This window comes from Streptomyces virginiae (assembly GCF_040638905.1).
GTDB lineage: Bacteria > Actinomycetota > Actinomycetes > Streptomycetales > Streptomycetaceae > Streptomyces > Streptomyces virginiae_B.
The window spans coordinates 114,052-168,010 of record NZ_JBEZYV010000004.1 but is presented as its reverse complement, the minus strand read 5'-3'; the positions used below and the strand labels follow the sequence as shown (position 1 = coordinate 168,010).

The window sequence follows — 53,959 nt, the reverse complement described above, 5'->3', positions numbered from 1 at the left end:
CCCTCGAGGACCTTGACGGCGTGGACGAGCGCGGAGCCACCGCCGGAGACGATGCCCTCCTCGACCGCGGCACGGGTCGCGGAGATGGCGTCCTCGAGACGGTGCTTCTTCTCCTTGAGCTCCACCTCGGTGGCGGCGCCGACCTTGATGACGCAGACGCCGCCGGCGAGCTTCGCCAGGCGCTCCTGCAGCTTCTCGCGGTCCCAGTCGGAGTCCGTGGACTCGATCTCGGCCTTGATCTGGTTCACGCGGCCGAGGACCTCGTCGGAGCTGCCCCCACCGTCGACGATGGTGGTGTCGTCCTTGGAGATGGTCACGCGGCGGGCGGAGCCCAGCACGTCCAGACCGGCCTGGTCGAGCTTGAGGCCGACCTCCTCGGCGATGACGGTGGCACCGGTGAGGGTCGCCATGTCCTGCAGCATCGCCTTGCGGCGGTCACCGAAGCCGGGGGCCTTGACGGCCACCGCGTTGAAGGTGCCGCGGATCTTGTTGACGACGAGGGTGGAGAGCGCCTCGCCCTCGACGTCCTCGGCGATGATCAGCAGCGGCTTGGAGCCACCCGCCTGGATGACCTTCTCCAGCAGCGGCAGGAGGTCCTGGATGGAGGAGATCTTGCCCTGGTTGATCAGGATGTACGGGTCGTCGAGGACGGCCTCCATACGCTCCTGGTCGGAGACCATGTACGGCGAGAGGTAGCCCTTGTCGAAGGCCATGCCCTCGGTGAACTCCAGCTCCAGGCCGAAGGTGTTGGACTCCTCGACGGTGATGACACCGTCCTTGCCGACCTTGTCCATCGCCTCGGCGATGAGCTCGCCGACCTGGGCGTCCTGCGCGGAGAGCGCGGCGACGGCGGCGATGTCGGACTTGTCCTCGATCGGGCGGGCCGTCGCGAGGAGCTCGTCGGAGACGGCCTTGACCGCGGCGTCGATGCCCTTCTTCAGGGCGGCCGGGGACGCGCCCGCGGCGACGTTGCGCAGACCCTCGCGGACCAGCGCCTGGGCCAGCACGGTGGCGGTGGTGGTGCCGTCACCCGCGATGTCGTTGGTCTTGGTCGCCACCTCCTTCACGAGCTGCGCGCCCAGGTTCTCGTACGGGTCGTCCAGCTCGACCTCGCGGGCGATGGTGACACCGTCGTTGGTGATGGTGGGGGCGCCGAACTTCTTGTCGATGACGACGTTGCGGCCCTTGGGGCCGATCGTCACCTTGACCGTGTCGGCAAGCTTGTTGACGCCGCGCTCGAGGGCGCGACGGGCGTCCTCGTCGAACTTCAGGATCTTCGCCATGGGAGCGGTTCAGCCCTCTCGAAAACTCGGTTTAACGGGCTGCGCCCCTCGCCGCCCGGCAATCAGCGGGGTGACCAGGGGCGCAGCTCAAAGCAGTACTGATGAAGAGAATTACTTCTCGACGATCGCGAGCACGTCGCGGGCCGAGAGGACGAGGTATTCCTCGCCGCTGTACTTCACTTCGGTGCCGCCGTACTTGCTGTAGAGCACGATGTCGCCGACGGTGACGTCCAGCGGGAGACGCTGGCCGTCCTCGAAGCGACCCGGACCGACCGCGAGGACGACGCCCTCCTGGGGCTTCTCCTTCGCGGTGTCCGGGATGACCAGGCCGGAGGCCGTGGTCTGCTCGGCGTCGAGCGGCTGGACCACAATGCGGTCCTCAAGCGGCTTGATGGCAACCTTGGAGCTGGCGGTCGTCACGATCCGACCTCCCCCTTCGGAGATCCGGGGTTAACTGTCTGAGGTGGCGACCAGGTCGATCCGTCGTCGCGGGTGCCGGATCTGCCTGTCGCTGTGTTGGCACTCACCGGGGGCGAGTGCCAGGTGCGAGACTATTCCGGCGATTAGCACTCGGTCAAGCGGAGTGCCAATTCCCGTCGGCCGGGCGTTGCGCGGATCCCCTGCGGGGGGCCTCGGCGGACCGGTCGGCACTGCGGAGCCGGCGGCCTCCAGCGGGCCCGAGCTGCGGCCGATTCCGGGCGGGCGGCCCGGCCGATCCCCTGCGGGGTGCTGTCGGTGTGCGGGTGGCCGGTGCCCCGCACGAGGATCTCCTGGGCTCGGTGGGGGCGAGCATCTCGCGGCCGCACCCGGCGAGTCCCGCCTCCCTCCCGGGCCGAGGAGCCTCCTGCACACCCCCACCCCACCGCCGGCTCCGGCAGCACCCACACCCGGGATCCCGGTACGCCTTCCCGCCCGGACCGGCTTCGCCAGTGCCCGGGGATCCCCGGGGCTTCGGAAGGAACCTTGGGAAGGCCATCAACGTCGTTGATGATATGAAGATAAAGCGCCTCATTGCCGAGCAGAACGGACCCAAAGCCTCCGCCGGCCCCGGCGAACGGAGCGCCTCCGCCGATCCGGGAGGCCCGCTACCCCCCGTGCCCTTCCCGTCCGCCCCCAGGGACGTCAGCGGCATCCCGTGCGTGGACTGAGGCCGCTGACGGCGGCGGGCGCCCGCCGTCGCACCGAGGCGCTGCTCCTCGCCTTCGTCATCGCCATCGCCGTCTTCGGGCACGCGGCCGCGGGCCTCGCGATGAACGGCGAGCTCCCGCCCAACCTCGCCGGCTTCACCATCAGCATGACGCTGCTGTCGCTGGTGGGACACCTGGGCGTGCGCCGCTTCGCGGCCTACGCGGACCCGCTCGTCTTCCCGCTCGCCATGCTGCTGACCGGGCTGGGGCTGGTGCTGATCCACCGCCTCGACCAGGGCTACATCGAACGGTGGAACTCGGACGCCAACGCCCCGGGCCAACTGCTGTGGACGGTGGTCGGCGTCGCCGCCTGCGTCGCGGTACTGGCCCTGCTGCGCGACCACCGGCTGCTCCAGCGGTTCATCTACATCACGATGGCCGTCGCGCTGGTGCTGCTGATCGCGCCGGCGTTCTTCGGCGCGGACAGGTACGGCGCCAAGCGGTGGATCATCCTCTTCGGCTTCTCGGTCCAGCCCGGCGAGTTCGTGAAGATCATGATCGCCGTCTTCTTCGCCGGCTACCTGGTCGTCCACCGCGACGCGCTGGCCCTGACCGGTCGCAGGTTCCTCGGCATGCGGCTCCCCCCGATGCGCCAGCTGGGACCCATCATCACGGTGTGGATCCTCTCGATGCTGGTGCTGGTCTTCGAGCGGGACCTGGGCACGTCGCTGATCTTCTTCGGCGTCTTCGTGGTGATGCTGTACGTCGCCACCGAGCGCACCAGCTGGATCGTGTGCGGCGTGCTCATGGCCTCGGCGGGCGCCTTCGTCGTCGGCTCGACGGAGCCGCACGTCAAGGCGCGCGTGGCGGCCTGGCTGAATCCGCTCTCCGTCTACTGGGAGAACCCTCCCCCGGGCGTCACCTCGGACCAGTCGGCGCAGGCGCTGTTCAGCTTCGGCACGGGCGGGATCTCGGGGACCGGCCTCGGCATGGGCCACCCCGAGCTGATCAAGTTCGCCGGCCGCAGCGACTTCATCCTCACGACGGTGGGCGAGGAACTCGGCCTGGCCGGGGTCATGGCCGTACTGATCCTCTACGGGCTCCTCGTGCAGCGCGGGCTGCGGATGGCCCTCGGCGCCCGCGACCCCTTCGGCAAGCTGCTGGCGGTGGCGCTGGCCTCGGCGCTGGCCCTGCAGGTCTTCGTGGTCGCCGGGGGCGTCACGGGCCTGATCCCCCTCACGGGCAAGGCACTGCCCTTCCTGGCCAAGGGGGGCTCGTCCCTCCTGGCCAACTGGATCATGATCGCCCTCCTCCTCCGCATCAGCGACAGCGCGGAGCGCCAACGCGAGGCGGACGCCGACGGCCCGGCGGAAACGACGATCACCCCGGTGGCGCGGGCGTAGGGGGCGGGGCGGCTTCGGGGGGATCCCCCCGGGCGGGATCAGAGAAGTCCTGGGGGTTTCCCGGCTGTCCTCGTATGTCCGGGGCGGGACGGTCGGTCAAGGGTGGAGCGCAGCGACATCGCGTAGCGACGCGACGAAGGAGCGCCCTTGACGGGCCGGTCCGACACGGAGAGACGATGGGACTGACGGGAAACCCCCAGCACATCCCTGACACCGACCGAGCGGCTCCCGACCATCCCGCAGCCGCCCTTACAGGTAGTCCTCCAGTCGCCCTATCCGGTAGCCCTGTTCCTGGATGCGCTGGAGCATGCGGGTCGTCATCTCGATTTCCGTCGCGCCCTTGAGTTCGGACGGGCCGCGGAAGTGGGCCAGGATGATGTCGCCGGGCTGGAGGGCGGAGCCCTGGGCGTACTGGAAGTTGTTGATCTGCATCGACACCCGCCACAGGAGCACCGACGAAACACCGCACTCCGAGGCCGCCCGGAGGGTGTCGTCGTTGTAGTTGCCGAAGGGCGGGCGGAAGAGCGGCGGGCGCTGGCCGAAGCGCTTTTCCAGCGTGTCCTGCTGGCCGCATATCTCCTTCTTCTGCGCCTCGAAGGAGAGGGTCCGCAGGTTCGGGTGGGTCAGCGTGTGGTTGTTCACCGTGCTCGCCGAGCCGTTGTCACGGAGCTTCTCGAAGTGCCCGTAGTCCGACGAGGCCACGCTGTCCGTGAGGAACATGCTGATCGGCAGCTTGAGATCGGCCGCCATCTTGAGGAACTCGGGGTCCTTCTCAGCGCCGTCGTCGAAGGTCAGGAAGACTGTCTTGTCCCCGGCCGGCAGGGGTATTCGGTCTATCACCGGGACCTTGCCGGGGGCCGCCTTCGGGATCTGCGGCTTCTGGGCGGGCTTCGGCGCGTACTGGACGGGGGCCGTCAGGCCCCACTTCTTGTACGCCTCGTCGGAGGCACCCCCCTGCCCACCCCCCTGCGCACCGCCGGAGTCCGGCGCAGGAGCCGTCGCCGACGCGGACGGCGCCGGCGACGGCTCCTGCGTCGCCTTGCGGCCCAGCCGTTCCATGGGGTCCACGCTCTCCCCGCACCCCGTCAGGGAGAGCGCGAGCGCGCCGGCCGCCAACGTTCCGGCTACCAACCGGCGCGCATACCTCACAAGTAGTCCTCCAGGCGAGCCACGGCATATCCCTTGTCCGTGACGGTCTTCATGACGTGACGGATCATGTCAGGCATCGTGCCCTTCCAGTCCTCCTTACCCCGGAAGTGCGTGAGGATGATGTCACCGGGGTGCAGGTCGCGGTCCCACTCGCGGTAGTCCATGCGGTTCGTGAACGCCTCGGCGTTCCACAGCGGGACGGCCTTGATGCCGCAGGACTTCGCCGCCTTGAGGGTGTCGTCGTTGTAGTTGCCGTACGGCGGCCGGAAGAGGGTCGGCCGCTTGCCGAACGTCTTCTGGATGGTGTCCTGCTGGCCGCAGATCTCCTCGCGCTGCTGCTCGTACGACAGCCCGGGCATGTAGCGGTGGTTGAGGGTGTGGTTGTTCAGGGTGACGCCGGCGGCCTGCATCTGCTTGAAGTACGGATAGTTGTCCTTCACCAGGTAGTCGCTGAGGAAGGCCGTGTACGGGATCTTCAGCTCCTGCATCATCTTCAGGAACTCGGGGTCCTTCTCGGAGCCGTCGTCGATGGTCAGGAAGACGACTTTGTCCTCCGTGGGGACGGTGGTGAAGACCGGGGGCAGTTCGTCCTCTTCGTGGTTCCACACCTCGAAGCCGTCGCGCGTGCTGATGTGGGGCTTCTCCTTCGGCGCCGCGGGGGCGGCGAGCGGCACCTTGCGCAGCCCCCACTTCTTCGCCGCGGCGATGCGCGCCTGCTGCAGTGCCTTGGCCTTCTCGGCGGCGCTGAGCGCACCCGCGGCGCCCGCCTCCGAGCCCTTGGCCGCCTTCGTCTTCTCGGCCTTGTCCGGCCCGCCCGACTCGCCGGAGCCGCAGGCCGTGCCGAGGGCGGCCACCAGCAGGGCGGCCACGGCCACCCCGAACCGGCCGCGCGCACCCGCTGCGTACCGGTGACCCAGTTGCGTCTTATCTTCCTTTTGTCCGACTAGCTGCATAGCTGCGCATCCTGGCATCCGACACGCGGGCTTCCGGGACGACACCGCGCACCGGGCTGCGACGTTCCTCCGACCGGCCCACACACCCCGTCGCCGACAATGGACCCGTGACCCCCGACGACTTCGCCGCCCTCCTCACCCCCGAGGGCCGCGCCCTCCTCGACTCGCTCCGCGACTACGACCCCGCCCAGGAGCTGGCCGTCGCCACCAGGCTGCGCCGCGAGCACCCCGCCGGGCTGGTCTCCGCGGCCCTCGGGCAGGCCCGGCTGCGGCAGCGCGCGGTGGCGAAGTTCGGGGCCGAGGACGCCTTCCGGATGTACTTCACCCCCGGCGGCGGCGAGATGGCCACCCGCGCGTCCGTGGCCTCGTACCGGGCCGAGCGGCTCGCGGCCCTCGGCGTACGAAGCCTCGCGGACCTGTGCTGCGGCATCGGCGGGGACGCCCTCGCCATGGCCCGCCTCGGCATCCGGGTGCTCGCGGTGGACCACGATCCGCTGACGGCCGCCGTCGCGCGCGCCAATGCCGAGGCTCTGGGCCTGGCGGACCTCATCGAGGTCCGGGAGGCCGACGTGACGGAGGTGGACACCTCCGGCCACGACGCCGTCTTCATCGACCCGGCCCGGCGCGGGGGCCGCGGTCGGATCTTCGATCCGGAGTCCTATTCGCCGCCGCTGTCGTGGGCCGTGGAGACGGCCCGCGCGGCGGAGTACGCCGCCATCAAGATCGCCCCCGGGATCCCGCACGAGGCGGTCCCGGCCGAGGCCGAGGCCGAGTGGATCTCCGACCAGGGGGACGTCAAGGAGGCCGTGCTCTGGTTCGGCACCGCCCCCGGGACCGTGCGCGCCACCCTGCTCCCCGGGCCGCGCGAGCTGCACACCGCCGATCCGCTGCCCGATCCGGAGGCCGGGCCGGTGGGCCGCTGGCTTTACGAGCCCGACGGAGCCGTGATCCGCGCCCATCTGGTCGCCGAGGTCGCCGAGCAGCTGAAGGGCCGGCTCATCGACCCGACCATCGCCTACGTCACCGCGGACGAGCTGCGCGCGACGCCGTACGCGACGGCGTACGAGATCACCGACGTGCTGCCTTTCGGTCTGAAGAAGCTGAAGGCCCTGCTGCGCGAGCGCGGGGTCGGGATCCTGACCGTGAAGAAGCGCGGTTCGGCCGTCGAGCCCGAGGAGCTGCGCAAGAAGGTCAAGCCGCAGGGACCGAACTCGGCGACCGTCTTCCTGACCCGGGTGGCGGGCGCCCCCTCGATGCTGATCGGCGCCCCCGCCGTGCCGCCTGCGGCGACGCTCGGGCAGTGACGTGCCGGGCGGCGCTGGGCGGGCACGGGCCGAGGCGTCGGCCCGGCTCCGGGCGGGAAGCCGCCCGCCCGGCCCGTCGGCCTCCGCAGGCCCGGCCGGCTAACCCCCGTCGACCTCCACCGACTCGAAGCGCCAGCGGTGCACCGCACGCGTGATCAGGTCGGCGGCCGGTTCGGGCAGTTCGGGCAGGTCCGCCGCGAGGCCCTCGGCCGCTTCCCACCAGGTGATCACGAGCACCCGGTCCTGCGGAGCCCGCAACACCTCGCGGCGCACCGGGTCCCGGGCCAGGACCTGGGCGCGGGCCCACTCCAGCAGCTCGTTGCCGCGGCCGTCGGCGGCCCGGGCCTCCCACATCAGGACGACGGTGCTCACGAGTACAGGTTGTCCTTGCTCAGCTCGTGCACGTGGTCGTGGTCGTGACTGTGGCCATGCCCGTGCCCGTGCGACTGGCCGTGATCGTGGCCGTGGGACGTCCCCGGCACGTGCGGGTCCGTGACCGGCAGCGAGGAGTCCGCCGAGAGGTCCCAGTCGGAGGCCGGCCGGTTCCGCTTGACCATCTCCGCGCCCAGCGCGGCCACCATCGCGCCGTTGTCCGTGCAGAGCTTCGGCCGCGGCACGCGCAGGGTGATCCCCGCGGCGTCGCAGCGCTCCTGGGCGAGCGAGCGGAGCCGGGAGTTGGCCGCCACACCGCCGCCGATCATCAGGTGGTCGACGCCCTCGTCCTTGCACGCCCGGATCGCCTTGCGCGTCAGGACGTCCACCACGGCCTCCTGGAAGGACGCCGCCACGTCGCGTACCGGCACCTCCTCGCCCGCGTTCCGCTTCGCCTCGATCCAGCGGGCCACGGCCGTCTTCAGGCCGGAGAAGGAGAAGTCGTACGCGGGGTCGCGCGAGCCCGTCAGGCCGCGCGGGAAGTTGATCGCCTTCGGATCGCCCTCCTTCGCGAGCCGGTCGATGACCGGGCCGCCGGGGAAGCCGAGCTGCAGCACGCGCGCGATCTTGTCGAAGGCCTCGCCCGCGGCGTCGTCGATGGTCGCGCCGAGCGGCCGTACGTCGGAGGTGATGTCGGGCGCCAGCAGCAGCGAGGAGTGTCCGCCGGACACCAGGAGCGCCATCGTCGGCTCCGGCAGCGGCCCGTGCTCCAGCTGGTCCACGCAGATGTGCGAGGCCAGGTGGTTGACGCCGTACAGGGGCTTGCCCAGGGCGTATGCGTAGGCCTTGGCGGCCGAGGTGCCCACCAGCAGCGCCCCGGCGAGGCCTGGTCCGGCCGTGACCGCGATGCCGTCGAGGTCGCGGGCGCTGACGCCGGCCTCCTTCAGGGCGCGTTCGATGGTGGGGACCATCGCCTCCAGGTGGGCCCGCGAGGCCACCTCGGGCACGACGCCGCCGAAGCGGGCGTGCTCGTCGACGCTCGACGCGATCGCGTCCGCGAGGAGGGTGGTGCCGCGGACGACGCCGACGCCGGTCTCGTCGCAGGACGTCTCGATGCCGAGGACGAGCGGTTCGTCAGCCATTGCTCTCACTGCTCTCAGTTCGTGCTTGTGCGGGGTCGGTCAGTCGCATGACGAGCGCGTCGACGTTGCCCGGCTGGTAGTAGCCGCGCCGGAAGCCGATGGGCTCGAAGCCGAAGCGCTCGTAGAGCTTCTGGGCGCGGGTGTTGTCCACGCGCACCTCCAGCAGCACCTCGGCGCACTCGAACGCGGTGGCGGCGCGCAGCAGGTCGGTCAGGAGCCGGGCGCCGAGCCCGGTCCCCCACTGGTCGCGGGCGGCCGCGATGGTCTGTACGTCGGCCAGGTCGCCGGCGGCGGCCAGCCCGGCGTAGCCGACGAGGCGGCCGTCGGCCGTCTCGGCGACGACGTAGCGGCGGGTGGCCTGCGGGCCGCGGGCGTGGGCCAGTTCGGACCAGAACATCCCGGCGGACCAGGCGTCCTCGGGGAAGAGGTCGTGCTCGAGTTCCAGCACCGGTGCGATGTCCCACCAGCGCATCTCGCGCAGAACCGTCTCGGCCGTGGTCACTGCGGGGTGACCACCTTGTAGTTCTTGGGCACCTGCGCGTCGGGGCGGCGCAGGTAGAGCGGGGTCGGAGGGAGGAACTCCGCGCCCGCCGCGAGTCGTTCCGCGGCGAGCGAGGCCAGTGCGGCGGCCGACTGGTGCTCGGGGCCGCGTGCGTCGGGGAACACCTCGGGGTACAGGAGCGCGCCCTGGCCCACCGCGGGCACTCCCGCGACCTGTTCGGCGATCTCCGCCGGGCGGTCCACGGCGGGCTCGCCGACGCGCGTGCGCGGGTCCTCGTAGCGTGCCCAGTAGACCTCCTTGCGCCGCGCGTCGGTGGCGACGGTGAAGGGGCCCTCGATCCCGGCGGTGCCCGCGGCGTAGGCGAGTCCGTCGAGCGTGCACAGGCCGTGGACGGGCACGCCCAGCACGGCGGCGAAGGTGGAGGCGGTGACGAGGCCGACGCGCAGTCCGGTGTAGGGGCCGGGTCCGACGCCGACCACGATGCCGGTGACGGCGTCGAGCTTCAGCCCGGCCTGGGCGAGGATCCGGTCCACGGAGGGGAGGAGCAGCTCCCCGTGGCGGCGGGCGTCGACCTGGCTGGACTCGGCGAGGACGGACTCGCCGTCGTGCAGGGCGACGGTGACGGCGGGCGTGGCGGTATCTACTGCGAGCAAGAGCACGCGAACAGCCTACGACTCCGGCGGCCGCGCCCCTTGCGCCCGGTCGTTGAGCGGGGCGGCTGCTACCTTTCGACCGAGGGATCACGAGGGATCACGTCAGCGCGGAGAGGTGGAGCAAGGTGGCACGCAGCAGCTCGGGAATCGTGGCCGGGCTCACCGCCGCGGCGATCGCCGCCGTCGGCTTCCTCGGCTACCAGGCCTCCGCCACGGCGCCGGCGCACCCCCCGCAGGCAGCCGCGCAGGAGCCGGCGCCCGCCCCGAGCCCCGCGGCCGCGGGCAAGCAGGATCCGGCGAAGCCGGTGCCCGTGCCGGAGGGTTCCGGCACCGGTGTGCGCGTCGTGTACTCGGTTGGTCAGAAGCGGGTGTGGCTGGTGGGGGACGCCGCTCAGCAGCAGCCGAAGTCGTTCCCGGTGATGCCGAGCACGGTGCATCCCAAGCCGGGCACCTACATCGTGGGTTCGCGTTCGGGCTCGGTCACGGGCTCGGACGGTGTGCCGATCGAACACGTCGTCCGGTTCGCCACCGCCGAGGGCGTGGCGGTCGGTTTCAGCGCCCGCGTGGACGGCACGACCCCGGAGCCCGACCCGAACAAGAAGACCGGCGGCATCCGCATGACGCGCGCCGACGGCGACGCGATGTGGGCCTTCGCGACGATCAATTCCAAGGTCGTCGTCACGCCCTGACGGGCCGCCCTTCCTTCACCCGTACGGGGGACCCGCCAGAGGCCGTTCGTGCGGTATGGGCCCATCAAGCCCCTTGGGGGCCGCCAGACCCCTTCAGGCCGCTTCGGATTCCGGAGCGGCCTGTTCGCGTACGCCGCCCTCGGGTCCGTCCTCGCCCGGTACGCGTTCTTCGCGTGAGGGCGGCGTCGAGACGGCCGTGGCGGCCATGCCGGCGGCGAGCAGTGCGTGCATGGGGACGGCGGACGGGCGGGGGTGGCGCTGTGCTCCTGCTGGTGCCGACATGGCTGCCTCCTGGGACCCCGGGACACCGTACTTAGGCATGCCTAAGAAACTCTCGGTACCATGTCATCACGAGGGCCGCCGCCGGCGCAATATCTTGCCGACGAGTTGTCGGTACGTTTACTCCGAGAGCGCTCCGGCCAGGGCGTCCAGCCCCGCTCCGGCGCCCCAGCGCGCCCCGACCCCGTGCATGGACACCTCGCGCACGTCGTCCAGCACCTCCTCGTGGCCGACGGCCCGCGCGATCACCACGTGCAGCCTGTCGTCGGAGAGCTCCTCGACCTTGCCGTCGCCCCACTCGACGACGACCACGGACTCGGGCAGCGAGACGTCGAGGTCCAGGTCCTCCATCTCGTCCAGCCCGCCGCCCAGGCGGTACGCGTCCACGTGCACCAGCGCCGGCCCGCCGGTCAGCGAGGGGTGCACCCGGGCGATCACGAAGGTCGGCGAGGTCACGGCCCCGCGCACGCCCAGGCCCTCGCCCAGGCCGCGGGTCAGCGTGGTCTTGCCGGCGCCCAGCTCACCGGTCAGCAGGACGAGGTCGCCCGGGCGCAGCAGGCCGGCGATCCGGCGGCCCAGCTCCTGCATCGCGTGGGGGGAGTCAACGGTGATCCGGGTCTGCGTGCCCTGCCCGGACTCAGCTTCCGGTGCCTGGCTGCGCTGTGCTTCCAGCGGTACTTCTTCCATGCACGCCAACGTTAGTCGCTACCGGGACCTGCACCGCCCCGGTGCGGGCCAGCAGCTCGATGAGCAACCGCGTCACCGTCTCCGGGCGCTCCAGCATCATCAGGTGCCCGGTGGACTCCAGGACGACGAGCTCGGCGGCGGGCAGCACGTCCTTGATGGCCACGCTGTGGCCCGGCGGGGTGATCATGTCCTTGTCCCCGGCGATGACGGTGACCGGGACGCCGGCGAACTGCTGGAGCGCGGCGGTCTTGTCGTGCGTCTGGAAGGCCGGGTAGAACTCCGCGACGACGTCGATCGGCGTGCCCTCGATGAGCCGCTCCGCGAAGCGCGCGACGCCCGCGTCCACGTCCCGGGAGCCGAACGAGTACATCTTGATCATGCCGGCGAAGAGGTCCGCGGTTGCCCGGCGGCCCTTCTCGACCAGTTCCACCTGCGACCCGAGGGCCTTCAGCACGCCCGGCAGGATCCTGCGCACGGCGCCCATGCCGGCGGCGGGGAGCCCGTACGTCACCTCGGCGAGGCGGCCGCTGGAGGTGCCGACCAGGGCCACGCCGACGACGCGGTCGCGTACGAGGTCGGGGTACTGCTCGGCGAATCCCATGATGGTCATTCCGCCCATCGAGTGACCCACCAGGATCAGGGGGCCCTCGGGGGCGGTGGCGTCGATGACGGCCTTCAGGTCCCGGCCGAGCTGCTCCATGGTCAGCGGCTCGCCGTCGGCCTGGGCCAGGCCGCGCGCGCTGCGTCCGTGGCTGCGCTGGTCCCAGTAGACGGCGCGGACCACTCCGCGCAGGGCCGCCCGCTGGAAGTGCCAGGAGTCCTGGGCGAGGCAGTAGCCGTGGCAGAAGACGACGGTGGCCGGGGGGTCGGCCTTGCGGCGCAGCCGGCGCCGCTTGCCGTCCTCGGGGAGCTCGTCGACCTCGTAGTAGAGCTCGGTGGCGTCCTCGGCCCGGCAGGTTCCCTCGGTGCCGCGCAGGGAGCCGTAGTCACCCGCGGCGTCGAGGGCCAGGCGGGCCTTGCGGCGCATGCCGCGTCCGACGGTGATCCGCTCGACCGCGACACCGGCCGCCGCGCCCGCGGCTATCACGCCGATGGCGGCGCCGGCCCAGCCGGCCCTGCGCCAGTTCTCGCTCACGCCGCCGCCCTCACTCCGTTCAGCCGCCCAGGTACACCCGGGGCACGCGCCCACCGATACGGGTGACGATCTCATACGCGATCGTGTGCGCCGCCTGTGCCCAGTCCTCGGCGGAGGGTTCACCGCGTTCCGCGTCCCCGAAGATGACGACCTCGTCACCGGCGCGGGCCCGGTCTGCGTCCAAGTCGACCACGAACTGGTCCATGGCGACGCGTCCGGCGACGTGGCGGATCTTGCCGCCGACGAGCACCGGGCCGGCCCCCGACGCGTGGCGCGGGATCCCGTCGGCGTAGCCGGCCGGGACCAGCGCGAGGGTCGTCTCGCCGCTGGTGACGTAGTGGTGGCCGTAGCTGACCCCGTGCCCGGCGGGGACCGTCTTGACCAGGGCGAGGGAGGCCTTGAGGGTCATGGCGGGCCGCAGGCCGAGCTGGGCGGGGGTCCCGATCTCGGGTGCGGGCGAGACGCCGTAGACGGCTAGGCCGGGGCGCACCAGGTCGAAGTGCGACTCGGGGAGGGTGAGGGTGGCGGGCGAGTTGGCCATGTGCCGGACCTCGGGGTCGATGCCCTCCTTCTCCGCGTACGCGAGCATCTCGCGGAAGGCGTCGAGCTGGAGCTTGATCGAGGGGTGGCCGGGCTCGTCGGCGCAGGCGAAGTGCGACCAGACGCCGGTGACCTTGACGGTGCCCTCGGCCTCGGCGGCGACGGCCGCGCCGACCAGGGCCTCCCAGTCGGCGGGCTGGCAGCCGTTGCGGCCGAGGCCGGTGTCGGCCTTGAGCTGGACGCGTGCGGTGCGGCCGGCCGCGCGAGCGGCCTCACACACCTCGTCGAGGGCCCACATTCCGCTGACGGAGACGTCCAGGTCGGCCTCGACGGCCTCGCGCCAGGGCCCGCCGGGGGTCCAGAGCCAGCACATGATCCGGCCTTCGAGCCCGGCGGCGCGCAGCGCGAGGGCCTCGTCGGGGGTGGCGGTCCCGAGCCAGGTGGCGCCGGCCTGCCGGGCGGCCCTGGCGCACTCCACTGCCCCGTGTCCGTAGGCGTTCGCCTTGACGACGGCCATCAGCTCGGACCGGGGCGCCCGCTCGCGCAGTGCGCGCACGTTGTCCCGTACGGCGTCAAGATCGATCTCGGCGTACACGCGCGTCGCTGTCTCGTTCATCGCCCACAGTCTCTCAGAACCCCCGCGCGGCCCTGGTGCGGGCGGCCGATGAGACGGACAATTCCTCCCCGCTCGGCGCGCAGGGCCGACGGGCGGGGCGCGGCCCGGACGCGCGCGGCGGACGGCCCGCCGGGCCCTGCGGGGCTGCGGCCGGTGGGCCGGGTGCGGGGCGCCGCTGCGCGGAGCCTCCTCCCCGCCCCGTCCTTTCTCCGTTTCCCGGGCTCTGCCCCGACCCGCGCCGCAAGCGCCGGCGGGGCCGGAGCGCCGGCCCGTCCGGCGGTTGCGCCCCCGCGCTCCGAGCTCAGGCGTGGCGGGTGTCGCGCCACGCGGAGGGGAGGGCTTCGGCCAACTGGTGGGCCAGCAGGGGGCCGCCCGTGCGGCGGGCCGCCAGGCCGTGGAGGTACGCGCCCGCCGAGCCGGCGTCCGCCCCGGACAGCCCGGCCGCCAGGAGGGAGCCGGCCAGTCCGGACAGCACGTCCCCGCTGCCCGCTGTGGCCAGCCACGGCGTGCCCGTCGGGTTCACCCGGACCGGCCGGCCGCCGGCGGAGGCGACCAGCGTCGTGGAACCCTTCAGCAGGACCGTCGCCCCGTACCGCTCCGCCAGCCGCCGTACGGCCGCCAGCCGGCCCGCCTCCACCGACTCCCGCGACACCCCGAGCAGCGCCGCGGCCTCCCCGGCGTGCGGGGTCAGCAGGGTCGGGGCCGTCCGCGCGCGCAGCACCGCCGGGTCCAGACCACGCAGTCCGTCCGCGTCGACGAGTACCGCCGCGTCGCCCGCGAGCAGGTCCGCGACCTCACCGGCGCGGCCCTCCCCCAGTCCCGGGCCGATCACCCACGCCTGTACGCGCCCGGGCCCGATGAGCGTCTCGGGGTAGCGGGCCAGGACGGCGTCCGCCGCCGGGCCGACGTAGCGCACCGCGCCCGCGCCGCCGCGGAGGGCTCCCGCGACGGCGAGCACCGCCGCTCCCGGGTACTGGGCCGATCCGGCGACGATCCCGACGACGCCGCGCCGGTACTTGTCGCTCGACGCCGTCGGCTCCGGCAGCAGCCCCGCCACGTCGGCGTGCTGGAGGGCCTCCAGTTCCGGCTCCGGCAGTTCCAGCCCGATGTCCACGAGGTGCGGGGCGCCGGCCCGGGAGGCGCCGGGATCGATCAGCAGTCCCGGTTTGTACGCCCCGAACGTCACGGTCAGGTCGGCGGTGACGGCGGGTCCCGCCACCTCCCCGGTGTCGGCGTCCACCCCGCTGGGCAGGTCCACGGCGACCACGGGGGCCCCGGAGGGGATCCGCTCCGCCAGCGCGGCGCCCGCGGGCCGCAGCCCGCCCCGGCCGCCGATCCCGAGCAGCCCGTCGACCACCAGGTCCGCCCGCTGCGGTACGGCCTGCTCCACCCGCCCGCCGGCGGCCCGCAGTGCGGCCAGCCCGCCGGCGTGCATCCGTTCGGGGTCCATCGGCACGGCCGTCACCCCGGCGCCGCGCCGCGCCAGCCGGGCCCCGGCGTACAGGGTGTCGCCGCCGTTGTCGCCGGGGCCGACGAGCAGCACGACCCGTGCCCCGTAGACCCGGCCGCGGCGCCGTGTCAGCAGTCCCGCGCAGGCGGCGGCCAGCCCGGCCGCCGCCCGATGCATCAGGGCGCCCTCCGGCAGCCGGGCCATCAACTCCCGCTCGGCGGCCCGTACGGTGTCCACGCTGTAAGCAGTACGCATGGGGTCAACCCTCGGCGATCACCACGGCGGAGGCCACACCGGCGTCGTGGCTCAGCGAGATGTGCCAGGACTTCACGCCCAGCGCCACCGCCCGCGCCTGGACCGTTCCCGACACCCGCAGCCGCGGCTGCCCGCTGTCCTCCACGTAGACCTCGGCATCGGTCCACAGCAGTCCGGCCGGCGCACCGAGCGCCTTGGCCAGCGCCTCCTTGGCGGCGAACCGCGCGGCGAGCGAGGCGGTCCCGCGCCGCTCACCGCTCGGCAGCGTCAACTCGGCCTCGACGAACAGCCGCCCGGCGAGGCCCGGCGTGCGCGCCAGCGCCGCGCCGAACCGTTCGATCTCCGCCACATCGATCCCGACGCCGACAATCACTTGGCCTACCCCACTACCCGACTACTCCACGGTCACGGACTTTGCGAGGTTACGCGGCTGGTCCACCTCGTTGCCCCGGGCCGTGGCCAGCTCGCAGGCGAACACCTGCAACGGCACCGTCGCCACCAGGGGCTGCAGCAGCGTCGGCGTCGCCGGGATGCGGATCAGGTGGTCCGCGTACGGGACGACCGCCTCGTCGCCCTCCTCGGCGATCACGATGGTCCGCGCCCCGCGCGCCCGGATCTCCTGGATGTTCGACACGATCTTGTCGTGGAGCACCGACCGGCCGCGCGGCGAGGGGACGACCACGACCACCGGGAGGTCCTTCTCGATGAGCGCGATCGGGCCGTGCTTGAGCTCGCCCGCCGCGAAGCCCTCGGCGTGCATGTACGCCAGCTCCTTGAGCTTGAGCGCGCCCTCCAGAGCCACCGGGTAGCCCACGTGTCGTCCGAGGAAGAGCACGGTGTCCTTCTCGGCGAGGGAGCGCGCGAGTTCGCGTACCGGCTCCATGGTCTCCAGGACGGTGTCCACGGCCGCGGCGATGTCCGACAGCTCGCGGATCACCGCCTGGATCTCGTCGCCCCACTTGGTGCCGCGGACCTGCCCGAGGTACAACGCGACCAGGTAGCAGGCCACCAGCTGCGTGAGGAAGGCCTTGGTGGAGGCGACGGCGACCTCCGGACCGGCGTGCGTGTAGAGCACGGCGTCCGATTCGCGCGGGATCGTCGACCCGTTCGTATTGCAGATGGCCAGCACCTTGGCGCCCTGCTCGCGTGCGTGGCGCAGCGCCATCAGGGTGTCCATGGTCTCGCCGGACTGCGAGATCGCGACCACCAGCGTCCGCTGGTCCAGGATCGGGTCGCGGTAGCGGAACTCGCTCGCCAGCTCCGTCTCGCACGGGATGCGGGTCCAGTGCTCGATGGCCAGCTTCGCGATCATGCCCGCGTGGTAAGCCGTACCGCACGCCACGATCACGACCTTGTCGACTTCCCTGAGCACCGAGACGGGGATGCGCACCTCGTCCAGGGTCAGCGAGCCGCTCGCGTCGATCCTGCCCAGGAGGGTGTCGGCGACAGCCTTCGGCTGCTCGGCGATCTCCTTGAGCATGAAGTAGTCATATCCCCCCTTCTCGGCCGCCGAGGCGTCCCAGTCCACGTGGTACGCCCGCACGGAGGCGGCCGAACCGTCGAAGTTGGTCACCGTGACCCCTTCGCGGCGGAGTTCGACGACCTGGTCCTGCCCCAGCTCGATCGCGGACCGCGTGTGGGCGATGAACGCGGCCACGTCCGAGGCGAGGAAGTTCTCTCCCTCTCCAACGCCCACCACCAGGGGCGAGTTCCGGCGCGCGCCGACCACCACGTCCGGTTCGTCGGCGTGCACGGCCACCAGGGTGAAGGCGCCTTCGAGACGGCGGCACACCTGCCGCATCGCCTCGGGGAGGTCGCCGGTGGCCGAGAACTGTTCCGCCAGCAGGTGGGCCACGACCTCGGTGTCGGTCTCGGACTCCAGCCGGTGTCCGCGCTCGGCGAGCTCCTCCCGCAGCGCGGCGAAGTTCTCGATAATGCCGTTGTGCACGACGGCCACGCGCCCCGAATTGTCAAGGTGCGGGTGGGCGTTGACGTCGGTGGGCCCGCCGTGGGTCGCCCACCGGGTGTGCCCGAGTCCCGTGGAACCGGCCGGCAGCGGGTGCGCGACCAGTTCCTTCTCCAGATTGACGAGCTTGCCGGCCTTCTTGGCGGCGGCCATGCTGCCGTCGGCGAGTACGGCGACCCCTGCCGAGTCGTAGCCGCGGTACTCCAGTCGCTTGAGTCCGGCGATGACCACATCGAGCGCAGACTGCGCTCCCACGTAACCCACAATTCCGCACATAGGCCGCAGCGTACGCCGTAGTTGGCCGTCTGCCCCGTACCTGAACACGCCGAAAACCCCGCCCCGGCAGTGCTGCCGGAACGGGGTGGGGGTGCGCCGGGATCAGCCGAGCTTCTTCACCTGGGCGTCGACGAGGGCCTTGGGCTGCTCGGCGGTGCCGGCCAGGCTCAGGGAGGAGAAGGTCGCGACCGTGTTGCCCTTGCGCACGAGGACCAGCTGGGTCGTCAGCTTCTCGCCGTCGGCGTCGAGCTCGACGGTCAGGGGCAGGGTTTCGTCACCACCGGTGACGGCGGCACCGGGCGTGACCTTGGTGATCTTGGTGGTCTCGCCGTCCTGGGTGGCCGCGTAGCCGCCGGAGCACTTCGCGCTCGCGGTCTTCACGGCGGCGAACGCCTCCTCGGCGCCCTTGGCCTCGTACGAGGCGAGCGTCACGGTGGTGGCCGTGGAGCCGAGGGCACCCGCGATCGCCTTCGCCGCCTCTTCCGGCGAGGTGCCGGCGGCGGGCTTCGGGGTGGCGATCGCCTTGGTGCGGGCCGTCCCGGAGGGGGTGCCGGCCGGGACGAAGGCCTGCGCCTGGACCAGGACCTTGCACTCGGGCTTGTCGCTGGTGGCGGTGGCACCGGCGGCGGCCTCGGCAGGCGTGGAGTCCTTGAAGGTGTGGTCCGCGAGGTCGGCCTGGGTCACCAGGAGCTTGGCCAGCTCCGCGTCGGTCATGCCCTTGGCGGCGGGGGCGGCCGACGTGGCCGGCGCGGACGGCTTGGCGTCCGTCTTGGTGTCGGCCTTGTCGGAGCCGCAGGCGGTGGCAAGCACGGCCAGGGACACCGCGGACGCGGTCATGACGGTACGACGGACGATTGCGGTACGCACGAAGGATCTCCCCCACAGACAACGAAGACGGGAACGACAGGAGTGCCGCCCGGACTTCGCGGGGCGCGCTTCGGAACTGCCGCACCGGGAAATCTACTATTCAAACGATCTTCCGACCGCGAATTTGCGCGGCCGCGGCACATCGTGACCGACGCGAGACCTCGAAGAGCCCCGAACCGGTACCGATTCCCGTGCGACCCGGAAACCCGGAACCGCGAGCGCACGGTTCCGGTCCGGGTGCCGGAGGTGATCAGCCGAGCTTCTTGAGCTGGGCGTCCACGAAGGCCTGCGGAAGCGCGGGCTTGCCCGTGAACTGGAAGGAGTGGATCACGACGAGGTTGTTGCCCTTGCGGAAGGCGACCATCTGGCTCTTCAGGGTTTCGCCGTCGCTCTCGGCGGTGAACGCCCACGACGCGGCGTCGTCGCCCGCGGTCAGAGCCGCGGGCCCGACCGACTTGACCACGGTCTTCTCGCCCTTCACCGTCGTGGTGAAACCGCCCGCGCAAGCCTGACCGGCCGCCTTCATCGAAGCCAGCGATTCTTCGGCGCCCTTGGCGTCGTACGACGCGAGCTGGACGGAGGTCAGGGTGATGCTCATCGGGTTGGCCGGATCGGTGGGCGCTCCGGTGCCGATGCGCTCGGTGGTGGTGACGGCCTTGCCGACGGGAGCCAGGCCGCCCGCCTCCGCCAGGGGCCTGCACTCCTGCTTGTCGGTGGTGACCTCGGCGGCCTTGGCCACGTCGTCGGCGCCGGCCTTCTCGATCTTCACCTTGGCCACGTCGCCGTCGGCCAGCGTGAGCTTCTCCAGCTCCGCCGGGCCGAGGGCCTTCGCCTCGGGCGTCGGCGCGGGGGCCGGGGTGCTCACGGACGGCTTGGCGTCGGCCTCGGCGCCACCCTGGCCGGAGCCGGTGCAGGCGGCGGCCAGCAGGCCCAGGGACGCCGCGGACGCGGTCAGTACGGCACGACGGACAAGAGAGGTACGCACGGAGGACTCCCACAGGGGCAACAGGGCAAGGCATGACAGAGCAGCGCGAACAGCGCCGCGGACAGGCGGCACACGGAAACGGACTGCGGCGCTCCGCACTGTACGGCCGTCCCCCGACCGCCGGTCTCCCGCTCGTGACCGCGGGCGCGGATCGTGATCAGGGCGCAACCCGCGTCGCCCCGAATCGAGACCCTTCCTCCCGTTGCGCACGTGACCGACCCCACCACCCACAACCGCCCCCCAGCCCCGACAATGGCGGTGTGATCACTTCGCCGCCACGAAGCAACACGCCCGCGGGTGCAACGGAGCACACCGGCCGGGAGGGTCAGCCCCCGCGCGCCGCGCACCGCCGCGGTCCTGAGGCCTCGCCGTACCTCGACCTCACCCGGGCCGAGTGGAGCGCCCTGCGCGAGCGGACGCCGCTGCCGCTCACCGCCGACGAGGTGGAGCGCCTGCGCGGCCTCGGCGACGTCATCGACCTCGACGAGGTCCGCGACGTCTACCTGCCGCTCTCGCGCCTCCTGAACCTCTACGTCGGCGCCACCAGCAACCTCCGCGGCACCCTCAACACCTTCCTCGGCGACGCCGGCAACGGCCACGGCGCGCAGGCGGGCACCCCCTTCGTCATAGGGGTGGCCGGTTCGGTCGCCGTCGGCAAATCCACGGTGGCCCGTCTGCTGCAGGCCCTGCTCGCCCGCTGGCCCGAGCACCCGCGGGTGGAGCTGGTCACCACCGACGGCTTCCTGTACCCGATGAAGGAGCTCCAGCGGCGCGGGCTCACTTCCCGCAAGGGCTTCCCCGAGTCCTACGACCGCCGGGCGCTCACCCGTTTCGTCGCCGACATCAAGGCCGGCAAGGACGAGGTGCGGGCCCCGGTCTACTCGCACCTGATCTACGACATCGTGCCGGGCGAGGAGCTCGTCGTACGCCGCCCGGACATCCTCATCGTCGAGGGCCTCAACGTACTCCAGCCGGCGCTGCCCGGCACCGACGGCCGGACCCGCGTCGCCCTCGCCGACTACTTCGACTTCAGCGTGTACGTGGACGCCCGCGCCGAGGACATCGAGCGGTGGTACCTCAACCGCTTCCGCAAGCTGCGCGAGACCGCCTTCCAGAACCCCTTCTCGTACTTCCGCAAGTACACGCAGGTCTCCGAGGAGGAGGCCATGGAGTACGCGCAGACGATGTGGCGGACCATCAACAGGCCCAATCTGCTGGAGAACGTGGCGCCCACCCGCGGCCGGGCCACGCTCGTCGTCCGCAAGGGCCCGGACCACAAAGTGCAGAAGCTGAGCCTGCGCAAGCTGTAGTGGCTAGGGTGCGGGGATGCTGCATCTGCGGATGATCACCCCGCACCACCTCACCGAGCAGGTGGTGGAGCTGGTCGACCGGACGGTCGGCACCACCCACCTGGTCGTCCTCACGGGCGCCGCCCGCGACCCGGAGGGCGACCTCGTGCTCTGCGACGTCGCCCGGGAGTCTGCCGACGAGCTGCTCCAGAACATGCGCGCGCTCGGCATCGGCGAGACCGGTTCCATCGCCGTCGAGAACATCGACCTGTCGATCTCCCGGCGCGCCGACCAGGCGGAGGTGGAGGCGCCGGGCGAGGCCGCCGACGCGGTGATCTGGGAGCAGCTCGCCGAATCGACGCACGAGGAGTCCACCCTCACCATCACCTACACCGCCTTCATGGTCCTGGCGACGATGATCGCGGCGTGCGGTGTCGTGCTCGACAACGCCGTGCTGATCGTGGGTGCGATGGCGGTCGGCCCCGAGTTCGGCCCGCTCGCCGGCGTGTGCACCGGTCTGGTGCGGCGCAGGCCCAAACTCGCCTGGCGCTCGTTCATCGCGCTGACGGTGGGCTTCACGGCGGCGATCGTGGCGACGACGGCCTTCAGTCTGGCCATGGACGCGCTGGGCCTCTTCCACGAGCACCTGCTGGAGAACGAACGGCCGAACACCAGCTTCATCTGGCAGCCCGACCCGTTCTCGTTCGTCGTGGCGCTGCTCGCCGGCGTGGCCGGCATGCTGTCGCTGACGTCGGCGAAGGCCGGCGCCCTGGTCGGCGTGGCGATCTCCGTCACCACGGTCCCGGCGGCCGCCAACGCCGCCGTGGCCCTCAGCTACGGCGACTTCGCCCAGATGTGGGGCTCCGGCATACAGCTGGCGCTCAACCTGGGCGGCATCATCCTTGCGGGCACGCTCACCCTCATCGCCTGGAAACTGCTGTGGCGCACCCAGCAGAACCGGATGATCCGGAAACCGGGTGCGCCACACGGGCCTGGCGGCGGAATCTAGGTACGGGACCTAAGACACGCCCTAGCCGAGCGCCGACTTCACGGCGTCCGCGAGGCGGCCGGCGACCGCGCGCGCCTGGTCGATGTCGGCAGCCTCGACCATCACCCGCACGAGTGGCTCCGTACCGGACGAACGCAGCAGCACCCGGCCGGTGGTGCCCAGCTCGCGCTCGGCGTCGGTCACCGCAACCGCCAGTTCGGCAGAGGTGGCGACGCGGGACTTGTCCACGTCGGGAACGTTGATCAGGACCTGCGGCAGCCGCTGCATGACGCCCGCCAGCTCGGCCAGGGACTTGCCGGTGGCCGCGACCCGCGCCGCCAGCAGCAGACCGGTCAGCGTGCCGTCGCCGGTGGTCGCGTGGTCGAGGATGATCACGTGGCCGGACTGCTCGCCGCCGAGCGCGTAACCGTGCTCCTTCATCGACTCCAGCACGTACCGGTCGCCGACCCCGGTCTGGACGACGTGGATGCCCTCGCCCTCCATGGCCAGCTTGAAGCCCAGGTTGGACATCACGGTCCCGACCACGGTGTTCTCGCGCAGCTGGCCGGCCTCGCGCATGGCCAGCGCCAGCACCGCGAGGATCTGGTCGCCGTCGACCTCGGCGCCGCTGCCGTCCACGGCCAGGCAGCGGTCCGCGTCGCCGTCGTGCGCGATGCCGAAGTCGGCGCCGTGCTCGACCACGGCCGCCTTCAGCAGGCCGAGGTGGGTGGAGCCGCAGCCGTCGTTGATGTTCAGGCCGTCCGGCTCGGCACCGATCGTGACGATCTCCGCGCCGGCCCGGGCGAACGCCTCCGGCGAGACGTAGGCGGCCGCGCCGTGCGCCTCGTCGAGGACGATCTTCAGGCCGTCGAGGCGGTTGGGCAGGACGCCGATGAGGTGGGAGACGTACTTCTCGAAGCCCTCGGTGTAGTCCGAGACGCGGCCGACGCCGGAGCCGGTGGGCCGGTCCCAGGGGGCGCCGGTGCGGTGCTCCTCGTAGGTCGACTCGATGCGGTCCTCCAGCTCGTCGGCGAGCTTGTGGCCGCCGCGGGCGAAGAACTTGATGCCGTTGTCGGGCATGGCGTTGTGGCTGGCGGAGAGCATAACGCCGAGGTCGGCACCCAGCGCACCGGTGAGATACGCCACCGCCGGGGTGGGCAGCACACCGACGCGCAGGACGTCCACGCCCGCGCTCGCGAGGCCGGCCACGACCGCGGCCTCGAGGAATTCACCGGAGGCCCGGGGGTCCCGGCCGACCACGGCGGTCGCCCGGTGGCCTTCGAAGGTGCCCGCCTCGGCGAGTACGTGGGCAGCCGCCACGGAGAGGCCGAGCGCGAGCTCCGCCGTCAGATCCGCGTTGGCGACGCCGCGTACACCGTCCGTCCCGAAGAGTCGTCCCACTGTTGTCCTCCCGAGTTTTGCGCTTCGCGTATGACCGCTTGTGTCAGGTATTTGCCGCTTGTGGCGGTAAACGAACCGCCCCGGCAGCACAGAGAGTGCTGCCGGGGCGGTTTCGTTGCAGAACAGCAGGCGCAGATTAACGCTTGCTGTACTGCGGAGCCTTACGGGCCTTCTTGAGACCGGCCTTCTTGCGCTCGACCGCACGGTCGTCGCGGGAGAGGAAGCCGGCCTTCTTCAGCGCCGGGCGGTTGTTGTCCACGTCCGCCTCGTTCAGCGCGCGGGCCACACCGAGGCGCAGGGCGCCGGCCTGGCCGGAGACGCCGCCACCCGAGATGCGGGCGATGACGTCGTAGCGGCCGTCGAGCTCCAGGAGCTTGAAGGGCTCGTTGACTTCCTGCTGGTGCACCTTGTTGGGGAAGTAGTCCTCAAGGGTGCGACCGTTGATCTTCCACTTGCCGGTGCCCGGAACGATCCGGACGCGGGCGATGGCGTTCTTGCGACGGCCCAGGCCGGCGGCCGGCTGGGGGTCACCGAAGCGACCGGCAAGGGACTCGGAGGTGTAGTCGCCCTCGACGACGACCTCGGACTCGGTGGTGTACTCCTCGACGCCCTCGAACTCGTCGACGGGGGTCTCGGCGGTGGTCTCGGCCACGATGCTCCTCAGAATTCTCTGTGTCTTAGGGGGTGGCCGGAACTACTGCGCGACCTGGGTGATCTCGAACGGCACCGGCTGCTGGGCAGCGTGGGGGTGCTGGTCGCCCGAGTAGACCTTCAGCTTCGAGAGCATCTGACGGCCCAGGGTGTTCTTGGGGAGCATGCCCTTGACGGCCTTCTCGACGGCCTTCTCCGGGTTGTTCGCCAGGAGGTCGTCGTAACGCACGGAACGCAGACCGCCCGGGAAACCGGAGTGGCGGTACGCCATCTTCTGGGAGGCCTTGTTGCCGGACAGGTGAACCTTGTCGGCGTTGATGATGATGACGAAGTCGCCCATGTCCATGTGGGGGGCATAGGTCGGCTTGTGCTTGCCCCTGAGGAGGGCAGCGGCCTGGGTCGCCAGACGGCCGAGGACGACGTCCTGGGCGTCGATGACGAGCCACTGGCGCGAGATGTCGCCGGGCTTGGGGCTGAACGTACGCACGCGTATGCCTTCGCTTCTTCAGTGGTGGGTCATCCCATAGGGCGCAAAGCCCCGCGGGAAGGATCCTGACAGGGTCACCACGGACGATCACGACAGCCCTCGTTCACTCCGGGGACGCAACCCGTGTGAACGGCCAACTGCTGGTCATCGGTCCGGTGGACCGGCGTAAGGCCCTTTCACGTGAGAATGAGAAAGCCAATACGCATAACAAACCAGCAGGATACCCAAGCAGACCCGTACGGGTCAAAACGCGGTCCGCGATGCCGATTCTGCTGACGTCGCGGCGCACTCCGGTTCGGTCCTGGGTGGGGACCCCGCAGTTGTTACGGGCCCCAGAATAACCCGACTGGAGCGCAGTGCATGACGCGCCAGCACGATCGCGAGCCCGCAAAGGGTGGCGCAGTCCTTGAAGGCGCGCCGTTTGTGGGCCAGCTCGGAGGGCCACGGGAGCAGGGCCAGCTGCGGCGTCAGGGCCAGCCAGAACCAGGGCGAGCGGGCCGTAGACCCCGATCGCACCACCGAGGCCAACAGCAGCGGCAGCACCACGAGCAGGTAGTGGTCGAAGGACGGCCGCGACACCAGGAATGCGGCGAGCATCACCATGCAGGCGGTCTCCACGAGACGCAGCTCACCGCCGTCGCCGTCCTGGTCCGTACGCCGCCACCGCGCCCAGGCCGCCCACAGACCGGCCGCGGCCCCCGCGAAGGCCACCAGCACCGCCAGCGGCTGCGGCACCCCCAGCCGCGGCAGCACCGCTATCGGCGAGGCGTCCCAGGGCAGTGCGTACGCGTCCTGCCCCTGGAGCAGGAACGGCAGGGTCTTGGTGAAGAACAGCGACGGGCTCGGCATCATCAGGGCACCGGCCAGCGAGACCCCCAGGGGCACCAGCACCGCCGCGGCCAGCCCCCGCCACTGGCGGGCCAGCAGGAAGAGCAGCCCGATCGGCACCAGCATCGGCTTGCAGGCGATGGCCAGCCCGACCACCAGTCCGGCCGCCCCCCAGGACCGCCGGTGCGCGAGCAGCAGCGCCACGGGCAGCGCGGCCGCCGAGATGGCCGTCCAGTTGCCGATCAGCACCAGGTTCACGTACGGCTTGTAGGCGAGGGCGAACACGGCGAGACCGCCGACCGCGAGGCGGGAGCGCAGCGGCACCGAGAACAGCCGCAGGGCCGCCAGCCAGCCGATGCCCAGCAGCCCCGACATGCCGACCGGCAGGATCCAGCGCAGCACCCCGCGCGGGACCAGCGCCTCCGGTACCGCCATGAGCACGGCGCTGGGCAGGTAGAGGAAGCGCTTGTCCTCGTACGGCGACCCGCCCTCCAGCAGCGTCTGCGCCGCCTTGACGACGAAGGCGTTGTCCGAGCCCCAGTTCGCCCGCAGGCTCGTGGAGACGCAGATCCCGAGGAGCACCGCGAGACAGAGCACCCGCCAGGACCGGGGGGCCGGCCGCAGCAGCCAGTCGACGAGCCGGTTCCCGGGCCTCAGCGCCTTCCACCTCATGAGCCAGATGCCAGGCCTCAGGCCCACGACGCCCCTCCCTCACCGTTAGCGCTTGCGTTCGACCCTGCGTTCGTCCCACACGGGCTCCTGAGTCTCCCGCACAACACCGTCCGAACCGAAGACCAGGTAGCGGTCAAATGTGCGCGCGAACCAGCGGTCGTGCGTGACGCACAGCACGGTCCCGTCGTAGGACTCCAGGCCGTCCTGGAGGGCTTCTGCGGACTCCAGGTCCAGGTTGTCCGTGGGCTCGTCCAGCAGCAGCGCCGTGGTGCCCGCCAGCTCCAGCAGCAGGATCTGGAAACGCGCCTGCTGGCCGCCCGAGAGCTTCTCGAAGGGCTGCTCGGCCTGGCGCTCCAGCTCGTAGCGGCGCAGAGCGCCCATCGCCTGTCCCAGGGGCTTGGCCGCCTCCGTCCACAGGATCTCGACGAGGGTGCGGCCGAACAGCTCCGGGTGGGCGTGGGTCTGGGCGAAATGGCCGGGAACCACCCGTGCGCCCAGCTTCCAGTCCCCGGTGTGCTTGACGTCCTCGCCGGCCAGCAGCCGCAGGAAGTGCGACTTGCCCGAGCCGTTCGAGCCGAGCACCGCCACCCGCTCCCCGTAGAAGACCTCCAGGGAGAACGGCTTCATCAGCCCGGTGAGCTCCAGGTTCTCCACGGTCAGCGCGCGCACGCCCGTACGGCCGCCCTTGAGCCGCATCTTGATGTCCTGCTCGCGCGGCGGCTCCGGCGGCGGACCGGCCTCCTCGAACTTCTGGAAGCGGGTCTGCATCGCCCGGTAGCGCGAGGCCATGTCGGGGCTGCTGGCGGCCTGGTTGCGCAACCGCAGCACCAGGGCCCTGAGCCGGGCGTGCTCCTCGTCCCAGCGCCGCTTGAGCTCCTCGAAGCGGGCGAAGCGCTCCTTGCGGGCCTCGTGGTAGGTACCGAAGCCCGCTCCGTGCACCCAGACGTCGGAGCCGGTCGGGCTCGCCTCTAGGCTGATGATCTTCTCGGCGGCCTGGGTCAGCAGCTCCCGGTCGTGGGAGACGAAGAGGACCGTCTTGCGGGTCGCCTTCAGCTGCTCCTCCAGCCACCGCTTGCCCGGGACGTCGAGGTAGTTGTCCGGCTCGTCGAGCAGCAGCACCTCGTCCGGCCCGCGCAGCAGCGCCTCCAGCACGAGCCGCTTCTGCTCACCGCCGGAGAGCGTGCGCACCTCGCGGAACTGGGCGGAGTCGTACGGGATGGCCAGCGCGGCCGTCGTGCAGACGTCCCACAGGGTCTCCGCCTCGTAGCCCTGGACGTCGGCCCAGTCGCTGAGGGCCTGGGCGTAGGCCATCTGCGCGGCCTCGTCGTCCACCGTCATGATCAGGTGCTCGGCGCGGTCGACGGCCTTCGCGGCCTCCCGGATCCGCGGCTGGGCCACCGAGACCAGCAGGTCCCGTACGGTCGTCTCGTCGCGTACGGAGCCCACGAACTGGGACATCACGCCGAGCCCGCCGCTGATCGTCACGCCGCCGCCGTGCGGCTGGAGCTCCCCCGAGATCAGCTTCAGCAGGGTGGTCTTGCCGGCGCCGTTCGCCCCGACCAGGGCGACCACCGCCCCCTCCCCCACGCGGAAGGAGACGTCGGGGAGCAGTACCCGCCCGTCGGGAAGGTAGTACTCCAGGTGGCTGGCTTCGAGATGTCCCATGCCGGGCATTGTCCAGGTCGGCGCACGATCCGCCCAAACGATTTGGCTGCGGCTCAGCAGCAGCCGGCGCCCGGCAGGGTCCGCATGTTGCGCGCTTCCCTGCTGCGGGCGGCCAGCAGCTCGTCCGCCGGGTAGCCGACCTCCTCCAGGGTCAGCCCGTGCGGCTTGACCACGTGCACCGAGGAGTCCCGTACGCCGGCCGCCAGCACCTTGCCGGGCCAGTCGGCGGGCCGGTGGCCGTCGCCCACGTGCAGCAGGGCGCCCACGAGGGAGCGGACCATGTTGTGGCAGAAGGCGTCGGCGCGGACGGTCGCGGTGACGATGCCGTCCTCGGCGCGCTCCCAGCTGAGCTGCTGGAGCGTGCGGATGGTCGTGGCGCCCTCGCGCTTCTTGCAGTAGGCGGCGAAGTCGTGCTCGCCCAGCAGCGCGGTGGCCGCCTCGTTCATGGCGTCCACGTCGAGGGGCCACTGGTGCCAGAGCACGTGGCCGCGGCGCAGCGGGTCCACTCCGCCCTGGTGGTCGCCGACGCGGTAGGCGTAGCGGCGCCAGATGGCGGAGAAGCGCGCGTTGAAGCCCTCGGGGGCCTCTGCGACCTTCCACACCCGTACGTCGTGCGGCAGGCGGCCGGCGAGGCGGCGCAGCAGCTTGTCGTGGTGCTCGGCCCAGACCTCCTCGGCGAGGTCGAACTGCGCGACCTGCCCGCGGGCGTGCACTCCCGCGTCCGTACGCCCGGCCACGGTCAGCTCGACCGGCTCCTTCAGCCGCATCACGGTCTGCAGGGCGCTCTCCAGCTCTCCCTGGACGGTCCGCAGCGTGCGCTGCTTCGCCCAGCCGGAGAAGTCCTTGCCGTCGTAGCTCAGGTCCAGCCGCACCCGGACGTGCCCGGGCTCCACCTCGTCACTCACGTGACCGATCCTCTCAGAATCACCCATATGCAGAACGGGCCCGCCCCGGGAAGGGGCGGGCCCGTTCAGAGCCGATCAAGCAAGCTCGATCCCGTAGCGGGATCAGGCCTCCTTGGTCTCCTCGACGGCCTCGGTCTCGGTGGCCTCGGCCTTGGCCTCCGCCTCCTTGACCGCGCGCTTCGTGGCGGCCTCGGCCTCACCGGTGGCCTGCTGGGCGACCGTAAGGGCCTCGACCAGCTCGATCACGGCCATCGGGGCGTTGTCGCCACGACGGTTGCCGATCTTGGTGATGCGCGTGTAACCACCGGGGCGGTTCTCGTAGCGCGGGGCGATCTCGGTGAACAGCGTGTGCACGATGCTCTTGTCCGTGATCGTCTGCAGCACCAGGCGACGGTTGTGGATGTCGCCCTTCTTCGCCTTGGTGACCAGACGCTCGGCGTAGGGACGCAGGCGGCGGGCCTTGGCCTCGGTGGTGGTGATGCGGCCGTGCTCGAAGAGCGCCTTCGCGAGGTTCGCGAGCAGGTGCTTCTCGTGTGCGGCGGAGCCGCCCAGGCGGGCACCCTTTGCGGGACGCGGCATTGTTACTCCTTCAAATCTGCACCGGCCGTGTCAGGTACCGGAGTCAGTTCCCTCAAGCGGTCGCGAGAGGGGGGTGCGGGGGGCGTGAGCCCCCCACAAGCTTTCTCAGTACTGCTCGGTCTCGACGAAACCGGCGTCCGCGTCGTCGTCGGCGCCGAAGGCGTCGGCGGCGGCGGTCGGGTCGAATCCGGGCGGGCTGTCCTTGAGGGCCAGGCCCATGCCGGCCAGCTTCGCCTTGACCTCGTCGATCGACTTCGCACCGAAGTTGCGGATGTCGAGCAGGTCGGCCTCGGAGCGGGCGACGAGCTCACCCACGGAGTGGATGCCCTCGCGCTTGAGGCAGTTGTACGACCGAACGGTGAGCTCCAGCTCCTCGATCGGCAGCGCCAGGTCGGCGGCCAGGGCGGCGTCCGTCGGGGACGGGCCCATGTCGATGCCCTCGGCGTCGATGTTGAGCTCGCGGGCCAGACCGAACAGCTCGACCAGGGTCTTGCCGGCGGACGCCATGGCGTCGCGCGGGCGCATGGCCTGCTTGGTCTCGACGTCGACGATGAGCTTGTCGAAGTCGGTGCGCTGCTCGACTCGGGTCGCCTCGACCTTGTAGGTGACCTTGAGGACCGGGCTGTAGATGGAGTCGACCGGGATGCGGCCGATCTCCTGGCCCAGCTGCTTGTTCTGGACGGCGGAGACGTAGCCGCGACCGCGCTCGACGGTCAGCTCCATCTCCAGCTTGCCCTTGCCGTTGAGCGTGGCGAGGACGAGGTCCGGGTTGTGCACCTCGACACCGGCCGGGGGCGCGATGTCGGCAGCGGTGACCAGGCCGGGACCCTGCTTGCGCAGGTACATCACGACCGGCTCGTCGTGCTCCGAGGAGACGACCAGCTGCTTGATGTTGAGGATGATGTCCGTGACGTCTTCCTTGACGCCCGGCACGGTGGTGAACTCGTGCAGGACGCCGTCCACGCGGATGCTGGTGACAGCGGCACCCGGGATGGAGGACAGGAGGGTACGGCGCAGGGAGTTGCCGAGGGTGTAGCCGAAGCCCGGCTCGAGCGGCTCGATCACGAAGCGCGAGCGGTACTCGTCAACGACCTCTTCGGTCAGCGACGGACGCTGAGCGATAAGCATGTCTGTGTTCCTTCATTCGTGGACGCCCACTATTTGACGCCCGACGGGGGCCGTACCGGGGTACGGCTACTGCAAGGGTACGGGCGGTACGTCCCCCGAAGGGGTCGTACCGCCCGGACACTCAAGAACGCAACGGTGCGTCCGCTGCGTCAGACGCGGCGGCGCTTCGGCGGGCGGCAGCCGTTGTGCGGGGTGGGGGTGACGTCCTGGATCGAGCCGACCTCGAGGCCGGTGGCCTGGAGGGAGCGGATCGCGGTCTCACGGCCGGAGCCGGGACCCTTGACGAAGACGTCGACCTTGCGCATGCCGTGCTCCTGCGCGCGACGGGCGGCCGACTCGGCGGCCATCTGCGCGGCGAAGGGGGTGGACTTGCGCGAGCCCTTGAAGCCGACGTGGCCGGCGGAGGCCCAGGAGATCACGTTGCCGGACGGGTCCGTGATCGAAACGATGGTGTTGTTGAACGTGCTCTTGATGTGGGCGTGCCCGTGAGCGACGTTCTTCTTTTCCTTGCGGCGCACCTTCTTGGCAGCGCCCTGACGACCCTTGGGGGGCATCTAAATCTCCTACGGGAGGTGGTCGGTCCTACAGCGCAAGACCGCTGAACAGGACTACTTCTTGCCCGGCTTCTTCTTACCGGCGATCGCGCGACGCGGGCCCTTGCGGGTACGCGCGTTCGTGCTGGTGCGCTGACCGTGCACCGGGAGGCCGCGACGGTGGCGGATGCCCTGGTAGCACTGGATCTCGATCTTGCGGCGGATGTCGCCCTGGATCTCGCGGCGGAGGTCACCCTCGGTACGGAGGTTGGCGTCCACGTACTCGCGGATCTTGACGAGGTCCTCTTCGGCCAGGTCACGAACGCGGGTGTTCGGGTTCACGCCGGTGGAGGCGAGGATCTCCTTGGACCGGGTGCGCCCGATACCGAAGACGTAGGTGAGTGCGATCTCCACACGCTTTTCGCGCGGGATGTCAACACCGGAAACGCGTGCCATTCAATGGCTCCTGTGTGTTCGGGGGTCTTCCACAGAACCGATCCCGACCGCCGACCACCCGTGTCGGGTGATGGTACGTCCGGGTCCCCGGCCCCCGCCGGAGGTGCCGCCGGCCCTTTGCGGGGCTGGGCGGGTTCTGCGTATGTACGTTTTCTTACGTCGCGCGAAGAACTGCGTTAAGGCAGGTCGGTCGGCGTGCGTCAGCCCTGGCGCTGCTTGTGGCGCAGGTTGTCGCAGATGACCATGACCCGGCCGTGACGGCGGATCACCTTGCACTTGTCGCAGATCTTCTTGACGCTCGGCTTGACCTTCATGTTGGTGAGGTTCTCCGGGTCAGTGCCACCACCCGCACCGGGACGGACGCCCAGGCAGGAGTGAGAGCAAGATCTACTTGTATCGGTAGACGATCCGGCCACGCGTCAGGTCGTAGGGAGAGAGCTCCACGACAACCCGGTCATCGGGCAGAATGCGGATGTAGTGCATGCGCATCTTCCCGCTGATGTGCGCGAGGACCTTGTGACCGTTCTGGAGTTCCACCTTGAACATCGCGTTCGGGAGGGACTCGATCACGGTGCCCTCGATTTCGATGGCACCTTGCTTCTTGGCCACGCTTCGCCTTTCGAATCGGCTACCTTGATCGACCCCGTGCGCCATGCAGGCATGGAAGTGCACGAGAGCCGACGAGTCAGTCTACGTCAGGGCACCCAGAAAAACGAATCCGGAAAGTTTGCCCAAGAGTCTAGATCATTAACCGAGGGGGTCCGGGGCCGTGGTGACCCCGTACTCCGCCAGCTTCGCCTTGCCGCAGTCCGGGCTGGTCAGGACGATCGGACCGGCCTCCGTCAGCGCGATGGAGTGCTCCCAGTGCGAGGACCAGGTGCCGTCCGTCGTGATGACCGTCCAGTCGTCCGAGAGGACCTCCGTCTGGGCGGTGCCCAGGGAGACCATCGGCTCGATCGCCAGGCAGACGCCCGGAACGAGCTTGATCCCCTTGCCCCGCTTGCGCGAGACGTAGTTCAGCAGGTGGGGGTCCATGTGCATCTCGGACCCGATGCCGTGGCCGCCGTAGTCCTCGATGATCCCGAACTTGCCGAGGCTGTGCTCACCGGTGGAGGGGCGGGGCTGGCGCTTGATGTACGTCTCGATCGCCTTGGAGATGTCCACGAGGCGGTTGCCCAGCTTCATCGCGGCGATGCCGGCCCACATCGACTCCTCCGTCACCCGGGAGAGCTCCACGAGCTCGGGGGCGTGACCGGTGCCCACGAAGGCGGTGTACGCCGCGTCGCCGTGCCAGCCGTCCACGATCGCGCCGGCGTCGATGGAGATGATGTCGCCGTCCTTGAGGACGGTCTTGTCGTCCGGGATGCCGTGGACGACGACCTCGTTGACCGAGGTGCAGATCGTCGCGGGGAAACCGCCGTAGCCGAGGAAGTTCGACTTCGCCCCGGCGTCCGCGATGACCTTGCGGGCCACCATGTCCAGATCCCGCGTCGTGGCGCCCGGTACGGCCGCCTCACGGGTCGCCGCATGGATCGCGGCGACGACCAGCCCCGCCTCGCGCATCTTCGCGATCTGCTCGGGGGTCTTGATCTGCACCATGTGGGCGTGCCTTCCGTTTTTTGCGGCTGAACCGCCGCCGCTCTCGCGGACGTGGTCGCTGTCCGCTGTGGTTGCTCAATTATCGGCTGATGCCGTGCCGCGGCGCGTCATGCAGACGGCCGCGGTGCCCCGAGGGGACACCGCGGCCGTACCTGCACACCAAGGGGTGACTACTTCTTGAGAGCGTCCATGGCGCGCTTGGTGACGTCCGACACCTCACCGAGGGCCGGGATGGTCACCAGCAGGCCCTGGGCCTTGTAGTAGTCGATGATCGGCTCGGTCTGCGTGTGGTAGACCTCCAGCCGGTTGCGGACGGTCGCCTCCGAGTCGTCACCGCGCTGGTACAGCTCGCCGCCGCAGGTGTCGCAGACACCTGCGGCCTTCGGCGCTGCGTACGTCACGTGGAAGACGTGCGAGGAGTCGTTGCGGCAGATCCGGCGGCCGGCGATGCGCTTGACGACCTCGTCCTCCTCGACCTCCAGGTCGAGGACGGCGTCAAGCTTCATGCCCGCGGCCTGGAGCATCACGTCGAGCGCCTCGGCCTGCGAGACGTTGCGCGGGAAGCCGTCGAGCAGGAAGCCGTTCACGGCGTCGGGCTGCTCCATCCGGTCCTTCGCCATGCCGATGGTCACCTCGTCGGGGACCAGGTCGCCGGCGTCCATGAACGCCTTCGCCTGCTTGCCCAGCTCGGTGCCCTGGCTGATGTTGGCCCGGAACAGGTCGCCCGTGGAGATGTGCGGGATCGACAGGTTCTTGGCAAGGAACGCGGCCTGCGTTCCCTTGCCCGCACCGGGCGGTCCGACGAGGACGATTCGCATCAGCGGAGGAACCCTTCGTAATTGCGCTGCTGGAGCTGGCTCTCGATCTGCTTCACGGTTTCCAGACCCACACCCACGATGATCAGGATGCTCGTCCCGCCGAACGGGAAGTTCTGGTTCGCTCCGAAGCCGGCCAACGCCATCGTCGGCACAAGAGCGATGAGACCCAGGTACAGCGACCCCGGCCAGGTGATCCGGTTGAGCACGTAGCTCAGGTACTCGGCGGTGGGTCGACCGGCGCGGATACCCGGAATGAACCCACCATACTTCTTCATGTTGTCTGCAACTTCCTCGGGGTTGAACGAGATCGCCACGTAGAAGAACGCGAAGAAGACGATCAGGAGGAAGTAGACAGCGATGTAGTACGGGTGGTCGCCCTTGACGAAGTGCTTCTGGATCCAGGTGGCCCAGCCCGCGGTGGACCCGCTGAACTGTACGACCAGCGCCGGGATGTAGAGCAGCGACGAGGCGAAGATGACGGGGATGATGCCCGCCTGGTTCACCTTGAGCGGGATGTAGGTGGAGGTACCGCCGTAGGCACGGCGGCCGATCATGCGCTTCGCGTACTGGACCGGGATCCGGCGCTGCGCCTGCTCGACGAAGACCACCAGGCCGACCATCGCGAGGCCGACCAGCATGACGACGCCGAACTCGACCCAGCCGTCCGCGATCTTGCCCTGCAGCTTGATCTGCCAGAGGGCGCCGATGAAGCCGGCGGCGATCGAGATGAACATGAGGATCGACATGCCGTTGCCGATGCCGCGGTCGGTGATGAGCTCACCGAGCCACATGACGACGCAGGTACCGGCGGTCATGGTGATCACCATGACGACCGTGGTGAAGATCGACCGGTCGGGAACGATCTGGCTGGCGACCTGGCAGCCCTGGAACAGGGCGCCGGTACGGGCGGTGGCGACGAGGCCCGTGCCCTGGAGGATCGCCAGCGCGACCGTCAGATAGCGCGTGTACTGAGTGATCTTCGCCGTGCCGGACTGGCCCTCTTTCTTGAGGGTCTCCAGCTTCGGGATGACCACGGTCAGCAGCTGCAGAATGATGCTCGCCGTGATGTACGGCATGATGCCGAGCGCAAAGATCGTGATCTGCAGCAGCGCACCGCCGCTGAACATGTTGACGAGGCCGAACAGACCATTGCTGCTCCCGGCCTGTTCCACGCAGATCTGTACGTTCTTGTAGCTCACGCCGGGCACGGGGACATGGGACCCGAGCCGGAACAGCACGATGATGCCGAGCGTGAAGAGCAGCTTCTTGCGCAGGTCGGGCGTCTTGAACGCCCGGGCGAACGCGGTGAGCACGGTGCCTCCTGCGACCCCCGCGCTACTGCGTCAGAGGTGACGGTCTGAGGGATCGACGTATACGACAAAGCAATGGTGCACGCCACCTTACCGGCGAGTGTGCCCCCCGTGGAACGACCAACCGGGGATGCCCCATATGTGAGGCATCCCCGGTCGGGTTTTGAGCTATTCAGCCACTGAAATCGTCTTAGACGAGCTCGGTGACGGTACCGCCGGCAGCGGTGATCTTCTCCTTGGCGGAGGCGGAGACGGCGTCAACCGAAACCTGCAGCGCCACGGAGAGCTCGCCCTGGCCCAGGACCTTGACGAGGCTGTTCTTGCGAACCGCGCCCTTGGCGACCAGGTCGGCCACCGTGACTTCTCCACCCTCGGGGTAGAGAGCGCCGAGCTTGTCCAGGTTGACGACCTGGAACTCGGTGCGGAACGGGTTCTTGAAGCCCTTGAGCTTCGGCAGGCGCATGTGGAGGGGCATCTGCCCGCCCTCGAAGCGCTGCGGGATCTGGTAACGGGCCTTCTGGCCCTTCGTACCACGACCGGCCGTCTTACCCTTCGACGCCTCACCGCGACCCACACGGGTCTTCGCGGTCTTGGCGCCGGGGGCGGGACGGAGGTTGTGGGCCTTCAGCGGGCTGTTCTCAGCCATGATTAGTCAACCTCCTCAACCGTCACGAGGTGGCGGACGGTGTGCACCATTCCGCGGAACTCGGGGCGGTCCTCCTTGACGACGACGTCGTTCAGGCGCTTGAGCCCGAGCGAACGCAGCGTGTCGCGGTGGTTCTGCTTGCTGCCGATGTACGACTTCGTCTGCGTGATCTTGAGGCGGGCCATCAGACACCCGCCCCAGCACGTGCACGGAGAAGAGCCGCGGGAGCGACGTCCTCGAGGGGCAGACCACGGCGAGCCGCGATCTCCTCGGGACGCTGCAGGCCCTTGAGCGCTGCCACGGTCGCGTGCACGATGTTGATCGCGTTCGACGAACCGAGCGACTTCGACAGGATGTCGTGAACGCCGGCGCACTCCAGAACGGCGCGCACCGGGCCACCGGCGATAACACCGGTACCGGGGGAAGCCGGCTTCAGCAGCACGACGCCCGCGGCACGCTCGCCCGTGATCGGGTGAGGGATGGTGCCCTGGATGCGGGGAACCTTGAAGAAGTTCTTCTTCGCTTCCTCGACACCCTTGGCGATGGCCGCGGGAACTTCCTTGGCCTTGCCGTAACCGACACCTACAGTGCCGTCACCGTCGCCCACCACGACCAGCGCGGTGAAGCTGAAGCGGCGACCACCCTTGACAACCTTGGCGACGCGGTTGATCGCGACAACGCGCTCAACGTAAGCGGTCTTCTCGGCGGCAGCGCCACCGTCGCGACCCTTCCGGTCCCGCCGCTCGCCGCCACCGGCACCGCTTCCGCGGCGCTGGGGTCCAGCCATTGGATTACCTCTCTCTGTTACGTCCGTGAGTCCCGGAACCGGGGCTTAGAACTTCAGCCCGGCTTCGCGGGCGGCGTCAGCCAGAGCGGCAATGCGCCCGGCGTATCGGTTGCCACCGCGGTCGAACACGACGGTCTCGACACCCGCAGCCTTGGCACGCTCGGCGACGAGCGCGCCGACAGCCTGGGCCTGCGAGCTCTTGTCGCCTTCGCCACCGCGGATCGAAGCGTCCAGGGTCGACGCCGACGCCAGGGTGTGGCCCTGGAGGTCGTCGATGACCTGAGCAACGATGTTGCGGTTGGAACGCGTCACGACGAGGCGCGGACGCTCCGCCGTACCCGAGACGTTCTTGCGGATGCGGATGTGGCGGCGAGCCTTGGCAGCGCGCTTGTACGCGTCGCCCTTGGCGATCTTCACACCGTATGCCATGGCTACTTACCAGCCTTTCCGACCTTGCGGCGGATGACCTCGCCGGCGTACTTGACACCCTTGGCCTTGTACGGGTCGGGCTTCCGCAGCTTGCGGATGTTGGCGGCGACCTCGCCGACCTTCTGCTTGTCGATGCCCTCGACCGAGAACTTCGTCGGCGACTCGACCTTGAAGGAGATGCCCTCGGGCGCCTCCACCAGGATCGGGTGGCTGTAGCCGAGCTGGAACTCCAGGTCGGAGCCCTTCGCGGCCACGCGGTAACCGACACCGCTGATCTCGAGAGCCTTGACGTATCCCGTGGTCACACCGGTGATCATGTTCGCCACCAGCGTGCGGGACAGGCCGTGCAGGGCCTTGTTCTGACGCTCGTCGTTCGGACGGGTGACGTTCAGAACGCCGTCCTCGTCCTTGACAACTGCGATGGGCGCCTTAACGGTGTGCGCGAGGGAACCCTTGGGGCCCTTCACGTTGACCGTCTGGCCATCGATGGTGACGTCCACACCGGCGGGAACCTGGATGGGGAGCTTGCCGATTCGCGACATTGCTTTTCCTCCGTTCCCGACTACCAGACGTAGGCGAGGACTTCCCCACCTACGCCCTTCTTGCCTGCCTGCTGGCCGGTCAGGAGACCGTGGGACGTGGAGATGATCGCCACGCCCAGGCCACCGAGGACCTTCGGCAGGTTGGTGGACTTCGCGTACACGCGCAGACCGGGCTTCGAGATCCGCTTGATGCCCGCGATGGAGCGCTCACGGTTCGGCCCGAACTTCAGCTCGAGGACGAGGTTCTTGCCGACCTCGGCGTCCTCGACCTTCCAGCCGGTGATGAAACCCTCCTGCTTGAGGATCTCCGCGATGTGCGACTTGATCTTGCTGTGCGGCATCACGACGGTGTCGTGGTACGCCGAGTTAGCGTTACGCAGACGCGTGAGCATGTCTGCGATCGGGTCAGTCATGGTCATGAAGTGGCCTTCGGCCTCTCTCGCCGGGGTTTCCTGTATGCGCCATCCCTCTCCCCACTCAGTGGCGGGACGGGTGCGGTGCGGGGACCTACGGCGTAGTAAGTCGATAGGGCGGCGGACGCCCAACCCCACAAGCCTACGGCATGCGGGCAGAGCGGTCCGCCGACCTGATGCTTACCGAGAGCGTCTGGAAAACCTCAACACCCAAAGGGTGTGGGGCTACCAGGAGCTCTTGGTCACGCCCGGCAGCTCGCCACGGTGAGCCATCTCACGAAGGCACACGCGGCACAGGCCGAACTTGCGGTACACGGAGTGGGGGCGACCGCAGCGCTGGCAGCGGGTGTACGCACGCACACCGAACTTGGGCTTGCGGGCAGCCTTCGCGATGAGAGCCTTCTTCGCCATCTCGCTTACGCCTCCTTGAAGGGGAAGCCGAGGTGACGAAGGAGCGCGCGGCCCTCAGCGTCGTTGGTCGCCGTGGTGACCACGGTGATGTCCATACCCCGGGTACGGTCGATCTTGTCCTGGTCGATCTCGTGGAACATGACCTGCTCCGTGAGACCGAAGGTGTAGTTGCCACGGCCGTCGAACTGCTTCGGCGACAGACCGCGGAAGTCACGGATACGCGGCAGCGCGAGCGACAGCGTACGGTCCAGGAACTCCCACATGCGGTCACCACGGAGGGTGACGTGGCAGCCGATCGGCTGACCCTCGCGCAGCTTGAACTGCGCGATGGACTTGCGGGCCTTCGTGACGGCCGGCTTCTGACCGGTGATCGTCGTCAGGTCGCGGATGGCGCCGTCGATCAGCTTCGAGTCACGGGCGGCGTCGCCGACACCCATGTTCACGACGATCTTGACGAGACCGGGGATCTGCATGACGTTCTCGTAGGAGAACTCCTCACGCAGCTTGCCCGCGATGTCCTCGCGGTACTTCGTCTTGAGACGCGGAGTGGTAGCCATCAGATGTCCTCACCCGTCCGCTTGGCAACGCGGATCTTGTTGCCCTCGTCGTCGAAGCGGTAGCCGACGCGGGTGACGACCTTCTTGCCGTCCTTCTCCACAACCAGCTGAACGTTGCTCACGTGGACCGGGGCCTCGGTGATCACGATGCCACCGGCCTGGTTCTGCGCGGCCTTGGTGTGCTTCTTGACCCGGTTGACACCCTCGACGAGGACACGGTTCTCAGCGGGGAAGGCAACGATGACCTTGCCCTGCTTGCCCTTGTCCTTACCGGTGATGACCTGGACCAGGTCGCCCTTCTTGATCTTCATGCTTACAGCACCTCCGGCGCGAGCGAGATGATCTTCATGAACTTCTTCTCGCGCAGCTCACGGCCGACGGGGCCGAAGATACGGGTGCCGCGAGGGTCGCCGTCGTTCTTCAGAATGACGGCGGCGTTCTCGTCGAAGCGGATGTACGAGCCGTCCTGGCGGCGGCGCTCCTTGACGGTGCGAACGATGACCGCCTTGACGACGTCACCCTTCTTCACGTTGCCACCGGGGATCGCGTCCTTGACGGTGGCGACGATGACGTCACCGATGCCCGCGTAGCGGCGACCGGAGCCACCGAGAACACGGATGCAAAGGATTTCCTTGGCACCAGTGTTGTCGGCGACACGCAGTCGCGACTCCTGCTGGATCACGTCTATCTCCTGATTGTCTGCCGGTTCCCGGCGGGGGCCTCACACTCCGAAGAGCGGCGGCCCCCACCGAGCCTGGCGGAACGAACCTGAGGGAAACCCCTCAAGTAATTACTTGGCCTTCTCGAGGATCTCGACGATGCGCCAGCGCTTGCTCGCCGACAGCGGACGCGTCTCCATGATGAGGACGCGGTCGCCGACACCGGCAGCGTTCTGCTCGTCGTGAGCCTTGAGCTTGTTCGTACGGCGGATGACCTTGCCGTACAGGGCGTGCTTGACGCGGTCCTCGACGGCGACGACGACGGTCTTGTCCATCTTGTCGCTGACGACCAGACCCTCACGGGTCTTGCGGAAACCGCGCTCGGTCTTCTCAGTCACGTTGTTCTCGCTCATCAGGCGCTCTCCACCGTCTCGATACCGAGCTCACGCTCGTGCATCAGGGTGTAGATGCGAGCGATGTCCTTACGGACGGACTTGAGCCGGCCGTTGTTCTCCAGCTGACCCGTGGCCGCCTGGAAGCGGAGCTTGAACAGCTCCTCCTTGGCCTCGCGCAGCTTGCCAACGAGCTCCTCGTTGCCGAGCTCACGCAGCTCGGACGCCTTGGTTCCCGTCGCCATCACGACTCACCTGCCTCGCGCCGAACAATCCGGCACTTCATCGGAAGCTTGTGAGCAGCGCGGGTGAGCGCCTCACGAGCAATCTTCTCGTTCGGGTAGGACAGCTCGAACATGACCCGACCCGGGTGCACGTTGGCGATCCACCACTCGGGAGAACCCTTACCGGAACCCATGCGGGTCTCGGCAGGCTTCTTCGTGAGCGGGCGGTCCGGGTAGATGTTGATCCAGACCTTGCCACCACGCTTGATGTGGCGGGTCATCGCGATACGAGCCGCCTCGATCTGGCGGTTCGTCACGTAGGCGGGGGTGAGCGCCTGGATGCCGTACTCGCCGAACGAGACCTCAGTACCGCCCTTGGCCATACCGCGGCGCTTCGGGTGGTGCTGCTTACGGTGCTTGACCCTACGAGGGATCAGCATGTTGGTCAGGCCTCCGTTCCGGTGCTCTCAGCCGGAGCGGCGGCGGGAGCGTCGGCCTTGGGGGCCTCGGCACCAGCAGCCTGCTGCGGCTTGCGGCCACCACGGCCGCCGCGCTCGCCACCACGGCCACCACGGCCGGCGGGACGGTCGCCAGCGCCACCCGCGCCACGGGCCGGGCGGTTACCCGCACGGGCCGCAGCGTTCTCGGCGCGAACCTCGGCGATGTTCTTGACGTCGCCCTTGTAGATCCAGACCTTCACACCGATACGGCCGAAGGTGGTCTTGGCCTCGAAGAAGCCGTAGTCCACGTTCGCGCGCAGCGTGTGCAGCGGCACACGACCCTCGCGGTAGAACTCGGAGCGGGACATCTCGGCGCCGCCGAGGCGACCGCCACACTGGATCTTGATGCCCTTGGCGCCGGCCTTCATCGTGCCCTGCATGCTCTTACGCATGGCGCGACGGAAGGAGACGCGGGAGGAGAGCTGCTCGGCAACGGCCTGGGCAACGAGCTGAGCGTCGAGCTCGGGGTTCTTGACCTCGAGGATGTTCAGCTGGACCTGCTTGCCCGTGAGCTTCTCGAGGTCACCGCGGATGCGGTCGGCCTCGGCGCCACGGCGGCCGATGACGATGCCCGGACGAGCGGTGTGGATGTCCACACGCACGCGGTCACGGGTGCGCTCGATCTCAACCTTCGAGATGCCGGCGCGCTCCATGCCGGACGTCATCATCCGACGGATGGCGACGTCTTCCTTGACGTAGTCCTTGTACAGCTTGTCGGCGTACCAACGCGACTTGAAGTCGGTGGTGATGCCGAGCCGGAACCCGTGCGGGTTTACCTTCTGGCCCATTACCGGGAACCTTCCTTGCTGCTGACGACCACGGTGATGTGGCTGGTCCGCTTGCGGATCCGGTAGGCACGGCCCTGCGCACGCGGACGGAACCGCTTCAGGGTCGGGCCCTCGTCCACGTACGCCTCGCTGATGACCAGCGTGGAGGCGTCCGGGTGGTTGTAGTTGTGTGCGGCGTTGGCAATGGCGCTGTCCAGCACCTTGCCGACCGGCACGCTCGCGGCCTGCGGGGCGAAACGCAGGACCGCCTGAGCCTCCGTGGCATCCATGCCACGGATAAGGTCCACCACGCGGCGGGCCTTCATGGGCGTGACGCGGATGTACCGCGCCTGGGCCCTGGCTTCCATGGTTGTCCCTTCGGTGTAAGTCATAGTCGTAACCACCCCGCCTTTAGCGGCGCTTCGACTTCCGGTCGTCCTTGACGTGGCCGCGGAAGGTGCGAGTCGGCGAGAACTCGCCGAGCTTGTGGCCGACCATCGACTCGGTGACGAACACCGGGACGTGGGTCTTGCCGTTGTGCACCGCGATGGTGTGACCCAGCATGCTGGGGATGATCATCGAGCGACGGGACCAGGTCTTGATGACGTTCTTGGTACCAGCTTCGTTCTGAGCGTCCACCTTCTTTACGAGGTGGTCGTCGACGAAGGGTCCCTTCTTGAGACTGCGCGGCATCTAAACCCGCTCCTAGCGCTTCTTGTTCGTCTTGCGGCGGCGGACGATGTACTTGCTCGAAGCCTTCTTCGGCGAGCGAGTACGACCCTCCTTCTGACCCCACGGGGAGACCGGGTGGCGACCACCACTGGTCTTGCCCTCACCACCACCGTGCGGGTGGTCAACCGGGTTCATCGCGACACCGCGGACGGACGGGCGAACGCCCTTCCAGCGCATGCGGCCGGCCTTGCCCCAGTTGATGTTCGACTGCTCGGCGTTGCCGACCTCGCCGACCGTGGCGCGGCAGCGCGCGTCGACGAGACGGATCTCGCCGGACGGCATGCGGAGGTGGGCCATGACGCCCTCCTTCGCGAGCAGCTGCACGGAGGCACCAGCGGAGCGGGCGAACTTCGCGCCGCCACCGGGACGGAGCTCGATCGCGTGGATCGTGGTACCGACCGGGATGTTGCGGAGCGCCAGGTTGTTGCCGGGCTTGATGTCGGCCGTCGGGCCGTTCTCGATCCGGTCACCCTGCTGCAGACCGCGCGGCGCGATGATGTAGCGCTTCTCGCCGTCGGCGTAGTGCAGCAGCGCGATGCGCGCGGTGCGGTTGGGGTCGTACTCGATGTGCGCGACCTTGGCCGGCACGCCGTCCTTGTCGTGACGACGGAAGTCGATCACGCGGTAGGCGCGCTTGTGTCCGCCACCCTGGTGGCGAACGGTGATCCGGCCGGTGTTGTTACGGCCGCCCTTGCTGTGCAGAGGGCGAACCAGCGACTTCTCCGGCGTGGACCGCGTGATCTCGACAAAGTCGGCGACGCTGGAGCCACGACGGCCCGGGGTCGTCGGCTTGTACTTGCGGATACCCATTTCTCAGTCCTCGTCCGATTCCGGACGACTAGACCTCCGTTAGGAGGCCTGGCCGCCGAAGATGTCGATACGGTTGCCCTCGGCAAGGGTCACGATGGCGCGCTTGGTGTTGGCACGCTTGCCGAAACCGGTCTTGGTGCGCTTGCGCTTACCCTGACGGTTGATCGTGTTGACCCCGGTGACCTTGACCGAGAAGACCGCCTCGACGGCCTGCTTGATCTGGGTCTTGTTGGCGCCGGGCGCGACGATGAACGTGTACTTGTTCTCGTCCAGCAGCGCGTAGCTCTTCTCCGAGACAACCGGCTTGATCAGCAGGTCGCGCGGGTCGGTGAAGGTCTTGCTGGTAACGGTCGCCTCAGACATCAGGCGTCGCTCCCTTCGGTCTCGTCGGCCTTGGGGCCAGACACGAAGGACTCGAGCGCGGCCTGGGTGAAGACCACGTCGTCAGAGACGATCACGTCGTACGTGTTCAGCTGGCCCGGCTCCAGGATGTGAACCTGGGGCAGGTTGCGGGCGGACAGCCACGCGGCCTCGTCGGCACGCTCGACGACCAGGAGCAGGTTCTTGCGCTCCGAGATCTTGCCGAACAGCGTCTTGGCGGCCTTCGTGGAGGCGGCACCCTCGACCACGCCGGTGACGACGTGGATGCGGGAGTGACGCGCACGGTCCGAGAGGGCACCGCGGAGGGCGGCGACCTTCATCTTCTTGGGGGTCCGCTGCGAGTAGTCACGCGGCTGCGGGCCGTGGACGACGCCACCGCCGGCGAACTGCGGAGCGCGGGTCGAACCCTGACGGGCGCGGCCGGTGCCCTTCTGGCGGTAAGGCTTCTTGCCACCACCACGGACTTCGCCACGGGTCTTGGTCTTGTGCGTGCCCTGACGGGCAGCGGCCAGCTGGGCGACGACGACCTGGTGGATCAGCGGAACGCTGGTCTTCGCGTCGAAGATCTCCGCGGGGAGCTCGACGGTACCGGCCTTGTCGCCTGCCGGCGAAAGGATGTCAATGGTGCTCATTAACCTCAAGCCCCCTTGGCCGCGGTACGGACCAGGACGAGGCCGCCGTTCGGACCGGGGACTGCGCCCTTGATGAGGAGCAGACCCTTCTCCGCGTCTACCGCGTGGATGGTCAGGTTCTGGGTGGTGACGCGCTCGTTACCCATGCGACCGGCCATGCGCATGCCCTTGAAGACACGCCCAGGGGTGGCGCAGCCACCGATCGAACCGGGGGAGCGGTGCTTGCGCTGCACACCGTGACCGGCGCCGAGGCCCCGGAAGTTGTGCCGCTTCATGACACCGGCGAAGCCCTTGCCCTTGCTGTTGCCCGTGACGTCAACCTTGACGCCGGACTCGAACACCTCAGCAGTGATCTCCTGGCCGAGCGTGTACTCGGCGGCGTCGGAGGTGCGGAGCTCCACCAGGTGGCGGCGGGGGGTCACGTCGGCCTTGGCGAAGTGGCCCTTGAGGGGCTTGTTCACCTTGCGCGGGTCGATCTCGCCGAAGGCGATCTGGACCGACTCGTAGCCGTCGATGTCGTTCGTACGGACCTGGGTAACGACGCAGGGCCCGGCCTTGACGACGGTCACCGGGACGACACGGTTGTTCTCGTCCCAGACCTGGGTCATGCCGAGCTTCTCGCCCAGGACGCCCTTGATCTGCTTTGCCATCTTCTCGACGCCTCTCAGAGCTTGATCTCGATGTCAACGCCGGCCGGAAGGTCCAGGCGCATCAGCGAGTCAACGGTCTTGGGCGTCGGGTCGAGGATGTCGATCAGGCGCTTGTGCGTGCGCATCTCGAAGTGCTCGCGCGAGTCCTTGTACTTGTGCGGCGACTTGATGACGCAGTACACGTTCTTCTCAGTGGGCAGCGGCACCGGGCCCGCGACCGACGCACCAGTGCGCGTCACCGTCTCGACGATCTTCTTCGCCGAGGAGTCGATGACCTCGTGGTCGTAGGCCTTGAGCCGGATGCGGATCTTCTGTCCCGCCATGGCTACTCCGTAGTCCTGTCTCTGTGTGGAAACGCTCTGGCTCCCGGTCGGCTGCGGGACGTGGTCCCGCGGCCTCTCCTCCGACCCACGCGGTCGGGCGTGTCGCACTCCCTCTACAGAAAATTCCCATACGGAAATTCCCTCGTCCAAGGGGGTGCGGTCCCATGACCGCGATTCGGGGGAGAAACACCCACCGAGTGCCTGGTGGGCACCGTGCTGTCACTTCCCAGAAGATTCCCGTACGTCCGCCCCCATTGCTGCCCCGAGAGGCAGATTAAGGACGACGAGTACTGTGGGACTCGCTTCCGGTCCTCCCGGCGGGAGGCGCGCAGCATCGGCACTCAGCCGAGCAACTTGAGTAGTCTGCCATACGGGACACGCACCTGGCCAATCGGGCGGAAGACAATACCCCGCCACGCTGAGTGGTCAAACTGCGCCGCGCCCGTCGCCCGGCGGGGCCTCTCCCCCGGTCGTGTCAGGTCCGCGAGACCGTCCCGCAGCCGTCCGGCGCGCCCGCCTCGATGCCCTTGCTCCGGTCGTACGGGTCCTTGGGCGGCCCGGACGGCGTGGGTCCGGCCGCGGGCTCCGCGTCGAAGCCCGGGTGGATATAGCCGTCGTGGACCTCGCAGGCGCTGTTGGCGAGGTCCACGCGGTAGTCGGAGAGCCGGAGCCGGCCGGCGGTGACCCGCCATGTGCGCGGGTCCGCGACCGTGAAGGTGATTTCTCGGCGCACGATGGTCCGCTCGACCTGGTCCGCGCCCGGGGCCGCCTTCACCAGCGGGTAGACGAAGGAGTAGTCGAGCCGGACGTCGGCCTGGCCCTTCTCCTTCCCGGCTTCCACCCACATCCGGCCGCGGACCTTGACCACCTCGCCGACGGGCTTGACCTCGGCCGGGTCGTACCGGGTGAAGAGGTTCACCGGGTCCTGGTCCTTGCCCGGCTGGGCCAGTGACTTCTCCAGGTGCTTCGAGGTCTCGGTGCTCTCGGGGTCCAGCAGCGCCAGTGCGGCCTCGGGGCGCTCCCCCCTCAGGGCAGCCGGGTCCAGGTTGGCCGCGATCAGGAACGCCCTGGCGTTCCGGAGCGTCTCCGCGATCTTCTCCTTGGACACCCCGTTGACGGCGGTGGCCTCCGGGAGCTCGATGCCGGCGGCGCCGTCCGCCCACTGCAGGGCCGGAGAGCCGCGGAAGGGCTCCTGCAGGGTCGGCCGGTCGGGGTCCACCGACGGCGGCGGGGCGCTCGGGCGCTCGGTCTCGGCGGCCAGTGGGCCCGCCTTGCGGGCGTCGTCGCGGGCCTCGGCCCTGCCCGTGAGGCGGTCGATCACCAGCTCGGGCCGTACTGCGATCAGCGCGAGTCCGGCGATGGCCACGACGGCGGCGGCGGCCTTGAGCCGGCCCGGCCGGCGGCGTTCGCGCCAGGCGGGGCCGGTGCGCCACCCCGGCGGCTCCTGGCCCCGGGTGGCGCGCAGCCGCTCGGTCACCATGCGCGCCCGTGCGGAGGGCTCCTTCGGCGCGTCCCCGGCCCCCTGGGCGGCCTGCTCCATGAAACGGGCCCACTCCTCGTCGGAGACGCCCGGCGTGTTGTCGTCCTTCTTGCCCATGCCCTGTCCTCGCCCGTTCCCCGCCCGACATGTGCGAGGGGCCCCGCACCGGATGGTGCGGAGCCCCTCACCTGCGCAAAGACGTTTCTTCCGTCAGCGGAAGTAGCCCGTGATGTCCGCGATGAGATCCACGGCACCCGAGTTGTTGTAGAAGCTGACCTTGCCGTCCACGACGGGCACGACCACCAGGTTGGGGATCGTGAGGCCCGCGGTGAAGTTCAGGTTCGACGCGCTCGTACGGGTCGTGCCGCTCGGGAAGACCGACACGAAGCTGGCCTCGGTCGGGTTGGTCGCGGTCACGTTCAGCACCACGGCCTTGACGCCGGTGGCCGGGACTCCCCCGACGCCCGCCACGGGCAGCGTGACGACGCTTCCGCCGGTGACCGGGCCCTGGCGCACGCCCGTGCCCGTACGGGTGTCCATCAGGCGCTTCGGACCGAAGTTCGCGTGCGTGGCGCCCGCGTCGCTGTCCGAGAAGTAGCCGGTGATGTCCGCGATCAGGTCGACGGTGCCCTGGTTGTTGTAGAAGCTGACCTTGCCGTCCACGACGGGTACGACCACCAGGTTGGGGATCGTCTGTCCCGGGGTGAAGTTCAGGTTCGACGCGCTGGAGCGGGTCGTGCCGCTCGGGTACACCGACACGAAGCTCGGCTGCGTCGGGTTCGTCGCCGTCACGTTCAGCACCACGGCCTTGACGCCGGTGGCCGGGACGCCGTCGACGCCCGCCACGGGCAGGGTGACCACGCCGCCGCTGCCGACCGGGCCCTTCGGGACGCCGAGGCCCTCACGGGTGTCCATCAGGCGCTTCGGACCGAAGTTGGTCTGGGTGGCGCCGTCGGCGGTCGAGGTGAAGTAGCCGGTGATGTCGGCGATCAGGTCGACGGTGCCCTGGTTGTTGAAGAAGCTGACGCTCCCGTTGACGACCGGCACGACCACCAGGTTGGGGATCGTCCTGCCCGGGGTGAAGTTCAGGTTCGACGCGCTGGAGCGGGTCGTGCCGCTCGGGAACACCGACACGAAGCTCGGCTGCGTCGGGTTCGTCGCCGTCACGTTCAGGACCACCGCGGTGGGCGTGCCACCGCTGGCGGCGGCCACCGGCAGGGTGACCACTTCGCCGCTGCCGACGGGGCCCCTGCGGACACCGAGGCCCTCACGGGTGTCCATCAGGCGCTTGGGGGCGAGGGGGACGAACCTGGCGCCCTTGACCTCTGCCTGGACGGTCACCGCGAGACTCGTGGAGACCTTGCCGTTCAATGCGGTCGCCCGGACCCGGACCTCGTGCGTGCCGTCGGTCACGACGGCGGTCGCCTTGCGGGCCGCGCCGTCGGTGACCGCGGTGGCCTCGCCGTCCACGAGCAGCTCGAACTTGGACAGCCGGCCGGTGGCCGTGCTGGTGGTCCAGTCGACCGTCAGGGCTGCGCCGCTCGGGAGGGTGGCGCCCGGCGCGGCCGTGGCCCCGTTCACCGAGGCGATCTTCAGCTGGGCCGCGGGGCCCGTCTGCCGGAGCGCGTCCAGCTGCGGGTAGAGCGAGTTGCCCGGGCACTGGGTGTTGAAGCCGTCCCGGTGGCCCGAGAGCGACTTGAACTCGTACTGCTGGCCGGCGGTGTAGCTCTTGCCGAAGTAGTTCGCCTGGGTGGCGCCCGCGGTCAGTGTCGCGGTGCCGTTCATGTCTCCGTCGTACTGGCCCAGCTTGTACGCCGCGACCTTGGAGATGGCGCCCAGCGCGGCGGTCGAGGCCCCGGCGGTGGTGTAGTCGCCGAGGACGGAGACGCCCGTCGACTCGGCGTTCCAGCCGTAGGTGTGCGCGCCCTGGACGGGCTGGTCCACACCGCCCTGCCGGCCCTCGAAGACCGTTCCGCACTTGTCGACGAGGAAGTTGTAGCCGAGGTCGCGCCAGCCGTTGCCCTGCACGTGGTAGACGTGCAGGCTGCGGACGATGGCGGCGGACTCGGAGCACTCGTACGGGGCGGTGGACGCGGTGTGGTGGACGAAGACCGCCTTGATCTTCCCGCCGGGCAGGTAGATCGGGCCCTCGTTGTTCAGGGACTCGTCGGCGCCCCACTGCACGCGCGAGACCACGTCCGGCCGCGGGGCGGTCGATTCCGGCCCCGGCGTCGTCGGCGCGGGGTCCACCGCGGGGAGGGAGAAGGCGGCCGGCCCGAGGCTCAGGTCGCCCTTCTTCTTCGCCTTCGCGGCGCCGGCGCCCGGGTCCACCAGGTTCAGCTCCATGCCGGCGGGGAGCGTGCCGCCCCCGGTCACCCGTACCTCGGCGCCGTCGGACGGGCCGACCCAGACCGGCTCGGTGGCGCCGCGCAGGCCCGGGCGCTTGCCGTCGAGGCCGGACTCGGCCTGCTCCAGCACGACCCACTTCGACCACTTGCCGCTGTCGGCGTCCCGGGTGCGGGCCTCGATCCTGCCCTTCACCTCGGCCTCAGGGTCGGTCCAGGAGACGCCGAGGAGCCCGAACGGCTCGGTGTCCTGCTGGGAGAGGACCGCCTCGCCCCTGCCCTTGGGCTTGAGGGCGAGCTTGTGCAGCTCCCCCGCGACCGGGCCCTTCTCGCGGGCACGGGCGCTGTAGGGCGACACCTCGCCCTCGTCGGAACCGCCCGTGCCGCTTGCGACGCCCTGGATGCCCAGGACCGCCACGACGCCGAGCGCGGCGGCCAGAGCCGTCCCGCGCGCACGACCTATCTTCAAGTTGTCCCCAACCCCTATGCAGATCCAGCCAGGTGACACCACTGGCCGACGGGATCCTACTGGCCGCGGCGACGGCCCATCAGGGCGGGACGGGGGCTGCGAACGTGATGCGCGTCGCAGCCGGACCGCACGGGGGTGCTATTCCACCGACTTGTCCTTGAACGGCGCCTTCCGGCCACAGATCGCGGGCCAGTCCTTGGCCACGATGTTGGCGCACCAGATCTCGCCGTCGTCCTCGAACTGCTTCCACAGCTTGACCCGGAGGTCCTCGCAGTCCTTGTTCGGCGCGTAACGCGGGCACTTGCCGTTGGGCAGCTTGATGTCGTGCGCGCGCCAGGCGTCGAGGCCCATGAGGTCGGTGTCCTCGTGCGTGGGCATGTAGCGGTTGGCCGACCAGGAGGCGCCCATGGTGGCGAACAGGGCGACCGCGCACACCATGCCGGCCGAGAGCTGACGGATCGTCCGGCGGGGAATGACGCGCGCGGACGGGGCGGCGGAGGCCGGCCGCAGGGTCCGCTCGGTCCAGCCGGAGCCCCGCTGGACCGCCGCCATCACGCCGAGGACGGCCAGGATCATCAGCGAGTACATGATGATCCAGGTGGTCCGCGGGAAGAGCTGGACCGCCTTGTCGTGCGCCATGTGCGAGGCGAACCAGAACCGGGCCAGCCAGGCGCCGGCGAGCACCGCCGCGGCGGTGCGGACCATGACGTTGCGCAGGCCGAGGCCGACCCCGAGGCCCACACCGAGGATCAGCAGCAGCGCGAACCCGGTCTGGCCGGCCATCTCGCCGGAGACGGGCCACTGGTGGTACTTGATGTAGCCCGTACGGTCGGAGATCCAGCCGAGGACGTACCCCGGGTCGGCGTACACGCCGAGGTAGGCGTACCGGTCCGGGGTCTGCGAGCCCAGGCGCACCATCTGGTAGAGCAGCGGGGCGCCGATGATCCCGGCCGTGGCCAGGACGGACCCGGCGTACAGCGCCGCCCGCTTCAGCGCGGGGCCGCCGGCCCGCCACGGGAAGAGGAAGAGGAAGAGGACGGCGGCGCCGGGCGCGGCCCAGACGAACCAGCCCGAGTACCAGAGGAAGAGCCCGCCGAAGATCGCGCCGAGGCCGGCCCCGCGCAGCACCAGGGCCTTCGCGGTGCGGCCGGCGGACCGGCGCAGCTCGCGGAAGCAGTACCCGAGGAGCGGCAGCAGCACGATCATCACGACGTGGCTGTACGGGCGGACCGGGTCGAGGAAGAGCACGGCCGACGGGACGGCGATCAGCAGCGCCCAGAAGGGACGGAGCAGCAGCCGCCACGCCAGGTACGCCATCGGGCCGACGAGGGCGCTGAAGACGATCTGCAGGTCGTGCAGGGCGAAGCCGGAGGTGCCGAGGCCGTCGTAGCGGACCTTGGCCCACAGGGCGATCAGCGCCGGGAACGCGGGCGGGTAGATGCCGGACATGCCCTCGCCCGACAGGAACGAGTTGGCCATCTCCACCAGGACGCTCGGGTCGCCCTCCTGGCCGCCGAGCGGGTGCGGGGTGCCGCGCAGCGCGACGACGATGCCGCCCGCCACCACGCCGGTGACCAGCCCTGCCAGGGCGGCGCAGACCAGCCGCTTGACCAGCTCGTGGCGCCGGACGGAGCCCCGGTGGGCCGTGTAGAGCAGCAGTCCGAGCAGCGGGAGCCCGAGGACGGCCACGTACAGCTGGAGCTTGGCGAGTCCGCTGACCTGGCCGAGGCGGTTCATCGGGTTGACGCTGATGTGCCGGCTCAGCAGCGTGAATCCGAGGGCCGCCACCACGCTGACGACGACCTCGGCCAGGATCTGCACCCACCGCCGGGACATCCACACCCGGATCCCGGAGGGGGTCGGGCTGCTCTTGCCCCGTGCCGGTTCGGAGGGCCGCTGGGCCGGGGTGCCGGCCTCGCCGACCGCCTCGGGGGCCAGGTGTGTCATCTCGGTCCGTTTCGTGGTGGGCGGAGTCTGATCAGTTCTGGCCGGAGGTGAAGGCGTGCTTCGCCAGGGTGCGGGCGCCCGCCTTGTTGCCGCTGCGCAGCGCTCCGGGGAGCATCGTCAGCGCGTGCAGCCGGGAGGCGCTGTGGAAGCGGGCCGCACGGGCAGCCTTCGGCCAGCCGCGGGCGTCCATGCGGGCCGCGACCGCGGAGAAGTACCGCTCGGCCTCGGCGAAGCGGGTGCCGGAGAAGGCCTGGACCGACGACTCGCTGACGGCGTGCCGGCGGTACTGGAAGACGGTCGTCGTGTTGTCGATGACCATCTGCTCACCGCCTTCGAGCAGGTCGACCACGAGCGCGAGGTCCTGGATCACCGAGTAGTCGTCCCGGAAGTTCACCTTGCGCAGCACCTCGCCGCGCCAGGCGATCGACGGGAAGTAGAGCCAGTTGCCGCGCAGCACGCTGGCGGCCAGCTCCTCGCCGCCCATCAGGCGACGGCCCTTCACCTGCGGTGCGTACAGCCGCTTCTTGGTGTTGTCCGCCAGGCCCTGGGTCACCTGGCCCGTGCCGTCGATGACCTCGACGCCGGGCTGGATCATGCCGATGCCCGGCTGGGCGTCGACGATGCCGCGGACGGTCTCCAGGTAGTGCGGGTGAAGGACGTCGTCGCAGCCCATGATGACCACGTAGTCGGCCTCGGACAGCCGCACGCACTTCTGGAAGTTCTTGGTGATGCCGAGGTTCTGCTCGTTGCGCGTGTAGTGCACGCGGTCGTCGCCGAGTCCGGCGAACCAGCCCGGTACGTCGGGCTCCTTGCCGTCGTCGATCACGACGAGGCGGAAGTCCCGGTCCGTCTGCGCCAGCACGCTGCGGACGGCGTCCTGCATCAGCTGCACGTCCCCGTAGTAGGGGAGCATGAAGTCGAAGGTCACCATGGAGCTTCAGGCCTTCACGGAGTCGGAGTCGGCCGCGGCGTCCGCGGCGGCGTCAGCGTCAGCGCCGGCACCGGCGTCCGGTGTGGAGCCGGAGGCGGACCCCGCCCCCAGCCGCTCGCCGTTGTGGCGCGTGCCCTCGTTGATGGCCACCGTCCGGGCGAGGTCGGTGATCTTCTTCTCCAGCGAGCGGAACCGCAGGAAGGTGTTGAGCGTGAGGAAGCCCATCGCGAGGACCATCACGTACAGCACCAGGTCGGTGCCTCGGCCGACGCCGAGCTGGTGGGCGAGCCAGGTGACGTCCGTCGGGCGGAGCACGGCGTACACGTTGACGATGACGAACAGGGAGAAGGCGATGCGCTTCCAGGCCCGGTTCTTCGCCTGGCTCCACGTGCGGATGAACACCAGGGCCATCGACACCGAGCCGACGATCAGGACGAGCTGGATCCAGAAGTACTTCATCGACGCCCACGCTCCCGCAGCGAAATGTCAAAGATGATGTTCACGCCGTTGATGAGGGACTGGCCCTTGGAGCGCGAGTATTCGGTGTAGAGGATGTCCACGGGCACCTCGGTGACCCGCAGGTCGGAGCCCGCCAGGAAACCGACGAGCTCGGACGCGTGCGCCATGCCGTTCATGGTGATGTTCAGCTGCTCGGCGGCCTTGCGGCTCAGCACGCGCAGACCGTTGTGCGCGTCGGTGAGCTTGAGCTTGCGGGCGGTGGGGCTGACGGCGGCGGCCGTGCGCAGGACGACCTGCTTGATCCACGGCACCTGGCCGTTCTGCTCGATGAAGCGGGAGCCGAGGACCACGTCGGCCTCGTCCCGCCGCAGCACGCCGACCATCGTCTCGACGTCCTTGGTCTGGTGCTGGCCGTCGGCGTCGAAGGTCGCGAAGTAGCGGGAACCGGGCTGGGTGAGCGCGTACTTCAGACCGGTCTGGAGGGCCGCGCCCTGGCCGAGGTTGACCGGGTGGCGGACCAGGTGGGCGCCCGTGGTCGCTACGTGCTCGGCCGAGTCGTCGGTGCTGCCGTCGTCGACGACGACGATGTTGGGGAACGTCTTGCGGGCCCCCTCGACCACCTCGGCGATCACCTGGCCCTCGTTATAGGCCGGTATGACCAGCCAGACATCGTCGTATTGGGACACGGTAGCTCCAGCGGAAAGTGGCACGTTCGAGTGCTCGGTGATCGGTGTGACGTCTCGGGCCGGCATGGTCATCTCCCGACCGCGCCCACGCCCGGGGCGCCGGTGTCTGCGTCGTCGGTCGTCTGCCGGGGTGCTTCACCGGCTGCGGCCGCGGTTCCGGGGAAGCTCAGCCTGAGGGCTGCCAGCATAGCGAGCACGGTGGCCGTCGATCCCAGGGCGTAAGCGACGATCACGCGCACGGACACCTCGCCGGGGATCAGGGTGATGCCCACCAGCACCGCGGTACCGACGGCCCAGCAGAGCAACTGCAGGTTGTGCCGCTTGAATACCATGAGCGCCTGTCCGAGGACCATCGCGAACATGTACGCCGCGGTACCGGCGGACAGCAGGAAGAAGTCGAAGCTGCCCAGCACCGGGTCCTGGATGCCGAAGAGCACCTCGATGAGCCAGGGGCCGAGCGCCGTGGCGGGCACGCCGCCGAGCAGGCCGAGCGCTCCGACGACCATCGCGATCCGGCGCAGCATCGCCCAGAAGGCCGCGCGGTCTCCGGCGGTGAAGGCGGCGGTCAGGCCGCTGAGCAGCGAGGCCTGGAGCGAGCCGAAGACGAAGAGCGGTACGCGCGCGAGGACCGTCGCGCTCATCAGCGCCGCGATCAGTGCGCTGTCGGACGGTGCCAGGAGCTTGGTGCTCACCACGGCGGCGTTCACGACCAGTTGGGACAGCAGGGTCGCGCAGACCAGCAGGCCGAGGCCGCCCGACAGCTCCCGCCAGGCGATCTGCTCGCCGGGGCCGACCGCGCGCAGCAGTGCGGGCAGCGTCACCAGCGTCGCGACCACGGGTGCGAC

General features: G+C 69.7%; 65 protein-coding genes (2 of these 65 running past the window's edge). 5 read left to right on the top strand and 60 right to left on the bottom strand.

Translation table 11 applies throughout. The annotated features are described in order from the left end of the window. Nucleotides 1-1,283, bottom strand: partial view of a chaperonin GroEL gene (gene groL / locus AB0F82_RS08690; protein WP_362625098.1) — the 5' portion only. 346 nt of this gene lie to the left of the window's left edge; the window shows 1,283 of its 1,629 coding nt (coding positions 1-1,283); it begins with the start codon at nucleotides 1,281-1,283; its stop codon lies beyond the left edge, outside the window. 111 nt (nucleotides 1,284-1,394) lie between these two features. Continuing rightward, nucleotides 1,395-1,703, bottom strand: a complete 309-nt coding sequence (gene groES / locus AB0F82_RS08685) for a co-chaperone GroES (RefSeq protein ID WP_030011064.1) — start codon at nucleotides 1,701-1,703, stop codon at nucleotides 1,395-1,397. A gap of 715 nt (nucleotides 1,704-2,418) precedes the next feature. Between groES and AB0F82_RS08680 the strand changes: the two genes are divergently transcribed. Next, a complete protein-coding gene (locus AB0F82_RS08680) occupies nucleotides 2,419-3,813 on the top strand; it encodes an FtsW/RodA/SpoVE family cell cycle protein (RefSeq protein WP_362625096.1) in 1,395 nt (464 codons plus the stop codon). Between the two features lie 249 nt (nucleotides 3,814-4,062). Here the strand turns inward: AB0F82_RS08680 and AB0F82_RS08675 are convergent, their stop codons facing one another. After that, on the bottom strand, nucleotides 4,063-4,944 hold the full coding sequence (locus AB0F82_RS08675; RefSeq protein WP_362625094.1) for a polysaccharide deacetylase family protein: 882 nt from the start codon (nucleotides 4,942-4,944) through the stop codon (nucleotides 4,063-4,065). 14 nt (nucleotides 4,945-4,958) lie between these two features. Continuing rightward, nucleotides 4,959-5,915, bottom strand: coding sequence for a polysaccharide deacetylase family protein (locus AB0F82_RS08670; protein WP_436842055.1), 957 nt, complete (start codon nucleotides 5,913-5,915; stop codon nucleotides 4,959-4,961). Between the two features lie 107 nt (nucleotides 5,916-6,022). Here AB0F82_RS08670 and AB0F82_RS08665 point away from each other — a divergent pair, with 107 nt between their 5' ends. After that, nucleotides 6,023-7,219, top strand: a complete 1,197-nt coding sequence (locus tag AB0F82_RS08665; protein WP_362625090.1) for a class I SAM-dependent methyltransferase — start codon at nucleotides 6,023-6,025, stop codon at nucleotides 7,217-7,219. Between the two features lie 99 nt (nucleotides 7,220-7,318). Here the strand turns inward: AB0F82_RS08665 and AB0F82_RS08660 are convergent, their stop codons facing one another. From AB0F82_RS08660 to tsaB, 4 genes are read right to left on the bottom strand one after another with little or no spacing between them, the layout of a single operon-like run. Continuing rightward, nucleotides 7,319-7,591 carry a hypothetical protein gene (locus AB0F82_RS08660; protein WP_362625088.1) on the bottom strand — a complete coding sequence of 91 codons (273 nt, stop codon included), beginning with the start codon at nucleotides 7,589-7,591 and terminating at the stop codon, nucleotides 7,319-7,321. Continuing rightward, the gene (gene tsaD, locus AB0F82_RS08655; protein ID WP_356811209.1) at nucleotides 7,588-8,733 is read right to left on the bottom strand and encodes a tRNA (adenosine(37)-N6)-threonylcarbamoyltransferase complex transferase subunit TsaD; all 1,146 of its coding nucleotides are present in this window, start codon (nucleotides 8,731-8,733) and stop codon (nucleotides 7,588-7,590) included. The genes AB0F82_RS08660 and tsaD overlap by 4 nt, the downstream gene beginning before the upstream one ends. Continuing rightward, nucleotides 8,726-9,205 (bottom strand): ribosomal protein S18-alanine N-acetyltransferase, encoded by a 480-nt coding sequence (rimI, locus tag AB0F82_RS08650; RefSeq protein ID WP_030653711.1) that lies wholly within the window; start codon nucleotides 9,203-9,205, stop codon nucleotides 8,726-8,728. The genes tsaD and rimI overlap by 8 nt, the downstream gene beginning before the upstream one ends. 26 nt (nucleotides 9,206-9,231) lie before the next feature. Continuing rightward, complete coding sequence (gene tsaB / locus AB0F82_RS08645) at nucleotides 9,232-9,894, bottom strand: tRNA (adenosine(37)-N6)-threonylcarbamoyltransferase complex dimerization subunit type 1 TsaB (RefSeq protein ID WP_362625085.1); 663 nt, start codon at nucleotides 9,892-9,894, stop codon at nucleotides 9,232-9,234. 119 nt (nucleotides 9,895-10,013) lie between these two features. Here tsaB and AB0F82_RS08640 point away from each other — a divergent pair, with 119 nt between their 5' ends. Then, nucleotides 10,014-10,577 carry a hypothetical protein gene (locus AB0F82_RS08640; RefSeq protein ID WP_356811211.1) on the top strand — a complete coding sequence of 188 codons (564 nt, stop codon included), beginning with the start codon at nucleotides 10,014-10,016 and terminating at the stop codon, nucleotides 10,575-10,577. Nucleotides 10,578-10,670: 93 nt separating this feature from the next. Here the strand turns inward: AB0F82_RS08640 and AB0F82_RS08635 are convergent, their stop codons facing one another. The 9 genes from AB0F82_RS08635 to AB0F82_RS08595 all read right to left on the bottom strand — a co-directional run bounded on the left by AB0F82_RS08635 (nucleotide 10,671) and on the right by AB0F82_RS08595 (nucleotide 19,633). Then, the gene (locus tag AB0F82_RS08635; RefSeq protein WP_356811212.1) at nucleotides 10,671-10,859 is read right to left on the bottom strand and encodes a hypothetical protein; all 189 of its coding nucleotides are present in this window, start codon (nucleotides 10,857-10,859) and stop codon (nucleotides 10,671-10,673) included. Between the two features lie 117 nt (nucleotides 10,860-10,976). Then, nucleotides 10,977-11,543 carry a tRNA (adenosine(37)-N6)-threonylcarbamoyltransferase complex ATPase subunit type 1 TsaE gene (gene tsaE, locus AB0F82_RS08630; protein WP_356811213.1) on the bottom strand — a complete coding sequence of 189 codons (567 nt, stop codon included), beginning with the start codon at nucleotides 11,541-11,543 and terminating at the stop codon, nucleotides 10,977-10,979. Next, complete coding sequence (locus AB0F82_RS08625; RefSeq protein ID WP_436840739.1) at nucleotides 11,494-12,753, bottom strand: alpha/beta fold hydrolase; 1,260 nt, start codon at nucleotides 12,751-12,753, stop codon at nucleotides 11,494-11,496. Before AB0F82_RS08625 ends, tsaE begins: the two co-directional genes overlap by 50 nt. Continuing rightward, complete coding sequence (alr, locus tag AB0F82_RS08620; protein WP_362625081.1) at nucleotides 12,698-13,834, bottom strand: alanine racemase; 1,137 nt, start codon at nucleotides 13,832-13,834, stop codon at nucleotides 12,698-12,700. Before alr ends, AB0F82_RS08625 begins: the two co-directional genes overlap by 56 nt. Before the next feature lie 301 nt (nucleotides 13,835-14,135). Beyond that, a complete protein-coding gene (locus AB0F82_RS08615; RefSeq protein ID WP_362625079.1) occupies nucleotides 14,136-15,539 on the bottom strand; it encodes an NAD(P)H-hydrate dehydratase in 1,404 nt (467 codons plus the stop codon). A gap of 4 nt (nucleotides 15,540-15,543) precedes the next feature. Then, nucleotides 15,544-15,912 (bottom strand): holo-ACP synthase, encoded by a 369-nt coding sequence (locus AB0F82_RS08610; RefSeq protein WP_356811217.1) that lies wholly within the window; start codon nucleotides 15,910-15,912, stop codon nucleotides 15,544-15,546. A gap of 21 nt (nucleotides 15,913-15,933) precedes the next feature. Continuing rightward, entirely contained in the window at nucleotides 15,934-17,781 is a 1,848-nt protein-coding gene (glmS, locus tag AB0F82_RS08605; RefSeq protein ID WP_362625077.1) for a glutamine--fructose-6-phosphate transaminase (isomerizing), read from the bottom strand. 102 nt (nucleotides 17,782-17,883) lie between these two features. Further along, nucleotides 17,884-18,648, bottom strand: a complete 765-nt coding sequence (locus AB0F82_RS08600; protein WP_356811219.1) for a hypothetical protein — start codon at nucleotides 18,646-18,648, stop codon at nucleotides 17,884-17,886. A 250-nt stretch (nucleotides 18,649-18,898) separates the two neighbouring features. Beyond that, nucleotides 18,899-19,633 (bottom strand): hypothetical protein, encoded by a 735-nt coding sequence (locus tag AB0F82_RS08595; protein WP_356811220.1) that lies wholly within the window; start codon nucleotides 19,631-19,633, stop codon nucleotides 18,899-18,901. 260 nt (nucleotides 19,634-19,893) lie between these two features. On the opposite strand from AB0F82_RS08595, the gene coaA reads away from it, so the two are divergent. Both coaA and AB0F82_RS08585 read left to right on the top strand, forming a co-directional pair. Beyond that, a complete protein-coding gene (gene coaA, locus AB0F82_RS08590; protein ID WP_356811221.1) occupies nucleotides 19,894-20,943 on the top strand; it encodes a type I pantothenate kinase in 1,050 nt (349 codons plus the stop codon). Nucleotides 20,944-20,959: 16 nt separating this feature from the next. Then, nucleotides 20,960-21,931, top strand: a complete 972-nt coding sequence (locus tag AB0F82_RS08585) for a DUF389 domain-containing protein (RefSeq protein WP_362625074.1) — start codon at nucleotides 20,960-20,962, stop codon at nucleotides 21,929-21,931. A gap of 21 nt (nucleotides 21,932-21,952) precedes the next feature. Here the strand turns inward: AB0F82_RS08585 and glmM are convergent, their stop codons facing one another. The 43 genes from glmM to AB0F82_RS08370 form a co-directional block, all read right to left on the bottom strand. Further along, complete coding sequence (glmM, locus tag AB0F82_RS08580; protein WP_356811223.1) at nucleotides 21,953-23,311, bottom strand: phosphoglucosamine mutase; 1,359 nt, start codon at nucleotides 23,309-23,311, stop codon at nucleotides 21,953-21,955. 136 nt (nucleotides 23,312-23,447) lie between these two features. Beyond that, nucleotides 23,448-23,963 carry a 30S ribosomal protein S9 gene (gene rpsI / locus AB0F82_RS08575; RefSeq protein ID WP_030773858.1) on the bottom strand — a complete coding sequence of 172 codons (516 nt, stop codon included), beginning with the start codon at nucleotides 23,961-23,963 and terminating at the stop codon, nucleotides 23,448-23,450. A 42-nt stretch (nucleotides 23,964-24,005) separates the two neighbouring features. Next, entirely contained in the window at nucleotides 24,006-24,449 is a 444-nt protein-coding gene (gene rplM, locus AB0F82_RS08570; RefSeq protein WP_356811224.1) for a 50S ribosomal protein L13, read from the bottom strand. 243 nt (nucleotides 24,450-24,692) lie between these two features. Further along, on the bottom strand, nucleotides 24,693-25,976 hold the full coding sequence (locus AB0F82_RS08565) for a glycosyltransferase family 87 protein (RefSeq protein WP_362625071.1): 1,284 nt from the start codon (nucleotides 25,974-25,976) through the stop codon (nucleotides 24,693-24,695). An 18-nt stretch (nucleotides 25,977-25,994) separates the two neighbouring features. Then, nucleotides 25,995-27,614, bottom strand: coding sequence for an ABC-F family ATP-binding cassette domain-containing protein (locus AB0F82_RS08560; protein ID WP_356811226.1), 1,620 nt, complete (start codon nucleotides 27,612-27,614; stop codon nucleotides 25,995-25,997). A gap of 53 nt (nucleotides 27,615-27,667) precedes the next feature. After that, nucleotides 27,668-28,519 (bottom strand): tRNA pseudouridine(38-40) synthase TruA, encoded by an 852-nt coding sequence (gene truA, locus AB0F82_RS08555; RefSeq protein WP_356811227.1) that lies wholly within the window; start codon nucleotides 28,517-28,519, stop codon nucleotides 27,668-27,670. Nucleotides 28,520-28,621: 102 nt separating this feature from the next. Further along, the gene (gene rplQ / locus AB0F82_RS08550) at nucleotides 28,622-29,098 is read right to left on the bottom strand and encodes a 50S ribosomal protein L17 (protein ID WP_007265921.1); all 477 of its coding nucleotides are present in this window, start codon (nucleotides 29,096-29,098) and stop codon (nucleotides 28,622-28,624) included. 105 nt (nucleotides 29,099-29,203) lie between these two features. Continuing rightward, nucleotides 29,204-30,226: a DNA-directed RNA polymerase subunit alpha gene (locus AB0F82_RS08545; RefSeq protein ID WP_007265920.1), complete on the bottom strand. Its 1,023-nt coding sequence runs from the start codon at nucleotides 30,224-30,226 to the stop codon at nucleotides 29,204-29,206. Nucleotides 30,227-30,375: 149 nt separating this feature from the next. Further along, on the bottom strand, nucleotides 30,376-30,780 hold the full coding sequence (gene rpsK, locus AB0F82_RS08540; protein ID WP_003956432.1) for a 30S ribosomal protein S11: 405 nt from the start codon (nucleotides 30,778-30,780) through the stop codon (nucleotides 30,376-30,378). Between the two features lie 54 nt (nucleotides 30,781-30,834). Continuing rightward, the gene (gene rpsM / locus AB0F82_RS08535; protein WP_007265919.1) at nucleotides 30,835-31,215 is read right to left on the bottom strand and encodes a 30S ribosomal protein S13; all 381 of its coding nucleotides are present in this window, start codon (nucleotides 31,213-31,215) and stop codon (nucleotides 30,835-30,837) included. 200 nt (nucleotides 31,216-31,415) lie between these two features. Then, nucleotides 31,416-31,529, bottom strand: a complete 114-nt coding sequence (rpmJ, locus tag AB0F82_RS08530; RefSeq protein WP_003956441.1) for a 50S ribosomal protein L36 — start codon at nucleotides 31,527-31,529, stop codon at nucleotides 31,416-31,418. Between the two features lie 73 nt (nucleotides 31,530-31,602). Beyond that, nucleotides 31,603-31,824 (bottom strand): translation initiation factor IF-1, encoded by a 222-nt coding sequence (gene infA, locus AB0F82_RS08525; RefSeq protein WP_003956442.1) that lies wholly within the window; start codon nucleotides 31,822-31,824, stop codon nucleotides 31,603-31,605. A 138-nt stretch (nucleotides 31,825-31,962) separates the two neighbouring features. Next, nucleotides 31,963-32,814 (bottom strand): type I methionyl aminopeptidase, encoded by an 852-nt coding sequence (gene map, locus AB0F82_RS08520; protein ID WP_030653658.1) that lies wholly within the window; start codon nucleotides 32,812-32,814, stop codon nucleotides 31,963-31,965. A gap of 170 nt (nucleotides 32,815-32,984) precedes the next feature. Next, on the bottom strand, nucleotides 32,985-33,632 hold the full coding sequence (locus tag AB0F82_RS08515) for an adenylate kinase (protein ID WP_356811229.1): 648 nt from the start codon (nucleotides 33,630-33,632) through the stop codon (nucleotides 32,985-32,987). After that, entirely contained in the window at nucleotides 33,632-34,945 is a 1,314-nt protein-coding gene (gene secY / locus AB0F82_RS08510) for a preprotein translocase subunit SecY (protein WP_136229681.1), read from the bottom strand. The genes AB0F82_RS08515 and secY overlap by 1 nt, the downstream gene beginning before the upstream one ends. Before the next feature lie 187 nt (nucleotides 34,946-35,132). Further along, complete coding sequence (rplO, locus tag AB0F82_RS08505; protein ID WP_030026337.1) at nucleotides 35,133-35,588, bottom strand: 50S ribosomal protein L15; 456 nt, start codon at nucleotides 35,586-35,588, stop codon at nucleotides 35,133-35,135. A 2-nt stretch (nucleotides 35,589-35,590) separates the two neighbouring features. Further along, a complete protein-coding gene (rpmD, locus tag AB0F82_RS08500; RefSeq protein ID WP_005313525.1) occupies nucleotides 35,591-35,773 on the bottom strand; it encodes a 50S ribosomal protein L30 in 183 nt (60 codons plus the stop codon). Then, the gene (gene rpsE / locus AB0F82_RS08495) at nucleotides 35,773-36,375 is read right to left on the bottom strand and encodes a 30S ribosomal protein S5 (RefSeq protein WP_356811230.1); all 603 of its coding nucleotides are present in this window, start codon (nucleotides 36,373-36,375) and stop codon (nucleotides 35,773-35,775) included. The genes rpmD and rpsE overlap by 1 nt, the downstream gene beginning before the upstream one ends. 45 nt (nucleotides 36,376-36,420) lie before the next feature. Beyond that, nucleotides 36,421-36,804: a 50S ribosomal protein L18 gene (rplR, locus tag AB0F82_RS08490; protein ID WP_030008471.1), complete on the bottom strand. Its 384-nt coding sequence runs from the start codon at nucleotides 36,802-36,804 to the stop codon at nucleotides 36,421-36,423. A 2-nt stretch (nucleotides 36,805-36,806) separates the two neighbouring features. Then, nucleotides 36,807-37,346 (bottom strand): 50S ribosomal protein L6, encoded by a 540-nt coding sequence (rplF, locus tag AB0F82_RS08485; RefSeq protein ID WP_030773832.1) that lies wholly within the window; start codon nucleotides 37,344-37,346, stop codon nucleotides 36,807-36,809. 20 nt (nucleotides 37,347-37,366) lie between these two features. Beyond that, on the bottom strand, nucleotides 37,367-37,765 hold the full coding sequence (rpsH, locus tag AB0F82_RS08480; RefSeq protein ID WP_007265911.1) for a 30S ribosomal protein S8: 399 nt from the start codon (nucleotides 37,763-37,765) through the stop codon (nucleotides 37,367-37,369). A 219-nt stretch (nucleotides 37,766-37,984) separates the two neighbouring features. Then, nucleotides 37,985-38,170 carry a type Z 30S ribosomal protein S14 gene (locus AB0F82_RS08475; protein WP_003956452.1) on the bottom strand — a complete coding sequence of 62 codons (186 nt, stop codon included), beginning with the start codon at nucleotides 38,168-38,170 and terminating at the stop codon, nucleotides 37,985-37,987. Nucleotides 38,171-38,175: 5 nt separating this feature from the next. Further along, nucleotides 38,176-38,727 carry a 50S ribosomal protein L5 gene (gene rplE / locus AB0F82_RS08470; protein WP_030154702.1) on the bottom strand — a complete coding sequence of 184 codons (552 nt, stop codon included), beginning with the start codon at nucleotides 38,725-38,727 and terminating at the stop codon, nucleotides 38,176-38,178. After that, nucleotides 38,727-39,038: a 50S ribosomal protein L24 gene (rplX, locus tag AB0F82_RS08465; protein WP_150258782.1), complete on the bottom strand. Its 312-nt coding sequence runs from the start codon at nucleotides 39,036-39,038 to the stop codon at nucleotides 38,727-38,729. The genes rplE and rplX overlap by 1 nt, the downstream gene beginning before the upstream one ends. Nucleotides 39,039-39,040: 2 nt before the next feature. Next, complete coding sequence (gene rplN / locus AB0F82_RS08460) at nucleotides 39,041-39,409, bottom strand: 50S ribosomal protein L14 (protein WP_003956455.1); 369 nt, start codon at nucleotides 39,407-39,409, stop codon at nucleotides 39,041-39,043. A gap of 108 nt (nucleotides 39,410-39,517) precedes the next feature. Further along, nucleotides 39,518-39,799 carry a 30S ribosomal protein S17 gene (gene rpsQ / locus AB0F82_RS08455; protein ID WP_030008467.1) on the bottom strand — a complete coding sequence of 94 codons (282 nt, stop codon included), beginning with the start codon at nucleotides 39,797-39,799 and terminating at the stop codon, nucleotides 39,518-39,520. Next, nucleotides 39,799-40,023, bottom strand: a complete 225-nt coding sequence (gene rpmC, locus AB0F82_RS08450; protein ID WP_008739703.1) for a 50S ribosomal protein L29 — start codon at nucleotides 40,021-40,023, stop codon at nucleotides 39,799-39,801. The genes rpsQ and rpmC overlap by 1 nt, the downstream gene beginning before the upstream one ends. Next, nucleotides 40,023-40,442 carry a 50S ribosomal protein L16 gene (gene rplP / locus AB0F82_RS08445; protein WP_030026326.1) on the bottom strand — a complete coding sequence of 140 codons (420 nt, stop codon included), beginning with the start codon at nucleotides 40,440-40,442 and terminating at the stop codon, nucleotides 40,023-40,025. The genes rpmC and rplP overlap by 1 nt, the downstream gene beginning before the upstream one ends. A gap of 5 nt (nucleotides 40,443-40,447) precedes the next feature. Beyond that, nucleotides 40,448-41,290 carry a 30S ribosomal protein S3 gene (rpsC, locus tag AB0F82_RS08440; protein WP_356811231.1) on the bottom strand — a complete coding sequence of 281 codons (843 nt, stop codon included), beginning with the start codon at nucleotides 41,288-41,290 and terminating at the stop codon, nucleotides 40,448-40,450. After that, nucleotides 41,290-41,637: a 50S ribosomal protein L22 gene (gene rplV, locus AB0F82_RS08435; RefSeq protein ID WP_007265904.1), complete on the bottom strand. Its 348-nt coding sequence runs from the start codon at nucleotides 41,635-41,637 to the stop codon at nucleotides 41,290-41,292. Before rplV ends, rpsC begins: the two co-directional genes overlap by 1 nt. Nucleotides 41,638-41,680: 43 nt before the next feature. Next, nucleotides 41,681-41,962: a 30S ribosomal protein S19 gene (gene rpsS, locus AB0F82_RS08430; RefSeq protein WP_007265903.1), complete on the bottom strand. Its 282-nt coding sequence runs from the start codon at nucleotides 41,960-41,962 to the stop codon at nucleotides 41,681-41,683. A 12-nt stretch (nucleotides 41,963-41,974) separates the two neighbouring features. Beyond that, a complete protein-coding gene (rplB, locus tag AB0F82_RS08425) occupies nucleotides 41,975-42,811 on the bottom strand; it encodes a 50S ribosomal protein L2 (RefSeq protein ID WP_030388860.1) in 837 nt (278 codons plus the stop codon). Between the two features lie 39 nt (nucleotides 42,812-42,850). Then, entirely contained in the window at nucleotides 42,851-43,174 is a 324-nt protein-coding gene (rplW, locus tag AB0F82_RS08420) for a 50S ribosomal protein L23 (protein ID WP_007265901.1), read from the bottom strand. Continuing rightward, nucleotides 43,174-43,824: a 50S ribosomal protein L4 gene (gene rplD / locus AB0F82_RS08415; protein WP_030026322.1), complete on the bottom strand. Its 651-nt coding sequence runs from the start codon at nucleotides 43,822-43,824 to the stop codon at nucleotides 43,174-43,176. Before rplD ends, rplW begins: the two co-directional genes overlap by 1 nt. A gap of 5 nt (nucleotides 43,825-43,829) precedes the next feature. Continuing rightward, on the bottom strand, nucleotides 43,830-44,474 hold the full coding sequence (gene rplC / locus AB0F82_RS08410; protein ID WP_356811232.1) for a 50S ribosomal protein L3: 645 nt from the start codon (nucleotides 44,472-44,474) through the stop codon (nucleotides 43,830-43,832). 14 nt (nucleotides 44,475-44,488) lie between these two features. Then, the gene (rpsJ, locus tag AB0F82_RS08405; RefSeq protein ID WP_003948644.1) at nucleotides 44,489-44,797 is read right to left on the bottom strand and encodes a 30S ribosomal protein S10; all 309 of its coding nucleotides are present in this window, start codon (nucleotides 44,795-44,797) and stop codon (nucleotides 44,489-44,491) included. Between the two features lie 475 nt (nucleotides 44,798-45,272). Beyond that, a complete protein-coding gene (locus AB0F82_RS08400) occupies nucleotides 45,273-46,394 on the bottom strand; it encodes a hypothetical protein (RefSeq protein ID WP_362625059.1) in 1,122 nt (373 codons plus the stop codon). A 93-nt stretch (nucleotides 46,395-46,487) separates the two neighbouring features. Continuing rightward, nucleotides 46,488-49,091, bottom strand: coding sequence for a peptidoglycan recognition protein family protein (locus AB0F82_RS08395; RefSeq protein ID WP_362625057.1), 2,604 nt, complete (start codon nucleotides 49,089-49,091; stop codon nucleotides 46,488-46,490). 138 nt (nucleotides 49,092-49,229) lie between these two features. Further along, nucleotides 49,230-51,038 (bottom strand): hypothetical protein, encoded by a 1,809-nt coding sequence (locus tag AB0F82_RS08390; RefSeq protein WP_362625055.1) that lies wholly within the window; start codon nucleotides 51,036-51,038, stop codon nucleotides 49,230-49,232. A gap of 31 nt (nucleotides 51,039-51,069) precedes the next feature. Continuing rightward, nucleotides 51,070-51,969 (bottom strand): glycosyltransferase family 2 protein, encoded by a 900-nt coding sequence (locus AB0F82_RS08385; protein ID WP_362625053.1) that lies wholly within the window; start codon nucleotides 51,967-51,969, stop codon nucleotides 51,070-51,072. Between the two features lie 6 nt (nucleotides 51,970-51,975). Continuing rightward, a complete protein-coding gene (locus AB0F82_RS08380; RefSeq protein ID WP_362625051.1) occupies nucleotides 51,976-52,428 on the bottom strand; it encodes a DUF2304 domain-containing protein in 453 nt (150 codons plus the stop codon). Next, nucleotides 52,425-53,114: a glycosyltransferase family 2 protein gene (locus AB0F82_RS08375; protein WP_356811238.1), complete on the bottom strand. Its 690-nt coding sequence runs from the start codon at nucleotides 53,112-53,114 to the stop codon at nucleotides 52,425-52,427. Before AB0F82_RS08375 ends, AB0F82_RS08380 begins: the two co-directional genes overlap by 4 nt. Nucleotides 53,115-53,182: 68 nt before the next feature. Further along, nucleotides 53,183-53,959 carry the 3' portion of a lipopolysaccharide biosynthesis protein gene (locus AB0F82_RS08370; protein ID WP_356811239.1) on the bottom strand. The gene runs 555 nt beyond the window's last position, so the window shows 777 of its 1,332 coding nt (coding positions 556-1,332); its start codon lies beyond the right edge, outside the window; it ends in the stop codon at nucleotides 53,183-53,185.

Coding starts and splice junctions, on each gene's coding strand:
- AB0F82_RS08670 (WP_436842055.1), bottom strand. CDS start 5,915: ATGCAGCTAGTCGGACAAAAGGAAGATAAGACGCAACTGGGTCACCGG.
- tsaD (WP_356811209.1), bottom strand. CDS start 8,733: ATGGCTGACGAACCGCTCGTCCTCGGCATCGAGACGTCCTGCGACGAG.
- rimI (WP_030653711.1), bottom strand. CDS start 9,205: ATGCGCTGGTGGGACATCGCACCGGTGCTGGAACTCGAGCACGACCTC.
- AB0F82_RS08635 (WP_356811212.1), bottom strand. CDS start 10,859: ATGTCGGCACCAGCAGGAGCACAGCGCCACCCCCGCCCGTCCGCCGTC.
- tsaE (WP_356811213.1), bottom strand. CDS start 11,543: ATGGAAGAAGTACCGCTGGAAGCACAGCGCAGCCAGGCACCGGAAGCT.
- AB0F82_RS08625 (WP_436840739.1), bottom strand. CDS start 12,753: ATGAGATCGTCACCCGTATCGGTGGGCGCGTGCCCCGGGTGTACCTGG.
- alr (WP_362625081.1), bottom strand. CDS start 13,834: ATGAACGAGACAGCGACGCGCGTGTACGCCGAGATCGATCTTGACGCC.
- AB0F82_RS08615 (WP_362625079.1), bottom strand. CDS start 15,539: ATGCGTACTGCTTACAGCGTGGACACCGTACGGGCCGCCGAGCGGGAG.
- glmS (WP_362625077.1), bottom strand. CDS start 17,781: ATGTGCGGAATTGTGGGTTACGTGGGAGCGCAGTCTGCGCTCGATGTG.
- AB0F82_RS08585 (WP_362625074.1), top strand. CDS start 20,960: ATGCTGCATCTGCGGATGATCACCCCGCACCACCTCACCGAGCAGGTG.
- AB0F82_RS08560 (WP_356811226.1), bottom strand. CDS start 27,614: ATGGGACATCTCGAAGCCAGCCACCTGGAGTACTACCTTCCCGACGGG.
- rplQ (WP_007265921.1), bottom strand. CDS start 29,098: ATGCCGCGTCCCGCAAAGGGTGCCCGCCTGGGCGGCTCCGCCGCACAC.
- AB0F82_RS08545 (WP_007265920.1), bottom strand. CDS start 30,226: ATGCTTATCGCTCAGCGTCCGTCGCTGACCGAAGAGGTCGTTGACGAG.
- rpsK (WP_003956432.1), bottom strand. CDS start 30,780: ATGCCCCCCAAGGGTCGTCAGGGCGCTGCCAAGAAGGTGCGCCGCAAG.
- rpsM (WP_007265919.1), bottom strand. CDS start 31,215: ATGGCACGCGTTTCCGGTGTTGACATCCCGCGCGAAAAGCGTGTGGAG.
- rpmJ (WP_003956441.1), bottom strand. CDS start 31,529: ATGAAGGTCAAGCCGAGCGTCAAGAAGATCTGCGACAAGTGCAAGGTG.
- map (WP_030653658.1), bottom strand. CDS start 32,814: ATGGTGCAGATCAAGACCCCCGAGCAGATCGCGAAGATGCGCGAGGCG.
- AB0F82_RS08515 (WP_356811229.1), bottom strand. CDS start 33,632: ATGCGAATCGTCCTCGTCGGACCGCCCGGTGCGGGCAAGGGAACGCAG.
- rplO (WP_030026337.1), bottom strand. CDS start 35,588: ATGGCTGAGAACAGCCCGCTGAAGGCCCACAACCTCCGTCCCGCCCCC.
- rpmD (WP_005313525.1), bottom strand. CDS start 35,773: ATGGCCCGCCTCAAGATCACGCAGACGAAGTCGTACATCGGCAGCAAG.
- rpsE (WP_356811230.1), bottom strand. CDS start 36,375: ATGGCTGGACCCCAGCGCCGCGGAAGCGGTGCCGGTGGCGGCGAGCGG.
- rplR (WP_030008471.1), bottom strand. CDS start 36,804: ATGGCATACGGTGTGAAGATCGCCAAGGGCGACGCGTACAAGCGCGCT.
- rplF (WP_030773832.1), bottom strand. CDS start 37,346: ATGTCGCGAATCGGCAAGCTCCCCATCCAGGTTCCCGCCGGTGTGGAC.
- rpsH (WP_007265911.1), bottom strand. CDS start 37,765: ATGACCATGACTGACCCGATCGCAGACATGCTCACGCGTCTGCGTAAC.
- AB0F82_RS08475 (WP_003956452.1), bottom strand. CDS start 38,170: ATGGCGAAGAAGGCTCTCATCGCGAAGGCTGCCCGCAAGCCCAAGTTC.
- rplE (WP_030154702.1), bottom strand. CDS start 38,727: ATGGCTACCACTCCGCGTCTCAAGACGAAGTACCGCGAGGACATCGCG.
- rplX (WP_150258782.1), bottom strand. CDS start 39,038: ATGAAGATCAAGAAGGGCGACCTGGTCCAGGTCATCACCGGTAAGGAC.
- rpsQ (WP_030008467.1), bottom strand. CDS start 39,799: ATGAGCGAGAACAACGTGACTGAGAAGACCGAGCGCGGTTTCCGCAAG.
- rpmC (WP_008739703.1), bottom strand. CDS start 40,023: ATGGCGACGGGAACCAAGGCGTCCGAGCTGCGTGAGCTCGGCAACGAG.
- rplP (WP_030026326.1), bottom strand. CDS start 40,442: ATGCTGATCCCTCGTAGGGTCAAGCACCGTAAGCAGCACCACCCGAAG.
- rpsC (WP_356811231.1), bottom strand. CDS start 41,290: ATGGGCCAGAAGGTAAACCCGCACGGGTTCCGGCTCGGCATCACCACC.
- rplV (WP_007265904.1), bottom strand. CDS start 41,637: ATGGAAGCCAGGGCCCAGGCGCGGTACATCCGCGTCACGCCCATGAAG.
- rpsS (WP_007265903.1), bottom strand. CDS start 41,962: ATGCCGCGCAGTCTCAAGAAGGGACCCTTCGTCGACGACCACCTCGTA.
- rplB (WP_030388860.1), bottom strand. CDS start 42,811: ATGGGTATCCGCAAGTACAAGCCGACGACCCCGGGCCGTCGTGGCTCC.
- rplW (WP_007265901.1), bottom strand. CDS start 43,174: ATGTCTGAGGCGACCGTTACCAGCAAGACCTTCACCGACCCGCGCGAC.
- rplD (WP_030026322.1), bottom strand. CDS start 43,824: ATGAGCACCATTGACATCCTTTCGCCGGCAGGCGACAAGGCCGGTACC.
- rplC (WP_356811232.1), bottom strand. CDS start 44,474: ATGGCAAAGCAGATCAAGGGCGTCCTGGGCGAGAAGCTCGGCATGACC.
- rpsJ (WP_003948644.1), bottom strand. CDS start 44,797: ATGGCGGGACAGAAGATCCGCATCCGGCTCAAGGCCTACGACCACGAG.
- AB0F82_RS08400 (WP_362625059.1), bottom strand. CDS start 46,394: ATGGGCAAGAAGGACGACAACACGCCGGGCGTCTCCGACGAGGAGTGG.
- AB0F82_RS08390 (WP_362625055.1), bottom strand. CDS start 51,038: ATGACACACCTGGCCCCCGAGGCGGTCGGCGAGGCCGGCACCCCGGCC.
- AB0F82_RS08385 (WP_362625053.1), bottom strand. CDS start 51,969: ATGGTGACCTTCGACTTCATGCTCCCCTACTACGGGGACGTGCAGCTG.
- AB0F82_RS08380 (WP_362625051.1), bottom strand. CDS start 52,428: ATGAAGTACTTCTGGATCCAGCTCGTCCTGATCGTCGGCTCGGTGTCG.